Genomic DNA, 48,737 nt, shown 5'->3' on the forward strand with positions numbered 1-48,737 from the left:
TCTCGGGCGGGTAGACGTGCGACAGCCAGTAATTGGCCACCACCTTGCCCGAGACGTTGAGGATCAGGCCGCCGAGCGAATAGCCCTGGTTGGCGTTGGCGTTGACCCGCCAGTCGGCGCGGTCGAGGTACTCGTTGATCGAGGATTCGACATCGACCACCGTCTTCTTGTCGCGGCGCAGGCGGGCGCGCTGCTCGCGGTAGACGATGTAGGCCCGCGCGGTGGCGAAATGGTTGGCCGAGATCAGCACCTGCTCGACCACGTCCTGCACCTGCTCGATATGGGGCGTGGCGCCGTGGAAGCGGTGGGACAGCACCTTGACCGCCTGGATCGTCAGCAACTGGGCCTCGTCGCCCTCGAGTTCGCCGGTGGCCTTGCCGGCGCGCAGGATCGCCGAGCGGATCTTGTCGCCATCGAACGGAACGGCGAGGCCGCTGCGCTTGAGGATCGAGCGGGGGGCGACAGCGGCAAGCGGCGAGCCGGACATCGGTATTCCTTGCAGGGCGGAGCGGAGGGACACAGGAAAACCGCCATTTCCTACATATAGAGGAAAAAGCGCCTTCCAACGCAAAATAGCGTAGTGCCGCGGCCCGGCCGGCGTCAAGTCCGAACTGTCCGCCCCGGCCCCGCCTGGAGGCTGGCGCCGCCAGACCCCTCCCTTTTTTGGGGCGTCATGGATTGGCGGGGCAATCCTTGCCGTCATGCGTGGACTTGATCCGCGCATCCAGGGGGCGCCGCCTGGCACCTTGCCCCGAAGGCCGGTCAGGCCATGACCTGCCGCCCCATCCGGGATAAAAAAACTGGCCTGGCTTGCGCCAGGCCAGTTTCACCAGGCCATCGGATCACACAGACACTGTGGGCGATCAGACGATGCCCGGCCGGGAAACCGCCCCCCGACGGTTAGCCGGCCGCCCTGGACCGAGATCTATCTGTCCGAACGAACAGGCCAAGGTATCGCGCTTGCCACCCCGCACGGCGCGCCACCGGAAATTGATGTGCGCACCAGCAACACCAGCTCTTTGCTCCCCAACAGCAAAAAACCAAGGCACTTGGAACCCATCACTTTCCCCATCATCGAATTGGCCGAGATTTTCTCTTGAATATCGGCTTTTGCGACAACGGCCTTTTCGCCACCCCTTTTCTCTCCCGGGGAATGGACAGAATCATTACTAGCAGAGGCGATGGTTGAAATCAATGGGTTTAACCCCCATCCAAAAGGTCACCCCGGGGGCGATCCCCGCCCCGGCGCGGTCGCGGGAGACGGGCAGGCCGCCCCCGGCCGGGGGCCACGGCCCCGCTTGGGCGAGCGGGGCGCGGTTGAGGGTTGTCAGCAAACGCGAACCTGCGCTACAAGACGCAGAGCGGGGGCGTTGCCGCGACGACTCCCCCATAAATCGGCTTGTCGCGGCGGAGGTGGCGGAACTGGTAGACGCGGTGGCCTTAGAAGCCATTGTCTTCAATGACTTAGGGGTTCGAGCCCCCTCCTCCGCACCAGTTTTCACGCTCCAAGGCGCCAGCCCTCGGGGCGATGGTCCCGTCGCCCGCGCCCATGCGCCCCGTTTCCGGTCCGCCGGCGCCGAGGAGCGCGCCGGCCCACCCGATGCAACCCACTCGATTCGATTGGCGAAAGACTGATGCAGGTAACCGAGATCAATGCCGACGGCCTGAGACGTGACTTCAAGGTCGTTGTCCCCGCGTCCCACATCGACCAGAAGCTCACCGACAAGATCACCCAGCTCGCCGGCACCCTGAGCCTGCCCGGTTTCCGCCCCGGCAAGGTGCCGCTGGCGATGGTGCGCAAGAAGTACAGCGCCGCGGTGATGGGCGAGATCCTCGAGGAATCGGTCAACGACGGCATCGGCAAGGCGATCGAGGCCGGCAGCCTGCGTCCGGCCACCCAGCCGAAGGTCGAGATCACCGCCTTCGCCGAGGGCCAGGACCTCGAATTCGACCTGATCGTCGAGGTGATGCCCGACATCACCGTGATGGACCTCGCCACCGTCAGCCTGACCCGCGACGTCCCGCAGATCGCCGAGGCCGAGCTTGAGCCGGTGCTGGCCGGCATCGCCGAGCGCAACGGCGAGGCCGAGACCGTCGCCCGTCCGGCCGAACAGGGCGACGTGGTGGTGATCGATTTCGTCGGCAAGATCGACGGCGAGGCCTTCGCCGGCGGTGCCGCCGAGGGCTATTCGCTGAAGCTCGGCTCGAACACCTTCATCCCCGGCTTCGAGGACCAGCTGGTCGGCCAGAGCGCCGGCGGCCAGACCGTGGTCAACGTCTCGTTCCCGGACGGCTACGGCAACGACAAGCTGGCCGGCAAGGCCGCCACCTTCGACGTCACCGTCCACGAGGTCAAGGCGAGCAAGCCGGCGGCGATCGACGACGAGCTGGCCAAGAAGGTCGGCATGGAGTCGCTCGAAGCCCTCAAGCAGGCGATCCGCGACGAGCTGGGCCGCGACCTCACCACCGCCGCCCGCTTCAAGCTGAAGCGCGCGCTGCTCGACGTGCTGGCCGCCAACCACGATTTCCCGGTGCCCGGCTCGATGGTCGAGTCCGAGTTCGAGGCGATCTGGAAGCAGGTCGAACAGGGCCGCACCGACGGCGAGACCGATCCGGCCGACCAGGGCAAGTCCGACGACGAGCTGAAGGCCGAGTACCGCACCCTGTCCGAGCGCCGCGTCCGCCTCGGCCTGCTGCTGGCCGAGATCGGCCGGGTCAACAGCATCAATGTCAGCCAGGAAGACCTCAACCGCGCCATCCTGGCCGAGGCCCGCGCCTATCCGGGCCAGGAACATCTGGTGCTCCAGTACTACCAGAAGAACAAGGAGGCGCTCGACGCGCTGCGCGCCCCGGCCTATGAGGAGAAGGTGATCGACTTCATCCTCGCCCAGGCCCAGGTCGCCGAGCGCGAGGTCGCCGCCGAGGCGTTCCGGCGCGAGATCGCCGCCCAGGAAGGCGAGGCCCACGATCACGAGCACGGCCCCGACTGCGGCTGCGATCACGATCACAGCCACGCCTGAGCATGGATCCGGCGCGGTCCCCTTCCGGGGGACCGCGCCCCTTCCCCCGCCGGCCGGCGTCAGGGCGCCGGCGCACCCACCGCAGAAAGGAAGCGAGCATGCGCGAGAGAGATCCCCTCGAGTTGTACATGAACACGCTGGTGCCGATGGTGGTCGAACAGACCAATCGCGGCGAACGGGCCTATGACATCTATTCCCGCCTGCTCAAGGAACGGATCATCTTCCTGACCGGGCAGGTTCATGACGAGGTCGCCAGCCTGATCTGCGCCCAGCTGCTGTTCCTCGAATCCGAGAACCCGACCAAGGACATCGCCTTCTACATCAATTCGCCGGGCGGCGTCGTCACCTCGGGCCTCGCGATCTACGACACCATGCAGTACATCCGCCCGGCGGTGTCCACCGTCTGTATCGGCCAGGCCGCCTCGATGGGCTCGCTGCTGATGACCGCCGGCGCCGCCGGCAAGCGTTATTCGCTGCCCAACGCCCGCATCATGGTCCACCAGCCCTCCGGCGGCGCCCAGGGCCAGGCCACCGACATCGAGATCCAGGCGCGCGAGATCCTTGCCCTGCGCGCCCGCCTCAACAATATCTATGTTGAACACACCAAGCAGCCGCTCGACGTGATCGAACGGGTGATGGAGCGCGACAAGTTCATGACCGCCGAGGAGGCCCGCGATTTCGGCCTGATCGACGAGGTGGTGAACCGGCGCCCGATCCCCGAGGACAGCGACACCGCCCCGGCCAGCTGACCGGCCCCGGCGCCCCGCCCCCCTCCTTTCGGGGGGGGTGGGTTGATGTTTGTCATTGTCTGGCCGGGCCGGCTGCGGTTAACATACGCCCTGCGGATGCGGGGGGTTGACCCAATGGAGCTTCGATGACCAAGTCCACCAGCGGCGAATCCAAAAGCACGCTTTACTGCTCGTTCTGCGGGAAGAGCCAGCACGAGGTCCGGAAGCTGATCGCCGGCCCGACCGTGTTCATCTGCGACGAATGCGTCGAGCTGTGCATGGACATCATCCGCGAGGAGCACAAGACCCATCTGGTCCGCTCCCGCGACGGGGTGCCGACGCCGAAGGACATTCGTGCCGTCCTCGACGATTACGTCATCGGCCAGGACCACGCCAAGAAGGTGCTGTCGGTCGCCGTCCACAACCACTACAAGCGGTTGCAGCACGGCGCCAAGAGCAACGAGGTCGAGCTCGCCAAGTCGAACATCCTGCTGATCGGCCCGACCGGCTGCGGCAAGACCCTGCTGGCCCAGACCCTGGCCCGCATCCTCGACGTGCCGTTCACCATGGCCGACGCCACCACCCTGACCGAGGCGGGCTATGTCGGCGAGGATGTCGAGAACATCATCCTCAAGCTGCTCCAGGCCGCCGAATACAATGTCGAGCGGGCCCAGCGCGGCATCGTCTACATCGACGAGGTCGACAAGATCAGCCGCAAGTCGGACAATCCTTCGATCACCCGCGACGTGTCGGGCGAGGGCGTCCAGCAGGCCCTGCTGAAGATCATGGAAGGCACCGTCGCCTCGGTGCCGCCCCAGGGCGGGCGCAAGCACCCGCAGCAGGAATTCCTTCAGGTCGACACCACCAACATCCTGTTCATCTGCGGCGGCGCCTTCTCCGGCCTCGAGAAGATCATCGGCAGCCGGGGCAAGGGCACCTCGATCGGCTTCGGCGCCGAGGTGCGCGGCCCGGACGAACGCCGCACCGGCGAGATCCTGCGCGAAGTCGAGCCCGAGGATCTGCTGAAGTTCGGCCTGATCCCCGAATTCGTCGGCCGTCTGCCGGTGCTCGCCACCCTTGAGGACCTCGATGTCGGCGCCCTGATCGAGATCCTGGCCAAGCCGAAGAACGCCCTGGTCAAGCAGTATCAGCGCCTGTTCGAGATGGAGAACGTCAAGCTCTCCTTCAGCGACGACGCCCTCAAGGCGATCGCCGAGAAGGCGATCCAGCGCAAGACCGGTGCCCGTGGCCTGCGTTCGATCATGGAAGGCATCCTGCTCGACACCATGTTCGACCTGCCCGGCCTCGACGAGGTTGACGAGGTGGTGGTCAACAAGGAAGTGGTCGAGGGCCGGGCCCAGCCGCTCTACATCTATGCCGAGCGGCGCGGCGACACCGGCGCCACCTCCGCCTGACCCCCGTCCCGACCCAGGCCCTGGCGGGGGAACGCGACCCGGTCGCGCTCCCCCGCCGCCGCCTCCCCTCCCCCGCCGTCCCGCCCGACGCCGCCCCGCCACCGCCCCGGTGGCGTCCGGGGCGCCGTTCCGCGCCTGCCAGGGCTTCTGCCGGCTTGACGCCGGGCGGACTCCGCACGATCTTTCTTAATAAGTAATTTGATCCCCCCGTCGCCCGCTTCGCCGCGGCGGCGCAGACCCCATGAGGCAGAATGGTCGAAGCCCCGTCCGACGACATCTTTCCGGTCCTGCCGTTGCGGGACATCGTCGTCTTCCCGCACATGATCGTGCCTTTGTTCGTCGGCCGTGAAAAATCGGTCCGCGCGCTCGAGGACGTGATGCGCGAGGACAAGCAGATCCTGCTGGTGGCGCAGAAGAACGCCGCCCAGGACGACCCCACCACCGACGACATCTATGCCGTCGGCACCGTCTCGACCGTGCTGCAACTGCTGAAGCTGCCCGACGGCACCGTCAAGGTGCTGGTCGAGGGCAGCCGCCGCGCCCGCATCCTGCGCTACACCGAGAACGAAGCCTTCTTCCAGGCCCAGGCCGAGCCGATCGACGAACGCACCGGCGAGCCGCAGGAGCTGGAGGCGCTGTCGCGCTCGGTGGTGGCCCAGTTCGAGCAATATCTGAAGCTCAACAAGAAGATTCCGCCCGAGGTGCTGGTCTCGATCAACCAGATCGAGGACCCGGCCAAGCTGGCCGACACCGTCGCCTCCCATCTGACCCTCAAGATCGCCGACAAGCAGGAACTGCTCGAGATCGAGGTGGTGTCGGAGCGGCTGGAGCGGGTCTATTCCTACATGGAGGGCGAAATCGGCGTCCTTCAGGTCGAGAAGAAGATCCGCAACCGCGTCAAGCGGCAGATGGAGAAGACCCAGCGCGAATACTACCTCAACGAGCAGCTGAAGGCGATCCAGAAGGAGCTGGGCGAAGGCGACGACGGCAAGGACGAGGTCGCCGAGATCGAGGAGCGCATCGCCAAGACCAAGCTGTCGGCCGAGGCGCGCGAAAAGGCGCTGGCCGAGCTGAAGAAGCTGAAATCGATGAGCCCGATGTCGGCCGAGGCGACGGTGGTGCGCAACTACCTCGACTGGCTGCTGACCCTGCCGTGGAAGAAGCGCAGCAAGGTCAAGAAGGACGTCGCCCTGGCCGAAGAGGTGCTGAACGCCGACCATTACGGCCTGGAGAAGGTCAAGGAGCGGATCCTCGAATATCTGGCGGTGCAGATCCGCACCGAGAAGGTGCGCGGCCCGATCCTGTGCCTGGTCGGCCCGCCCGGCGTCGGCAAGACCTCGCTCGGCAAGTCGATCGCCCGCGCCACCGGCCGCAATTTCGTGCGGATGAGCCTGGGCGGGGTGCGCGACGAGGCCGAGATCCGCGGTCACCGCCGCACCTATATCGGCTCGATGCCGGGCAAGATCCTCCAGGGGATGAAGAAGGCCAAGGCCTCGAACCCGCTGTTCCTGCTCGACGAGATCGACAAGCTGGGGGCGGACTGGCGCGGCGATCCCGCCTCGGCCCTGCTTGAGGTGCTCGACCCCGAGCAGAACGCCAGCTTCAACGACCATTATCTCGAGGTCGATTACGACCTGTCCGACGTGATGTTCGTCACCACCGCCAACAGCCTGCGCATGCCGCAGCCGCTGCTGGACCGGATGGAGATCATCCGCCTGTCGGGCTACACCGAGGATGAGAAGGTCGAGATCTCCCGCCGCCACCTGCTCGACAAGGTGGTCAAGGCCGCCGGGCTCAAGGAGGGCGAGTTCTCGATCAGCGACGAGGCGCTGCGCCACATCGTGCGCTACTACACCCGCGAAGCCGGCGTCCGCAACATGGAGCGCGAGCTGGCCAGCCTCGCCCGCAAGGCGGTCAAGGAGATCGTCGGCAAGGGCAAGGGCAAGGTGGCGATCACCCCGCGCAACCTCGAAAAATACGCCGGCATCCGCCGCTACCATTTCGGCGAGGTCGAGGATACCGATCTGGTCGGGGTGGTCACCGGGCTGGCCTGGACCGAGGTCGGCGGCGAGCTGCTGACGATCGAGGCGGTGTCGATGCCGGGCAAGGGCACCTTCGCCCATACCGGCAAGCTGGGCGACGTGATGCAGGAATCGGTGCAGGCGGCGCGGTCCTACGTCCGCTCGCGCTCGATCAGCCTCGGCATCAAGCCGACCGCGTTCGAGAAGCGTGACATCCACGTCCACGTCCCCGAGGGCGCCACCCCCAAGGACGGCCCCTCGGCCGGTGTCGCGATGTGCACCGCGATCGTCTCGGTGCTGACCGGGATCCCGGTGCGGCGCGACGTGGCGATGACCGGCGAGATCACCCTGCGCGGCCGGGTGCTGCCGATCGGCGGCCTCAAGGAGAAGCTGCTGGCCGCGCTGCGCGGCGGGATCAAGACGGTGCTGATCCCCAAGGAGAACGAGAAGGACCTGGCCGAGATCCCCGACAACGTCAAGAAGGGGCTCGCCATCCTGCCGGTCTCGACCGCCGACGAGGTGCTGAGCCACGCCTTGGTGCGGATGCCGGTGCCGGTCGAGTGGGACGAAGCCACCCAGGCGGCCCCGGCCGCCGTGGCCGAAACCACCGAGGCCGCCGAGGCCGCCGGAGGGGTGCTGACGCACTGAACCGAGGGTGTCCCCCGGCCGGAGCGATCCGGCCGGGGTGCTTTGCCGGTTGACGCTCTCAAAGAGCGTGACATACACTGAAACTCCTGTCCGAACGACGGACGGATGGGAATCTATTGTCTTTGACTATGGGGGCAATCTTGTCGAACAAGAACGATCTGGTGGCGGCCGTGGCCGAGACGACCGGCCTGTCCAAAACCGATGCGGCCGCCGCCGTCGACGCCGTCTTCCAGGCGATTACCAATGCGCTGAAGGAAGGCGACGAGGTCCGGCTGGTCGGTTTCGGAACCTTCGCGGTGAGCGAGCGGGCCGCTTCGGAGGGGCGCAACCCCCGGACTGGCGAAAAGATTTCGATCGCGGCCTCGAAGCAGCCGAAATTCAAGCCCGGCAAGGGTCTGAAGGACGCCATCCAGTAAGGCGACGGCGGCGAAATCCTTCCGCCGGCCCCCGGCGCGGGGCCGGCGCCCCGGGCGGTTAGCTCAGCTGGTAGAGCGCCTGTTTTACACGCAGGATGTCGGCGGTTCGAACCCGTCACCGCCCACCATGTTTTCAATGACTTAGCGGCATAGCCGAAAGCTGGTTTAGCACCCGTCCTGACTGGATTTGGCATAACGATTCCAGAAAGCCGGCTAGCTGTGGTCACGATCCCCCGTCCACTTTCCGCATTGCCGCCTCGGCCAACCGGGCCTGATTCGCGCCCTGGCCGTAGTGCTGGACCATCTGCAACGTCGCGTGACCGGTGATGGCCTGGACTTCCTGAGGGGTGCAGCCCGCCTCGAACAGAACCTGGGTGGCGCATTTTCGGAGCCCGTGGAACGGCCATTTGCAGCCAAGCCGATGCTGCTCCCGGTTCCAGATCGTGCCGAACCCATCGTCGGTGTAAGCCGATCCATCCGCCTTCTGAACGATGGTCCCCTCCCGCCCTCCCCGCTCTTCCGCCAGCCGATCCAGCTCGGCCACCAGCGCCGGCCGCAGCGGCACCCGGAGCGCAGCCCCGGTCTTGGCCTGCACCACCGCAATCTTGCCGTCGGCGATCGCGTCCCAGCGCATCGCCAGCACGTCGCCGCGCCGCTGGCCGGTGTAGAGCGCCAGGAAGAAGGCCGTTCGCGCCGCCCCGGTGCTTTCCGCCGCGAACTTCTCCAGCACCTCGGGCGGCCAGGGCATCCACCCCTCCCGGCTCGTCTTCAGCGCCCGAATGCCCTTCGCGGGGTTTTCTTGGACCAGACAGGCGTCAACCCCGAAGGCGAACAAGGTCTTGACCACCCGCAGCGCGGCATTGGCGGTCGCGGGGCGGTCGGCCAGCTTGTCGCGGAACGCCTTGACTGCGCCCCGGTTTATTTTTGCCACCGGCAGGCGCCCCCAAACCTTTCGCACCCCGTCAAGGTAGCGGCGATACTCCGACTTGGTGCTGGCCTTGAGCTGCGCGAACTCTGACGCGGCATAGTAAGCCGCCACGAGGTGGCCGAATGTCCCCGGGACCTCGGCGCTGACCGTGCCGCCCGCCTCAAAGCTGGCGTGAATGGCACGGTAGGCGGCGTGAAACTCTGCGTCATCCGGGGCGCCGGGGATCCGCTGGCGAATGCCTCCCCGGCGGTAATAGAACCGCTCGACGCCGCGTCGATCGCAAATTCGATCGACATAGGGGAGGTTCACGCGCCCCATTACAGGTCCAACCCCTCGAGGGCGTGCAGGGCCTCATCGGCATCTTCGGCGGGCTGCTCCGCCGCCTTGCCACCACCAACCCAGGCCTCCAGATCCGCCACCCGCCATCGGTTGTGGCGTCCGAGCTTCACCGGCTTCGGCCCATGGGTCTTCAGCGTCGCCACCGGGACGGAACACAGCGCGGCGGCTTCCTTGGCAGACAGGCAAAGCGGGGCGCCAGCCGCGTCACCGCCTCTTCTCCCAACGTCGGAGCGGGGGATCGCATTCATCATCCCCTCTTCTCCGCCACCAGCGCCCCGCCGCGCAGCGTGAACGGCGCGCTGGTGGCGCTGACCGCGAAAAACTCGACGTGCTCGACGTCGCCCAGGTCGAGCACGTCCTCCAGGCCGTCAAGGCTGTCGGAAATGGTGTCGGGGTCGCCCGGGATCCACACCTGCATCAGGGCGCCCGGGGGTGGCTCAGGCATCGGCGGATCAGCTTCGACCCGGCGGCTGTCGCCGTCTTCGATCAGGCGGACTTCGGCGCGTCCGATGGTTTCAACCCACTCGAACTTGACCACGGCGCCCTCTTCCAGCCGGTCGGGCGCCTCGCCCTCCTCCGCCGGGTCGAGGCCGAACCCGCCACCCGGCAGCACCACCAGCCAATCGGACGGCGCCAAGCGTGGCGGCGGCGAGATTTCATCGACGTGGGCGGTTGGGATCCACTGACGCATGGTCAGCCTCCTTGGCCTGGGGTCAGGGGGAGCCAGGCCTCCAGCGCGGCGCTGGGGCACAGGCGGTTTTCGGGAGACGCCGCCGGGCCGGCGCAGCCGGGGCCGAGGCGGCGGCAAGAGAGGCATGACTTCTTGGCCGACCCAGATCCGGGTCGGCGGCGGCCGGACAGCGCAGCAGCCCGGGTCGAGGCCTCCGCCTCGGCCGAGGCGAACCCGTGCCGAACGTGGCCGCCGCGACGCGCCACCCCCCGACCAATCGCCTGGGCGCGGAACAGCCCGCCGGCCCAGCGCCGCCAGCCCGCCGAACTGATGAGCCGGCCCGCGCTGAGGCACAAGGCCGCCAGCTCGTAATTGGGTGCCGCCGTCACCTGTCCGGCGCTGTCGATGTAGTGGGCGACAAGACACCCCTCTTCGAGGCTGAGGGCGACCGGCACGTCGCCCCAGCGCCACCGCACCGCGAAGTGCAGCGGCCCGTCCTCCAGCGCCTGCCACAGGTCGGCCGCCTCGTCAGCGGTCCTGGCGGCGGCGATGCGACGGGGGGCGATCATGCCCACCCCCGGCGATCGGTCCGGCCACGCCGTCGGCTGCGGTCGCGCCGGCTCCCCCACGGCATCATCCTCCGGTAGATCGACGCCATCATGGCCGATCACCCAGGCTGCCGATGTTGCCCAGCACCACGCTGAAGGTGATGACGGCCACCCACGGGTTGGCGGTCCAGGCGTCGGGGCCGTGGAGGCTGAACCAGAGGTTGGCAAAGGACCACCGCGCCGAATATGGATCAACGCCACTTACGCGGGTCGCGGTCTCGCCGTGCTTGAGGCCGTGGTGCTGCTCAAACTGTTTGCATGCGGAGAGGTAGGCAAACTTGTCGCTGTCTCCGCACCCCTCCGCCCGCGCGTCATCCTCGCTGATGTCCTGCAGCGGCTCGACCCGCACCGCATCGACTAAGAGGGTGATGCGGCTCGCCCAGCGGGGCATGTGGATCGAGGGGCGCCATTTGGGGGCGCAGCGGTCGAACCCCTCGCGATAAATGCACGCCATGTACCGATCGGTCGGGTTGATGGTTTGGACAACGCCATCCGAATGCCGAAACGCCGTCTCCGGGACTATGGCGTGCGCCTCCCGCACCCACAGCCGGTCGCCGGAGGCATAGGGCGCTATCTCCGGGAGCAAGCGCCGGGCCTCGCCCTCATCGCGGAAGGTGATTCTCTTGGTGGCGAGCCACGGCAGGCCCAAGCTCGGGTGCGCGACCGGTTGATCGCGAAGCACCCGCCGCGTCTGCGTCTTCCTGCCATCCAGTAGGGCGCGGACCATCGGGGCGCTGAAGATGATCGGGCGGTCAGTCATGCCGCACCCGATAGGCGATGACGTCTTCATAGGACCCGGTGCCGTGCTGCCACACGACCTGATCGGCGCATGCCTCACCAGTGCTGCCATCCACCCCCTTCCATTGGATTTCCACTTCCGCGTCTACTGGGCGATCCCCGCCGGTCCACGGGATCCAGCCGTCGGGGTCAGGCTGTGGCGCAGCGCCACTCTCCGTCAGCGCCGCGCGGGCGGGGAGGTCGGTGAGGACGCTGAAGAGATAGTCCCGGGTGTCAAGCGTATCGACGGTTGTTGACCCGTAAGCATCGCGGTATGCGGTTGCCGCATCCACCACCACCGCCAGCCGGGCGGCGAGTTCGTCGCGCTCGGCCAACGCCTCGTCCCGTTCGCGCTGGTGTCTGGCGATGCGGTCTAGCTTGGCGTTGTCGCTGGCTTTCCACGCCTCGATCTCGGCCCGCAGCGCCCCCGGATCGCACCCGGCGGCGCGGTCTGACGCGGAGATGGCGTCGGCGATGTGGGAGGCGATGTCGGGGTCGAAACCCAGGGTGCCGTTGTCGCACAGGCACTCGATCAGCCGCTCCCGCCGCTGCTGGGGCGCGGGGCGGGCGGGCGCCCAATGTCGGTGCTCAAACGTCCCGTCGGCGAGGCTGCCAACGCAGCACGAATCGCACGGCTCGACGCTCGGCGGCCGTGTGCCGTGTTTGCATGTCCAGCAAACCTGCTGGGGCGCGGTGGCGGTGTTCTTGTCGCCCATGGTCAGATGCCCTCCGCGCTGAAGGCGTGGAAGAGGCTGATCAGCACCAGGGCCAGCCCGGCGGAGCCGAGGATGGGGAGGTATTCCATCATCGGCCCTCCTGTTCGGCGCGGGCGATGGCGTCCCAGGCCGCCGACAGGCGCGCCTGGACGGCGGACAGTTCGGCGGCAAGGTCGGGATAGCCCAGGTCCGAAAAGGCGTCGGCGGCGCCCGACAGCCTGTCGTAGAGCCGGCTGTATTGCTCCCAGCGGAGCGGGTGCCGGCGGGCGGGGATGTCGCGGAGAGGCATCGCTCAGTCCCCCTTCGCGGCGGCAAGAGCCGCGACCAGCTGGTCGTAGATGCTCTTGCTTTCGTCGGCGTCGGCCGCCTCGCCGGTTTCGAGCCACCGCTCGATGTTGGCAACCTGACGCTCGACCGCCTCAGCCAGCTTGGCCTTGTCGGCACGGAGGTGCGCTATTTCGGAGATCAGGGCGTCGCGGTCGCTTTTTACGGATTGGTGAGTCTCGTACAGGCCGGACCAGCGAGCGGCCATCCGCTCGACCTCGGCCCGCGCCTCGCCGCGCTCGGCCCGCAGCCGCTCGATCTCGTCGGCCATCTCCGGGGCGCGGGCGATCAGGGCGCTCAGGCGGCGGCGCTCATCGGCCGGGAGCCAGTGTGCGAGATCGCACACTGCCAACCCGGGCCGGGTCGGGTCGCCCGCGCGAAAGGCGGTGCGGACGAGGCCTCCTAGGTCTTCGAGCGGGTAGAGGGCGAGGTCGGCCGAGCCCGTGGCGCTGCTGATCGGCCGGCCGAGGTCATCGGCGGGGCCGTGGGTCAGGGTGGCGGGGGTCAGGGTGGTGGGGGTGAGGGCCTGCATGATCGCCTCCCCTATTCCGCCGCCTGGGCGGGCGTGAAGTTGTCGCGCAGAACCCGGACGATCTGGCGGACGCTGGCGCGGGCGTGGCCCGGCAAGGCGACGATGTCGCGGGCGATCTCCATCGTCTCCTGCCGGGCGATCGGGTCCATCTCGATCCGCGGGACGGCCGCCACGGTGCCGGCGATCACCGCCGCCGGGCTGGCCGCCGCCGCCTCGGCCGGGAGATCATCGAAGAAGAAAGACACCGGCACATCGAGCGCCCGGGCCAGATCGAACAGGCGGGAGCAGCCGATGCGGTTGGCGCCGCGCTCGTACTTCTGGACCTGCTGAAAGGTCAGGCCGATCGCCTCGCCCAGCTTTTCCTGGCTCAGCCCCAGCAACGTGCGGCGCAGGCGCATCCGCGCGCCGACGTGGATGTCGATCGGGTTGGCGCTGCCGTCCTCAAGCCGGCCCCGGGTGGATTTGCGCTCGGCCATGGCTCAGGCCCTCCGCTCGATGGTGGCGGCGATGGCGGCCGGCGGCAGAAGCGGGACGACATGGGCGTCATCGACCACCTCTTTCGGGAAGACGAGCGTCGGCTCGTCATGGCCGGGGATGATGACCCGGTAGGCGATGACGGTCTGGCTGTAGGGGATCGGCAGGATCCCGATCACCAGGGCCGGGCCGGCGTAGAGCCCGGGAACGTTGACGGTGATGGTGGTGTCGATGGGGTGTGGCATCGGTTCCTCCCTGTCGCTGGCGCCGAGTGGATGGCACTGGCCGGTTGCCGCCTGGGGCGGATCAGCGATAGCTGACTGGGAAGACGCTACATTTTGTGTTGAGCCGCTGTCAACACGTTTTGTGTTGTCGCGCCCCAGTGTTCCGCGGCACGCACCGTCCGCCTCGCGATTGCGACAACCCAGGCCAACACTTGGCGCGTGTGGACCACGCGGCGAACGATTGATGTTTCGTTCGCGTTATGTTCCAATTTGGGCAATAAGGAGAGGCCGATGAGCGACGAAGAATGGGCCGCACGGGCGCTTAATGGGTGGCGCCGGTTATCTCTGATCGAGCGTCAGGTGATCTTGACGACGGTTCGGGCACTGGCCGAGGGGGTTACCCCTGGTCCCGCTCACGAGGAGCGACTAGAGCCCCCGCAAATCCCTCAACAAGAGCGAGAACTCGCCCCCGGGTCTCCGGGTCAAGACGCCTTAACGCCTTGAGGTAGGCGACCTCATCCTCGGCAATGTCAAGTGCCGCCGCGTCGGCGGTCGCCCCCATGAGCCATGTCGCAGGAACATCCAGCGCCTCTGAATAGATCCTTGCGACGCGCAAGCTGTTGATCGGCCTCTCGCCATTAAGGCGCGCCCGAACCGTTTGTTCAGCCTCGCGATCGCCAATGAGCCTGCGCAAAGCGGGGGCGCTCCGATGCCCTTTGGCTTCGGCGGCCCACTGCAAGCGCTTATGGCGATCCTTGATATCGGGCAGATCCATCACACCACGGACTGTAGCAGAGGCGCCGCGATCTGGCCGCCACATCGTGTGTTGACTCCTATCAACACAAATTGTAGCGTTACACCCCATGAGCACGATCCAAACTATCGCCGACCTGATCTCCCTGTGGCCCAGCGCGGCGGCCCTGGCTGCCGCAATGGACGAGAAGCCCACGACGGTGAGGATGTGGGCGGCTCGTGACAGCATTCCGGCGGACCGGTGGTTGACACTGGTCGAGGTATCCCAAAAGCAGGGGGTAGAGGGGATTAACCTCTATCTGCTCGCCAGGATAGCCGCACGGCGGAAATGCGGGAGGTATGCCGCATGACCCGCTCATTGCCCCTCCGCCATCTCGGCCAGCCGCAGGGCGGCGGCGGCGATCCTCTCGGCCCGCAGGGTCGCGGGCTGATCGCCCGCCTCGATCGCGGCGGCGCGGGCCACCCCGGCGGCGACCGCCACCCGGCGCGCCGAGGCGGCCACCTCCCGGTCGAGCGCCTGCTGCCAGCGGCGGCGGCCCTCGGTCCCGGCCGGCGGCGCCGCATGCAACAGATCCTCGATCGCGCTCCCGTCCGGCATCGCCCATCCCCCGTTGTGTCCATCGCAAGACTGCATCCTCAGAAGGGTAAAAGACATGGCGCGTAAAGACCTGCTCTCCACCGATTTGGTCCGCGACCGGCACGTCGCCGCCCTGGCGCTGCATGTCGGGGACCACCGGCCGCTGTCCCAGGCGATGCTGGCCCAGGAAACCGGCTGCGAGCTGCGCACGGTCCGGGCCCACCTCTACGGCGAGACCACGCCGCCCCTCGCGACCTGGCTCGCCTATGCCGAGGTGCTGCCCGATTCCTACGCCAACGCCCTGCTTGGGCTGGCCGGCCTGGGCGGGGCTCGCCGGCTTGGCGCGGCGCCGGCCCCGACTGTCGCCCTGGCCGAGATGGCCGAGGGTGTCGCCGCGCTGGCCGATGCGCTGGCCGATGGCCGGATCGATCACACCGAGCGGCCGACGGTCATCAAGGAACTGCGCGAGGCGATCAGCGCCGCCGAGGCGCTGGTGGCCGCGCTGGAGAACACCGACCGGGGTGACCGCTGAGATGGCCGCCGCCAGCAGGCATGCGATCGCCCGGGCCCTGGGGCGCGCCCGCGCCCAGATCGCCCGGCTGGCCGCCCTGCGGCAGGCCCTGGGTATCGGTCGGGCCGAGCTTGCCGACGCGCTCGGCACGACCCGGCAGACCATTTACCGGTGGGAGCATGGGCAGGCCGTCCCGTCCGCGCTCGACCTGTGGGCCTGGGCGGCGGCGCTGGGTGTGACGCTCGGCGAGATCGAAGGCGTCACAGAACCTGTGACACTGGCGGCGGAGGGCGCGCCATGATCCGCCGCCCCGCCGCCCGCCCGAACAAATTCCACGCTCGCAAGACCGAGGTGGACGGGATCCTCTTCGACAGCGCGGCCGAGGCGCGCCGCTGGTCCGATCTGCTCCTGCTGGAGCGGGCCGGTGAGATCCGGGGCCTTGAGCGGCAGGTTGATTTCCCCTGCATCGTCAATGGGGAGAAGGTCTGCGTCTATCGGGCCGACTTCGTCTATTTCACCGGCGTCGGCCGGGTGGTCGAGGATGTGAAGGGCCACCGCACCCGCGAATACCTGCTCAAGAAGAAGCTGGTAGAGGCCGTCTATCCCGGCGTCCAAATCACCGAGATCACCAGGGGGCGGCGATGAGCGCAAGCTACCCCTGCCTCGTCATGCTCTGCGATGACGCCATGGCCGATCGGCTTGAGGCCGAGGGCTGGACGATCGAGCGCGGCGCCCTGGCGCACACCCACCACGGATTTTACCGGCCGCACATCGCTACCGCATGGCTGCCGGACCGGGCGAGCGATGCCGGATCGGCCCCGGCCGGCCTGCCGTCGGAAGCCGCCCCCGCCCCTGCCCCACTTGTCCCGCCGGAAGATCTCGCCCGCGCCCACGCCTGCCGGGCGCGCAGATCCTCCTGCCCGATCCCCCAATACTGCCCGCCGGCCTGCCGCCGCTGGGCCTGAACAGAGGCTCTGCACCATGCTGATTCGTGCCAATGCCTGCGTTTTCCACGCCGCCGCCGTCTTCGCCGCCGCGGCGATCGAGCGCCGCACCACCGAACGGGTCCTCACCGGCATCAAGCTGGCCGCCCAGGATGGGCGGCTGACCCTCACCGCGACCGACCTGGACATGGAGGTCAACCTCGACCTTGACGTCGAGGTCGAGGGCTCCGGCGTCGCCGTCGTTGACGGCCACCGGCTGCGCCGCTTGCTCGACGCCATCCGCAAGGCCGATGCCGGAGCGGTCGTCAGCCTGACCGCCGACGCCGAGGGCGCCGTCCTGTCCTGGGGCGACGGCGCCGGGAGCAACAGCACCGCCCGCCTTGTCGATCTGGGCGCCGAAGATTTCCCGAGCCTCGCCCACAAGCCGACGGCGGAGCACCAGATGCCGGCCGGCCACCTGCTCGACCTGCTGGCGCGCGTCGCGCCCTGCGTCTCGACCGAGGAAACCCGCTACTACCTCAACGGGGTCTATCTCCACGCCCGCGCCGGGCGGCTGGCTGCCGCCGCCACCGACGGACACCGGCTGGCGGTCACCTCGGCCCCCAGGCCGGTCGCGGCCGGGTGGCCGGCGCTGATCCTGCCGAGCAAGGCGGTCGGGTGGATCACCAAGGCGCTGCGCCGGCTCGACCCGGAGGTCGAGGTGACGCTGGCGGCGAGCGACACCAAGCTGGCCCTGACGTGGCCGGGCGTCCGGCTGGTGGCCAAGGCGATCGACGGCACCTTCCCCGATTACGGCCAGGTGATCCCGGCGGGGGGGATGTCCTGCACGGTCGAGCGCGCCGCCCTGCTGCGGGCGCTGCGGCTGCTGGCCGCATTTTCCGAGCGGGGGGGGAGGCACTACGTCCGCCTCGACATCGGCGAGAATCGGGTGACCCTGACCGCCAGCGATCACGACGAAGGCAATATCAGCACCAGCATCCCGACCGATTATGCCGGCCCGAAGATCGTCAGGGCTTTCCAGCGCGAATATTTGCAGGGCATGGCGATGATGCTGCGCTCGCCGTTCCTGACGATTTCCGGGGAAGACCAGTCCGCCCCGCATCGGATCGAGTCGGCGGCCGATCCCGACTTCCTGTCGATCCTGATGCCGTGCCGGGTCTGACGGCGATGTTGCCGCTCGACCTCCCTCGCCAGCCGGCGACGCCGAGCCGCCGGCCCAGGCCAGCCAAGAGCCGGGGCGACGCGCTCCACGATTGGCCGTTGCAGGGCGGGATCAATGTGGTGCTGTTCGCCGGCATGGGCGGCGCCTGCCAGGGGCTGGAGGCCGCCGGCTATCCGGTCCACCTCGCCGTCAACCACGATGAGGTGGCGATCGCCGCCCACCGCGCGCTCAACCCGCACACCCGCCACATGCAGGCCGACATCTTCGAGGTCGATCCGCTGCTGGCGGTGCGCGGCCGGCGCGTCGGGCAGCTGTGGGCCAGTCCCGATTGCCGCGACCACTCGGTCGCCAAGGGCGGCGCGCCGCGCAGCCCGCGCGTCCGCTCGATGCCGTGGCAGGTGTGCCGCTGGGTCGGTGTGCTGCGCCGGCGGGGGCTCGGGCCGGAGGTGGTTTATCTCGAGAACGTCCGCGAGATCCGGGGCTGGGGGCCGTTGATCGCCAAGCGCGACCGTGCGACCGGCCGGGTGCTCAAGCTCGACGGCACCGTCGCCGCTCCGGGCGAGCGGGTGCCGGTGCGGGAGCAGCAGCTGGTGCGCGACCCGCGTCGGGCCGGCCGGACCTACCGCGCCTGGGTGCGCCACATGGAGCGGCTCGGCGCGACCTATGAGGACCGCGACCTGTGCTGCGCCGATTTCGGCGTGCCGACCACGCGCAAGCGGCTGTTCGGGGTGGCTCATTTCGACGGGCGCCGCCCGGTCTGGCCCGAGCCGACCCATGCCCAGCGCGACAGCGAGGCGGTCCGGGCTGGCCGGCTGCTGCCGCACGTCCCCGCCGCCAGCATCATCGACTGGTCTCTCCCGCTGCCCAGCATCTTCGACCGGCCCCGGCCGCTGGCGCCGGCCACCCTGCGGCGGATCGCCGTCGGGATGCGGCGCTTCGTGTTGGAGGCCGAGCGGCCGTTCCTGATCCGCTATCATGGTGAGCGTCGGCCCGGCGAGAACGCCCGCGCCCAGGAATTAGGCGCGGCGATGCCGACCCAGACCACGGAGAATCGCTTTGGCGTGGTCAGCGTGGCGGTGATCGGCTGCGGCGGGCGATCTGGTCAGGTGCCGCCGATGGATGTCGGCGACGCCCTCAACACCAGCACCACCAAAGAGGATCGGTGCGTCCTGGCGGCGCATCTGATCCAGACCGGATATGGCGAGCGCGAAGGGCAGGCGCCGCGCGCCCTCGACGTCGAGCGGCCGATCGGCACCATGGTTGCCGGCGGCGGGAAGCATGCGGCGGTCGGCGCCTGGATGGTCCAGCACAACACCGGCGTGATCGGTCACGATGCCGCCGACGGGCTCTCGACCATGACCACGCTGGGCACCCAGCAGCAGGTGGCCGGGGCCTTCCTGGTCCACCAGCGCGGCACCGGCACCGCCACGTCCCCCGCGGATGCCGCCCGGACCCTCACCACCGGTGGCGGACGGGGTGGCGACCATATCGGCGTCGGCGCGGCCTTCCTGACCGAATATTACGGCACCGGCGGCCAGCACTGCGCCGCCGATGAGGCGCTCAACACCCTCTCGACCGTCGACCGCTTCGCGGTGACCCGGGCCGCCACCGGCGCCCCGCCGCTGCCGGCCGACCAACTGGCCCGGGCCCGGCAGGTGGCCGAGTTCCTGCGCGCCCACGGCGTGTGGTCCGGCGGCGAGGTTGTCACCCTCGGCCCGTGGGTGATCGTCGAAATCGGGATGCGGATGCTCCGCCCAGAGGAGGTCGCCGCCGCGCACGAGCTGCGGATGCCGGCGGCGATCACCCTGCCCAAGCGGGACCGTCAGGGCGCCATCGTCACCGACGTCACCGGCGCCGCGGTGCTGGTCACCCGGCCGCTGACCAAGACCGAGGCGATGCGCCTGATCGGCAACAGCGTGCCCAAGCGGATGGCGTTGCTGCTGGCCCAAGCCAATGGGCCGCGCGCCCTCGAAAGGATGGAGGCCGCTGAATGAGCCGCCTGATCATCGTCCCGCTCGATCTGGCAGAGGCCAACGCCTTTGTCGCGCGTCACCACCGCCACCACGGGCCGGTGGTCGGGCACAAATTCAGCCTGGGTGCGGCGCTGGCCGATGCCATTGTCGGCGTGGCAATCGTTGGCCGCCCAACGTCCCGTCATCGCGATGATGGCCTGACGCTGGAGGTGACGCGCCTCTGCACGGACGGCACCCGCAACGCCTGCTCTGGCCTGTATGGCGCCGCAGCTCGATCTGCGTTCGCCCTCGGTTACCGCCGGATCGGGACGTACATCCTCGCCAGCGAGACCGGGGCCAGCCTCAGCGCCGCTGGGTGGCGTCTGATCGGTGAATGCGGCGGTGGGTCTTGGTCACGCCAAGGCCGGCCTCGCGTCGACCTCCATCCAACCGAACCTAAACTGCTGTTCGAGCAACACCCAGCCGGCGATCGGAGGGAGCATTGAACATCCCCGACATTCCGCCCCCACTCGTCCCGGCCGATTGCGACCTGCGCGACTTCGCGTTCATCCCGCTCGACGTGGCCCGCCTGCGCGACAGCGACTTCGCCTGCCGGGCGACCGACGCAGCCTTTCGCGCCGGGGTGATGTTGTGGCTGGCGTCCTGGCATCAGGTGCCTGCCGGCAGCCTGCCCGATGACGATTGCGTCCTGTCGATGCTGGCCGGCTATGGCCGGGTGGTGCGGGTCTGGCAGCGCCACCGGGCCGGCGCTCTGCATGGCTGGGTCAAATGCTCGGACGGCCGGCTCTATCACCCGGTCATCTGCGAAAAGGCCCGCGAGGCGTGGCGCTCGAAGCAGGAGCGGCACCACCAGCGCCTGTGCGACCGGCTGCGAAAGGAAAACAGCCGCAGGGTCGCCAAGGGCCTGCCCGAGGTCGAAACCCCGTCGTTCGACGCCTGGGTTTCGGCTGGCAGCCCGGCGGAATGGACAGAGGTTTCCCCGACAGTTCCGCTGGAAAAGGCGGATGTTCCGGCGGAACATCACGGTCTTTCCGCCGGAACAGGGGAAGGAGCCGCAGAGGTTCCAGAGGAACGCGCCCGTGCTTCCGCCGGAACACATTTCCCGTCCGCCGGAAATCCGCCGGAAAACGCTCTTAAGGGACAGGGACAGGGAGAAGATAAAGAAGGACGTGGTGGTGGGGGTGCGGGCGCGCTGCCCATCGAATCGCCGGAAGCCAGACAGGTGGTCGATCGCTTCAAACGCCTTCGCCGCGACCTCTGGCCGCTGGAAAGCGGCTTCCCGGCCCCGGACCTGACTCTGCTGACCGAGGCCGAGGGCTTTCTTGGGCAAGCACCAGTCGCCCTGGTGCTCGATGTGGTCGAGCGGGGGATGCGCCAATCAGCGACGGACGAGCGCCCCGCCCCTGGGTCGCTGCGGGCATACCGCCGATCGATCACCAACGCCGCCGTCACCCACCGCAACGCCACCGCCCCGTCACGCGCCGCGCCTGCGGCGGTGGCCTCCGCACATCACCCGAAATCCGCCGCCGCCGCCTTTTACCGGTTGCAGGCGGAGCTTGCAGGGAGACAGCCGTGAACGACCTCACCACCATTCCCCGGCCAAGAACGCCGGTCACCGCCCGGCACCAAGCGGCCCTGTCCAACACCACCGCGGCGATCGCCGACAATCAGGCGCTGATCCCGGCCGACGAATGCCGCGCCATCGTCGCCGAGATGCAGGCCGCCCTGCTGCCGGCCAGGGCCGAGGTCGCCGCCGAACATGCTCGGCTGATCGTCGCCGCCTATGGCACCCAGAAGCCGGACAACCCGGACGCCTACGCCCGGCTGGTCACGCTGGCCGCGACCCGCTGCCCGGCCGACCTGCTGCCGCAGCTCGTTGACGAGGTGACCCGGCGCCACCCGCGCTTCCTGCCGACCAAGGGCGAGATCGAGGCCGTGATCGCCGACCTGCGGACCAAGCGGGTCCGCGCTCTGTCGGTGGCCGAGGCCCACCTCAAGGCCCACGCCAAGCGCCAAGCCGAGCGGCCGAAATCGACGCCGGAAGAGCGCGAGGCGATGCTGGCCCGGCTGCGGCAGCGGTGCCCGGAAGTGTTCGGGCTGGCATCGGCGGCGCGGCGAATGCCGGGGACTGTCGCCAGTGCAGGCGGCCGCGCCTCGGCCAACGATGACGGCATCACCGATGCGGACATCCCGCGCCTGCGGGAGGAGATGGCCGCGCAGATCCGCGAGGCGGTGGATGGACGATGACCCCGCCACCCTTATCCGCCCTGGCGCCCAGTGGCAGCCCGGGGCGTGGACGCCGGCCCGCTGCGCCATGTGGCGGCGGGCTGACCCGGAAACCCGGGCCCGGCTGGAGCGGTGGGTGATGGCCGAGCAGGCAAGAGGATGGTGCCACCGGGGGCAGTTGCCCGAGCAGAGAGAGGAGTCCGCAGCGTGACCGTCGCCGCCAAGATCAATCACCGGGAGACCGCCATGCCGGACAGCCGAGAAACGACCACGCTGGTGGCCTTGCTCGATTGGGCCTATCGCCGCCAGCGGATCGATGCGGACGACGCCAGGGCCCTGCACGAGGTCGAGCTGCTGGCCGGCGGCAGTGGATCGAGCGCGGCGAGCGTGGCCCAGAACGGGTTGTTGGGATGTACGATCCACTCGACGGCGCACAAGCAGCGGTCGGCGCATCACCCCGACGCCGTGATCGTCGCCGATTGCGTCGCCCTGCTGGCCGCCCCGGGGCGGTGGCTGGTTGAGCAGCACGCCCGGGCCGGGACCGTGCCGGATTGGGGGCAGAGCCAGCACCTCGAGCCGGTCATCCAGGGCGGCCGGCCCCTGGTGATCGAGGTGGAGCGCGTCGAGGTCAGGTACGGCAGGGGGCAGCGCCACACCGTGACCGTGACCTATTGCCCGCTCCAGCTCTGGCCGGACGACAGCTGGGTACGGATGCAGCGGGCCGAGTACATCCGCTGGCATCGGGCGCTGGAGGTGCTGGACGCCCTGCTGGCCGGCGCCGGGCTCATGCGCTGGCGGGTCGAGGGGATTGGGGCGCTGGGGGCACCGTGGGCTTAGCCTGGGGCATCCGAAGGGGTCGTCTCGACTTCCTCACCCCACGGCTTCAGCCCGGCGGAAATGGCGGCGCAGGCCAGTGCAGCCTCTCTCCCGATCGATGACTTACCCTCTTCACGATACTGGTAAGTTCGACGGGATATGTCGAGAGCCCTGGCGGCGGCCTCTTGCGACAGGCCGCAGGAGGCTCGCCATGCGCGGAGGCTGTCCGGGGTCACGATCCCCCCTCCGCTTCCCAAGCTTCTGAAAATTCTCGATCCGCGAACAGTTCTGCCAGCCCTTTCGTTTGCTTGAGCCGGAGAACTTCATCGGAGTCCATGCCAAGTTCTTTCGCAATTCGGTCATCCGACCAGTTGCGGCGCTGAAGGTCGATGACAAGGTCTGCCATAGCGTCGACGGCGTGCTTTCCTCGGGCGCGGTTATGACGGACCGTCGCGGCGATCCTGTCTTCCTTGCTTGTCCTGTCGGCGTTGATAACGGCGATCGGGAGGCGCCCATTCACCCGCCTTCTCACAGCCCCCACTTCCTTCCCAACGCGGTTTCGGTGGAACCCGTCCACCACCTCATATTGTCCGGGAGCGTCAGGCCACGTTACAAGCGGTTGGGTGAACCCGTCGGCCATAATGGACAGCTGCAACAATCTCATTTCCGGTGGGGCGACGGAGTTCGGATTGTAATCGTTTGCATGCACCGACTCGGCCGGAACCCACAAGACGCAATCCACGGGCTCTTGCCTCATGGGGCTATGCTCGTGCAACAGCAAGCGCAGCGCATTGATAACATCCATCCTGTCTTCGTCCGAGACCTCTGAAAGCCGGGAAAATATAGATCTACATTCCTCAATAACTGATTTTCCGATTAGATCAATCCCCATTCTTCCCTCCTTTGCTTCATGAGTTTCTTGTATTTTTCGTATGCCTCTGTTTTCGTGGGCGAGAATGAAAGCGTCTTACACCAATAATCATTCCTGACGAGTGTTTTGCATATCCGTCTCCAGGACGGCTTATCGTCAGCCGCCCCGCAGTCTGCCACCTGCCAGTCTGGAATCCCGTCTGGGAACTCTCGATCGCGATACCATTTGAGATAAGTTGCAATTTTGTTTTTGTAGTGTTCGGCCGTAGTTGATGGCATCGTTGCGAGCAAAAACATAGCGTATTGCTCCCATGTCATTTTTTCAGGCTTTGTTATCCTCGTATTTCCAAGAATATTACCGGATTCTTTTGCATAAAGAGACCCGCTATTTGCGCCATTGACCCGCGCGACAAGCAGCGCCCAGGTTTCTGGCTCGATCACCTGAAAAAGCCACAGCCCCTGGCGCTGCTCCGATCCAAAAGGTTCACATATCCGTTGACGAGAAAGCGGAACGCCAGCTTGGTGCATGCGGTCGTACAGCTTGTTGTACGGCTTAAGAAATTTCCCGCAATAAGTCCAAATATCCTCTGTCTTCCAATCGTATATGGGGTATGCGTTATAAACGGCGTCCCCCATCCATGTGGTCCACTGCAACCCCTCGAAAGTCGATTTCCTACGTGACATTGTCCGGTATCGATTCAGGCTTTCATCTGATCTAATTCCGACCAACATCGCGGACAATTGTCCGCCAGAAAACCAAGCCCCGAATGCGGGGACGAAATCCTCAAACTTCATCGCGTGCCGATAAAATGGAAACCGCCCCGGATCAGTGATTGCAAAATCAGGCGGGTTCCTGACCCAGGCTTTCCCCGGTTCCCACGCAATCCATTCCGGCTCAAATTGGCTGACGGCGTTCACTGTCGTTATGGGGAGGGCTACCCAATATGGGTCAATGTATTCATCATACAAACCAAACATCTCTTCGGCATGAGAGATAGTGAGTTTATATTGACACTCCCAGTCTATAAATAAAACCCCGACACGCCTCCGCCTTTTTGCAGCTTCTTCCATGACAAGATGCAGCATGACCGTGCTATCTTTCCCTGCGGAAAAAGACACACAGACCCTAGGAAAGTCGTCAAATATTCTGGCTATCCGCATCTTGGCGGCGGTCAGGACATCAATTCCAATTTTCCGCTTAGCCACAGCTCGACCTCTTCTCTTGTCCTACGGCAGACCAATCCAGACGGCGACACGGAACAGAAATATCTTTCAAAATTTCTCCAAGATAAATAATGCTTTACCTCGTATATTGACCCGCTTTCTAAAACAAACCAAAGCTCAACGCCTCTCGTATGGCGTGAGTTGGCCCTTTTTCTCTGCGTTTTTGGCCTGACGAATTCCCGTTCATACGAAAATTTTTCATTTCTCCCCGTAATTCTCGCCACCCAAGGCCGCCTTGACAGCCCGGCCATATCGAGACGGCTGGCAGCCTCCTTTCCTAAGCCTGCCTCGATTTTGATCGATTGCAGCCGAAACCATGCCTCGGTCGATTCCCCAAGCCATTCAAGACCAATCGTCGCCTTCATACGGGGCACCCATGATCCCGGAGCCACGGGAGGACGACTGTCTCAATGTCCGAGAGCGCTATCTTGGTCGCGCCAAGGGTCGGCAAGTCACCAATGAGCCAGTCCCCACGCGGCTCATCGTTGAATGCGACGGGCTTGCGTCGGTCAACCGCGCTAATCCTGATCGCCACGTCGCCGGCCGGGCCTTGGGGATATGATGCGGACAGCGTGATTGTGGTCGATCTCGCACCATTCTGGGCGCAGGCCTCATCGCGAAAATTGTACCCGTCCGAGGGGTAGTCAATGCGCCACGCGATGCTGTCGGAGAAGCTGCCCAAATCGTAGCTGTGGTGGGCCGCGCCCGGCTTTGACAACTGGTGCAGGGCCGAAAGCGCGTCAGCGATTGTAGCCATGGTGTGTCCTCACATCTGTGGGGCATCGCCCCGTCTTGACGGCCTCATTTTAGCGCAATTATTGCGCCATTCAAGCTAAAAAGCGCAAAATTTGCGCTGCCAATCGCGTGAAAAGGCCAATCGAAGCTGATCTCCCGTTGACTTTCTCGACGGGCGGATTGACGCTACGCCCAGTCACACTAGCGCCCGGCTGGGAAACCTCTCGGGCGCTTTCCGTTTCCGGCCCCAGCCAGCCGCCGGAAGCCCTGCCGATCCGGGACTGTGATCGGGCCGCGCGCCCCGGCATATGGGCGGGCGATCAGCCAGCGTCGGCCAGACAGGCGTAGCGAGCAAACGGGGTTGCCCAGCCGCCCGCGACACGGTATCTTGGTCCCGTTGCCGTCCGCAGGTGCTTCACGCCCTGGAAAAGACGGGGGTACCTCTGGCTAGGCCAGAGGGGCACTGGTCCCAGAATTTCCGCCGAGAGGCGGTCAGAAACCGCGCGGTAGTTCAAGGCAAGAACGCCGCCAGGATGTTGCGCGAACGTGGCGCGATTGATCGGCGGAAATTCGTGGATAGCTACCCACGGCCAGCGGGCCCAGAAGAAGGCCACACGGCAGAAGTAAAACGAGGCGCCCCGGCGCGCCTATCATCCGGACGCCGCCCGAGGATCGCGGGAGAATCCGCTGGGTGAGAACTTCTGGGGCGGCGGCACGGAAGGACGTGCGAAGCTGTAGGGGTGCAGGTAGGCGCCTAAGCGCCGAACGAAGCAGCCCAGCCGGTATCAAGCCCGGTCCGCCCATCCTTTCTCCCGCCGCGTCGGCGATGCCCGGGCCAGCCAACACGCCGACCTTGACTTTCTCGACGGGGGGGTTGACACTACGCCCAGCCACACGAGCGCCCGAGGGGAAACCCTCGGGCGCTTTCGTTTCCAAGGCAGGATAGCGCCGATGCCCAACGACCCGTTTTACCGGTCGCGCGCATGGGTGGCGCTGCGCGCCCAGGCGCTCAAGCGCGATGGCTATCGATGTGTGGTCTGCGGCTCGGACGTTCGGGCCAAGGGTCAGTCGCGCGTCGATCACATCCTGCCGCGCCGGCAGCGTCCCGACCTCGCCCTGGCGCTGTCCAACCTGCGCACCCTATGCTCCATCTGCGACAACCAGTCCCACCGCGAGAAGCGGACCGGGGCTCAGGGGCGCGAGGAGCGGTTTGTGGTCCGGGGTTGCGATGCCTCCGGCCGCCCGATCGACCCCAAGCACCCGTGGAACGGCAAATGAGAGCCATTCTCACGCAATCCCCAGGGGGGGTATCAAAAGTATAGGTCGATCGGGGTGGCCGACCGGTCGGGGCCTCGATTCGCAGCGCCGCGAAATGACAGGGTTTTTCCGCCATGGCCGGTCGCCGTCCGACACCGACCCACCTGAAGCTGGTCAGAGGCAACCCGGGCAAGCGCCCGCTGAACGAGGCTGAGCCCACCCCGGCCAGGGCGCTGCCCAGCCCGCCCGCCCACATGAGCGACGAAGCCAAGGTCGCCTGGGGCCGGATGGCGACGCTGCTGGACCAGATGGGCGTGCTGACCGAAGCCGATGGGTTCGGCCTGGAGCGACTGGCCGAGACCTACGCCGAGATCCTGCGCTACCGCAGCCTGATCGAGGCGGACGGCGTGACCTACACGACCACGGGGACCAGCGGAGACGCCCTGATCAAGGCGCACCCCGCGGTGGCGATGCTGGCCGACGCCGACCGCCGCTTTAAGTCGTACCTCGTCGAATTCGGGCTGACCCCGGCCGCGCGGACCAAGGTAAAGGTGGATGGCAAGGACCAGAAAGCCGACCCGATCGACGCCTATTTCGGCTGACGATCCGGCGACCGCTTATGCCCGGGCGGTGACGTCGGGCGAGCTTCCGGCCGGGCCGCACGTCCGGGCCGCGTGCAAGCGCCACCTCTCCGATCTGGAGACGGGGGCGGCGCGCGGCTTGGTCTGGGACGCGCCGGCGGTCGAGCGTGCCATCGGCTTCTTCCGCGATGTGCTGCGCCTGAACGGCGGCGAGTTCGAGGGCAAGCCATTCCTGCTGCTGCCCTGGCAGTGCTTCATCGTCGGCTCGCTATTCGGCTGGAAGCTGGGCGACGGATCGCGCCGGTTCCGAATGGCCTATGTCGAGACCGGGAAGGGCTCGGGCAAGTCGCCGCTGTCGGCCGGCATCGGTCTCTACGGCATGGTCGCCGACGGGGAGCCGCGCGCCGAGATCTACGCCGCCGCGAGCAAGAAGGATCAGGCCATGGTCCTGTTCCGTGACGCGGTGGCGATGGTGCGGATGTCGCCGGCTCTGTCCGGCCGCCTCGGTTTCAGCGGCGGCCCGGGGCGGGAGTGGAACATCGACTATTTGCAGGCCGGATCGTTCTTCCGGCCGATCAGCAGCGATGACGGCCAGTCCGGCCCGCGCCCCCACGTCGCCCTGCTCGATGAGATCCACGAGCACCGCGACAACACCATGGTGGAGATGCTGCGGGCCGGCACCAAGGGGCGTCGGCAGGCCCTGATCTTCATGATTACCAACTCCGGGGCGAACCGAACCGGGGTCTGCTACCAGTACCACCTGTACGCCGCCGACGTGTGCGCCGGGGTGAAGACCGACGATTCGTTCTTCGCCTACGTCTGCGCCGTGGACGAGGGCGACGATCCGCTCGCCGACCCCTCCTGCTGGGCCAAAGCCAACCCGTCCCTGGGCCACACCTTCCAGACCCGCTATCTCGAGGAACAGGTCAACCAGGCGCGCGGGATGCCGAGCAAGGAAGCGATCGTCCGCCGCCTGAACTTCTGCGAGTGGACCGATGCCGCCGAACACTGGATCGGCTCCGACCTGTGGGACCGGGCCCAGGCCGACGATATCGACGTCGAGGCGCTGCGCGGCCTGCCCTGCTGGCTGGGCCTCGACCTGTCGAGCAAGCGCGACCTGACGGCGCTGGCGGCAGCTTGGCGTCACCCGGACGGCGCCCTGTCGGCGGCGGTGTGGTTCTGGACACCGGGCGACACGCTGGATGAGCGGGCGCGGATCGACAATGTGCCCTACCGGGCCTGGGTGTCCGAGGGGCACCTGCTGGCGCCGCCGGGCCGGATCATCGACAAGGGGCACGTCGCCCAGTTCGTCGGCCGACTGGCGGTCGAGCACGATGTGCAGGCGATGGCCTACGATCAGGCCCAGGCCGATGATTTCCTCCGTGCCTGCGACGATATCGGGCTCGATGCCTGGATTGACGATGGGGAAGGCAGCGGCGACGGCCTGCGGATGATCCGCCACGGTCAGGGTTTCGCCGGCTATCAATCAGCCTCCACGATGTGGATGCCCCGGAGCATCGGGGCATTGGAGGAAGCCATTGTCGGCGGCACGCTCCGGGTTCGCCGCAACCCGGTGCTGACCTGGAACAGCGCCTCGGCGGTGCTGCTGACCGACCCGAGCGGCAACCGGAAATGGGACAAGCGCAAGGCCACCGGCCGGATTGACGGCATGGTGGCGCTCACCATGGCGGTCGGAGCGGCCCTGGCGCTGCGCGAGAGCGTCGGCACTTCTTTCTGGGAATCGTGACCATGGGCGTGATCGGCAGGCTGTTCGGCCGTGAGCGGAAATCCGACGCGATCACCGACACGCTCGAACTGTGGCGCGAGCTATACGGCTCTCCACCGGCGAAGTCGGGCCAGACGGTCAATTGGCGCACTGCCCTGCACGTCTCGACCGTGCTGCGCTGCACCCAGGTGATTGCCGACGGCCTGTCGACCGTCCCGCTCAAGCTTTACCGCCAGGACGAGAACGGCAGCCGCAAGCCCGGGACGGATCACCCCCTTTACGACCTCCTCTCGGTCGCGCCGAACGATTGGCAAACCAGCGTCGAATACCGCGAGACGCTGGCGTTTCATCTGGTCCTGGCCGGCAACGCCTATTCCTACATCGGCCGTGTCCGCGGTCAGATCGCCGAACTGATCCCGCTCGAGCCGGGTCGGGTCGAGGCCAAGCAGGAAACCGACTGGCGCCTGCGCTACTGGTACACCGGGCTTGACGGTCGGCGGGAGGAGATCCCGGCCGAGGCGATCTGGCACCTGCGCGGCCCCAGTTGGAACGGCTGGATGGGGCTGGAGGCGGTGCGCCTCGCCCGCGAGGCAATCGGCCTGTCGATGGCGCTGGAGGAATCGCACGCCAGCCTGCACCGCAACGGGGTCAAGCCCGGCGGCCTGTATACCGTCGACGGCACGCTCAACAAGGATCAGCACAAGCAGCTGACCGAGTGGATCGAACAGAACTACGCCGCAACCCGCAACGACGGCAAGGCGCTGGTGCTGGACCGGGCCGCGAAATGGACCTCGCTGTCGATGACCGGCGTTGATGCGCAGCACCTGGAGACCAGGAAATATCAGGTCGAGGAAATCTGCCGCGCCTTCGGCGTGCTGCCGATCATGGTCGGCTATTCCGACAAGACCGCGACCTACGCCAGCGCCGAGCAGATGTTCATCGCTCACGCGGTCCACACCATCCGCCCCTGGCATCGCCGGGTCGAGGCATCCGCCCGCGTTGCCCTGCTGACCCGCGAAGAGCGCCGAAGCGGCCTGTACCTCAAGTACCAGGACAACGAGCTGCTGCGCGGCGCCGCGAAGGACCGGGCGGAATATTACGCCAAGGCCCTCGGCGCCGGCGGCACCAAGGGCTGGATGACTCAGAACGACGTCCGGGCCTGCGAAGACATGGACCGCTCGGACGATCCGAAAGCCGACGAACTGCCGCAGCCGACCGCCAAGGCCCTCGGCGCCGGCCCTTCAGACCCCGCCACCTCCGGGACGTAACCACAATGGACAGAGCCTCTTTCGGCCTCCGCGAGGTGAAGCTCGCGGGCGGCGACGCCATGACCTTTTCCGGCTACGGCGCGGTGTTCGACAACGTCGATTCCTGCGGCGACGTCATCATCAAGGGCGCGTTCACGGAAACGCTCGACCGGGCCAAGTCGAGCGGCCAGTGGCCGGCGATGCTGATGCAGCATGGCGGCCTTGGCTTGGGTGCGGATGACATGACCCCGGTTGGGATCTGGACCGACCTGGAAGAGGACAATATCGGCCTCAAGGTCACCGGCAAGCTGGCCGACACCACCCGCGGCCGCGAGGCCTACGCCCTGCTGAAGATGGAGCCGCGCCCGGCGATCGACGGGCTGTCGATCGGCTACATCGCCAAGAGCTACGAACCGCGTTCGCGGCCGGAAGATCCGCGCCGCAAGCTGACCAAGGTCGATTTGCTGGAGGTTTCCCTGGTGACGTTCCCGGCCAACGCCAAGGCCAGGATCGGCGCGGTGAAGTCGGCGGTCGGTCTGACCGTGAAGGATGCGGAGGAGGCCCTGCGCGATGCCGGGTTCTCGCGGATGGAGGCCAAGGCGATCCTCGCCAAGGGCTTCAAGGCTATTGGCCAGCGCGAGGCTGGTGATGGCGATCAGGTCGCTGCGCTGCAGCGGCTCATCTCAACCATTTCCAGGTAGGAGGCACCATGCCCCGCGGTAACGATGACACCGAATTCAAAACGGCGCCCGAGCCGGGCGATCTGCCGAAGGTGATCGAGCAGCTCGGCTCTGCCTTCGAGGAATTCAAGGCCAAGATCGAGACCGAGCAGAAGGAGATCAAGGCGGGCCTCAGGGCCGCGCCGGCCGACCTGACCAAGGTCGAGAAGGCCCTCGACGGCCTGCAGGCGGCGAAGGACGCGATCGAGGCCAAGGCCGCCGCCGAACGGAAGCGCCTCGATGACCTCGAAAAGCTGTTGCGGCGTCCGGGCGGCGGTGGCGGCGCCGACCTCCAAGAAGCCGAACTGAAGTCGTTCAACCTGCTGACGATCGCCCATGCGAATCGTCTCAGCCGTCCCCGGCCGACCGGGCTGCAGCCCGAGGATTACGCCAGCTACCGCAAGGGGTTCGAGGCCTACCTGCGTGGCGGCGACCAGCGGATCGACGAGGCCGACCGCAAGGCCATGTCGGTCGGGTCCGACCCCGATGGCGGTCTGCTGGTCCAGGCGGACGTCACCGGGCGCATCGTCTCCCGGGTCTACGAGACCTGCCCGATCCGCCAGATCGCCGCGACCCAGACCATCAGCACCGACGCCTTGAAGGGTGTGATCGACAATGACGAGGCGGGCGACATGGTGATGGTCGGGGAGACCACGGCCCCCGGCGCCACGTCGACCCCGCAGATCGGCGAGTGGCGCATCCCGGTGTTCGAAGGCGCCGTCGAGCCGAAGGCCACCCAGCAGCTGCTGGAAGACGCTGCCGTCGACGTCGAAGCTTGGTTGGCGAAAAAGGTCGCCGACAAGATCGCCCGGGGGCAGAACCGGCGCTTCGTGCTGGGCAACGGCGTCAACGAGCCGCGCGGCCTCGCCACCTATCCGACCGCGGCGACGGGGGACGGCTCCCGGTCCTGGGGCACGCTCGAACACGTCGCCACCGGGGTGTCGGGGGCGTTTGCCTCCTCCAACCCGGCCGACATCCTGTTCGACCTGATCGGCGCCTTCAAGGATGCCTACCTGCAGAACGCCCGCTTCCTGACCCGGCGCGAAGTGATCACCATGGTGCGCAAGTTCAAGGAAACCGGGACCGGCCAGTACCTCTGGCAGCCCGGCCTGCAGGCGGGCCAGCCGCAGCAGTTGGTCGGCTTCCCGGTGACGATCGCCCAGGACATGCCGGCCCTGTCCGCCGGGTCGCTGTCGCTGGCCTTCGGCGATTTCGCCGAGGGCTATCAGATCGTCGACCGCCTCGGCATGACCACGATCCGCGACAACCTGACCCTCAAGCCCTACATCAAGTTCTACACCCGCGTCCGGTTTGGCGGCGGCGTGCTGAACTTCGAGGCCGTCAAGTTCATCAAGTTCGGCGCGTAAGGAGCCCCCCATGCGAGACCTTAAGTCCAGAATCGCTCCGGTCGCGGCGATCGCCCCGGCGGTCTATTCGGCCGACACCACCCCCGGCGCCGTCGACCTGCGCGGCTTCGGTTCCGCCGTGATCCTGATCAACGTCGGTGTCGGCGGTATCACCTTTACCGCCGCCAACAAGATCGAGTTCGTTCTGACGCACTCCGATGACGACGCCACCTATACCCCGGTCACCGATGCCGATGTCCAGGGCGTCACCGGCATCACCGGGGGCATCGTCAAGGCTCTGACCGCCGCCCAGGCGGCGGCGACGATCGACGAAATCGGTTACGTGGGCGGCAAGCGGTACCTCAAGCTGCTGGCCGACTTCTCGGGCACCCACAGCACCGGCACCGCGATCGCGGCCTTGGTGATCAAGGGCCACCCCGAAATCTTCCCGGCCTGATCCTGCGTCGAGAGGCGAACCGCGTTCGCCCACCCTCCCTTTCCCTCGGAGCCCCCACCATGATCTCGACCCTGAGCGTCATCACGCCGGCGACGGCGCGTGACCTGACCACGCTCGACGCGGCCAAGGCCGAGCTGTCGCTCGCCGATGCCAGCGCCGACACGGCTTTGGCCGCGATGATCGCCCAGGCCTCGGCCGCGATCGGGTCCTGGTGCCGGCGACCCGAGGGCTTTGGCCGCGAGACGGTCGCGCAGACCGTCCGCCGCATGCCCGGCGACCCGGCGCCGGCCCGGCTGATCCTCGACCGCGACCTTGCCCCCGCCGTCACCTCGGTGACGGCGGACGGGGCCGAGCTTGGCCCCGATGAATGGGCGCTCGACGGGTCGCTGCTGCTCCGGCTGTGCTGCGACCGGCCGTCGCATTGGCGGTCGATCAAGACGGTGATCACCTACACGGCCGGCTACGACCTGCCGGCCGGCTGCCCGGCCGACCTCGCCCGCGCCTGCCTCGAGCTGGTGACGCGCCTGTGGCACGCGGCCGGGCGGGATCCGTCGTTGCGGACCAGCAGCGTCGAGGGCGTCGGGGCCAATTCATGGTCCGACCCCGACAAGGTGGCGCTTGCCCTTGTCGATGGCCTGCCGGCCGAGATTGCCGCCCGCCTCTCTCCTTACAAGCGGTGGTCGGTCTGATGACCCCGGCCAGCTACCGCGCCATGATCCTGTCCAAGGGGGGCCCACTGCCGTGGCGGGCCAGGACCGGGAGCGGAGCGGACCAGTCCCCGCCGACCCTGGCCGGCGAGGTGGAGGTGGCGACGGCCGCCCCGGCCGGTGCCGCCACCCTGTCCCTGCGGGCCGAGTATGCGGTCGGGCGGCTGGTGGCGGGGGACGTCATCGCCGTCGGCGGTCGCTTTTACACCGTCGCGGCCCCGACCTCGGCGGCCGATGGCGGCCTGTTCGCGGCGGTGCCGATCGACCCGCCCCTGGCGGGCGCCGTCCCGGCCGGCGCCCCCGTCACCCTGTCCTTTGCCGCCGATACCGTCGTCACCGCCCGGGTGGTCGAGGTCACCGCCAAGGATCTGATCGGCGGGGTCGAGGCCGGAGACCTCCGGGCGGTCATCGCCGCCCAGGGCTGCCCGATCGTCCCGGCCCTCGGCCATGAGGCGCTGGTTGACGGCGCGCCCTATCGGGTGGTGACCGTCAGCCGCAAGACTTGGGGGGTGATCCTGCTGGGCTGGGAGGCCCAACTCCGCAAATGATCTCCGATGCCGCCATCCGCGCCGCGCTGGAGGCGCCCCTCGGCGCGTCTTTCGCCGGGCTGCCGGTGTCCCGCGTCGGCGAGGGCGCCGACCCGCGCGGACCGCACATCCGCACCTATCTGGTCCGCGAGCGCCGGGTCGAGCTGTATCGGGGCATCCGTCGGGCTCGGGGGATGCTCGGCATCCTGGTCCACGCTCCGGTTGGCGACGGCATTGCCGCCGCCGAGGCGGTGGCCGACCGGATCCCCCGCCTGTATCGCCCGGACGACACCACCGATGGCGCCCTGCCGCTCGGGGCCCGGACCATCGTCATCCGCGAGGTCTCGGTGATGAGCCCCTATCGCGGTGTCGATGAGGCGACCGCCATCGAGCGCTGGCTGATCGTCCCGGTCCAGATCGACTGGCGGCTCGACATCACCGCCCCCTAACCCAGGAGCCCCCATGCCCGACACCGACCCGGCCGACGCCACCCCGGCGCCGGAACGCCCCGCCTTGTCCCCCGCCGCCAGCTTCGAGGCGTGGTGGCAGGCGACCATTCCCGACTCGGCGATCAGCCGCGACACCGATCGCTACAACCGGCTGTTCGCCCTGAAGCAGCAGATCCTGCCCCTCCTCGAGGAGTAAGCCATGGCCCAGTACAGTTTCGGATCGGGCAACCTGATCCTGGTCCCCCTCGCCTCCGCCGTCTCCACCCCGGTCAGCTTCAACGCGCTCCAGGATATGAGCCTGGACTTCAAGTTCGACAAGAAGACCCTGCACGGCCAGAAGCAGTTCCCGCTGGCGGTCGCGCGCGGGAAGGGGTCGATCGAAGGCAAGTTCAAGGATGCCTCGGTCAATTCCGCCCTGTTCAACAGCGTGTTCTTCGGCGATGTCGGCGCGCCCGGCCAGTTGCTGGCGGCGATCAACGAGGCCGGGGCGATCCCCTCCAGCACCGCCTACACCATCACCGTCGCCAACGCCGCCGCTTTCTCCACCGATGGCGGTGTCCGCTATGCCGACACCGGCGCCCCCTTCACCAAGGTCGCCGCCGCCCCGACCGCCGGTCAGTATTCGGTGTCGGCAGCCGGGGTCTACACCTTCGCCGCCGCCGATGCCGGCAAGGGGGTGGTGCTGTCCTACACCTACACCGCCACGACCGGCGGCGTGGTCACCACGATCACCAACAAGGACATGGGGTCGGCCCCGCTGTTCAAGGCGATCTACACCACCGCCTACCAGTCCAAGCGCCTGACCATCCAGCTCAACTCCTGCATGGTCGATGACCTCAAGCTGTCGGCCAAGAATGACGACTATTCCATCCCCGAAATGTCGTTCAGCGCCTTCGCCGACGCCGCCGGCAATGTCGGCATCGTCTCCGTCACCGAATAAGGACCTCCCCATGAGCATCGCCACCGAAACCGGCACCATCACCTTGGCCGGGACCGAGTACCAGATCCGGGCCTTTTCGCTCGACGAATTGCAGGAGGTCCTGCCGCTGATCACGGCCTATTACCAGGCGGTCGCCACCCAGGGCCACGCCGCCGCGATCAGCGTCGCCACCCAGGTGCTGGCCAAGGCCTTGCGCCGCGACGATGTCGGCGCCCTGCCGGCGACCGTCGATGACGTGTGGGCCGCGATTGACCGCATCGGGGGGGTGGCCGGGCTCCGGCAGCTGGGGGAGCGCCTGACGGCGCTGGTGCCCCCGAATGCGACTGGGACCGGCTCTACGCCGACCTCGTCGTCTTCGGGGCCGGAGACTGGGAGTCCGTCGGCCGCCTGACCCTGCACCGGGTCAAGGCCCTCTACGCCGCGTGGCGGCGCACCCCGCCGGTCGGGGTGATGGTCGCCGCCTACCTCGGCCACAAGGGCGATGAGCCCGAGGGCACCGAGGTCAAGAAGGCGGGTCTGGCCCAGTTCCTGGCCGATTTCAGCGCCGCCGGCGGCGTGATCATGCGGGGGTAGCGAATGGCCCGGATGCCCGCCTTCGACCGCATGATTTCGGTGGTGCTGACCGGCGCGCGGGAGCAATGCCAGCAGGAACTGGTCCGGATCGTCAAAGACGAGCTGGGCCGCGTCCTGCGGGAGGATCGCCCGACCGATTACGATCAGGCGATCGACGGGGTGCCCGGCCGCGCGATCGAGCAGATCGACCCGTTCGGCCGGGCCTACTTCCATTTTCGCTACGGCGCCGAGGTGGTCGGTTTCGCGCTCGAGGCCCTGCGCGCCGTCAGCCCGGTGTTGAGTGGGGCATACCGGCGCGGGCACGAGGTGTTTGCCGACGGCGCCCTGGTCACCGACCTGTCCCAGATCGGCGACGCCAAGACCGTGGTGATCACCAACACCCTGCCTTATGCCCGCAAGATCGAGGGCGGGCGGCGGGTGAAAGCCAAGGATGACGCCCCAGCCCAGCGCAAGGGCTCCAGCGCCCAGGCCCCGGACGGGGTCTACGAGCTGACCGCGAAAACCGTCAACCGGCGGTTTGGAAATATCGTCAAGACACGCTTTGGTTACGTTGGGGTTGACGGCGCCGAGGGCGCGAAAGGTCGGGGCCGTTTCCCGGCCCTGATCATCGAGATGCAAGGGCGGTAACATGGCCGACGAACGGACAGTCGATCTCCGCATCGACGGGAGCCAGGGCGCGCAGGCGCTCGGGCAGGTCGAGGCGGCGGCCGAAGGCGCGGCCGATGCGATGGGCGAACTGGCGGCCGAGGTCGAGAAGACCGAGACCAACACCCGCCGCCTCACCTCGACCTCGCGCGATTATCAGGCCGCCGCCCGCACCGTCGGCGACAGCGTCCAGTCGATCAGCCGGTTCGAGCAGGCCTACCGCGCCAGCTTGGCCGACACCAGCAACGCGGCCGAGACGCGAGCCAAGATCCTTGCTGCCGCCTTTTCCCGCACCATCGGCGGCGCGATGGACGAAACGCGGGCCACGGCCCTGCTGGCCGCCGGCCATCGCGACGCGGCGGACGCGGTGCGCTTCGTGGTCGAGCAACAGGCTGTCCTGGCGCAGGCGGCCGAGGCCGTCACCCGGGCCGACGCCGTGGCCACCGCCGCCGCGAAAAGCAATGCCGCGATCCGGGTGGAGGCGCTCCGCAAGGAAGCCGACGCGCGCCGGCAAGAGGCGGCGGCGGCGACCCTCGCCTTCCTCGGCGGCGGGATGCCCAGCGGCGGAAAGTCGGCCGGCGAATCGGCTGGCGTTTTCGCCCTCGCGTTCCGCGAGGAAGCGGCGGCGGCCGATGCCTCCGCCGCCGCCCTGATCCGCCGCCAGCGCGCCGAGCGGGAAGACCGCGAGATGGCCGAGCGGTGGCAGGCCATGCTGGCGGAAGAGGCGCAGGTCAAGCGGAAGGTCATCAACGACACGCTGGACATGGGAGACGCCGCCGTCCGCGTGTCCGGCCAGATGGTCCAGGCCCGCCAGATCATCCAGGCCAACCTGATCAACGTCGCCAACGTCGGCATGGCCTCGGGCTGGGACCCGGCCCTGATGCTGTCGCCCGTCCCCGACATCATCTACGGCCTCAAGTTGTATTACGAGGGCAGTCAGAAAGCGGCCGAGGCGGCGCGCGAGACCGGTGAGGCGGCGTCCGCCTCGGCCGAGGATATCGCCGCCACCGGCGAGATCGCCGAGACCGCCGGCTCTCGCCTGGGCGCCCTGGGGACCGCCGGTACCGGCGCCGGGGGCGGCCTGCTCGCGGCGGCAGCCGCCGCTTCGGCGGTGGTGGTGGCGATCGGCGCCAGCGTTGTTGCCGCGATGCAATACCGTGACCGGCTGGAGGACATCGATAAAGCCTTAAAACTGACCGGGCAGGGGTCGGGCCAGACTGCGTCGAGCCTGGAATCCTTCGCCCACACCATGGCCGACTCCGGCCGGGTCTCGGTTTCGGAGGCGCGGGAGATTCAGAAGGCAATGCTGGAGGCCGGTACGGTTTCCAGCGGGGCTTTCGAAAAAGCGGAAACGGTGATCGCCGATTGGGTGGCGCTGACCAAGACCGCCCCGGCAGAGGCGGGGAAGGCCATCGCCGAATCTCTGGGGGACCAAGCCAAGACCGCCCAGATGCTGATGGAAAAGTACCAGGGCCTGACGGCGGAACAGGTCCGCGCCATCGAAGCGATGGTTCGCATGGGCGATACGACCGGGGCGCAGAACGCCGTGCTGGACGGCTACCGCGCCGCTATCGCCCGGGCGGCCTCGGAAACGAGCCTGTGGACCAGGGCCGTCAACGGCCTGTCTGATGCCTGGGATTCTTTCAGGAACGCATCATCAGGCTCATTGACCGTTGCCGACAAACTGGCCGAGGCGCGGGAACGGCTGGCCAATCTCGAAAAAGGCAGTGGAACCGGTGGCTGGATGTTCGGCCGCCAGGACATGATTGATGCCGAGCGCCGGCGCATCGCCGATTTGGAGCGCCAGCTTGCCGAGGAACGCGACCGGGCGGATAAGGCTGCGGCCAGCAGCAAGGCTGCCGCCGATCTTGGTGCGGCCACCACGCTCGCCAAGACCATCCTGCCGACCGAGCCGGCCCGGCAGGCGCTGGCCGGCCAGCGCGCCACGGTCGAACAGGGGCTCGACGCCGCGAAGGCGGCCGGCGACGCGGCGGCGGTTGACCGGCTGACCCAGGCGTTGGGCGCGGTCAACCGGGCCGAGAGCACCTACGTCACCGAGGGGCAGCGCGCGGTGCTGATGGCCGAGGCCCAGGCCAAGGCCACCCAGATGGGCGGCGTCGAGGGTCAGCGCTATCTGGCGATCCGGCAGGCCGAGATCGGCCTGTTGGGCAAGGCGGTCGAGGCGGGCGAGGCCGAGGCCACCATGCAGGCAGCTCGCACCGCCGCCAACGCCGCCGCGACCAAGGCCTACAGCGATCAGCAAAAGCAGATCGCCGCCGCCGCGATCGACGCCCGCAAGGATCTCGCCCTGACCGGCCTCGACGCAGAGCGGCAGGCGCTGACCCAGCGCCGCGCCCTGCTGGAGGTGTCGGCGACCGAGGAACTCTCCCTCGCGCTCAACATCGAGGATCGCCGCCGCGCGGTCGAGATGGAGGCGGCCGAGGCCAAGCTGGCGCTGCTGCGCAAGGATCACGCCGATCAGCGGGTCGAGATCGCCGCCGCCGAGGCGGACATCACCGCCCTGCGCGCCAAGCATGCTGCCGAGCGCCAGAAGCAGCTTGACGAAGAGGTGGCGGCGCGGGCCAAGGCGGCGCGCGATCTGGCCGCGATCGAGGCCGACGGGCTGGCCGGTCAGGCGACCGCCGGCCTGTCCTCCCGTCAAGAGGACGCCTCGTTCCGCAAGTCGATGGGCCTGTCGGACGGGTCGGAGCAGATCGCCTCCGCCCGCGCCATCGCCGAGGAAAAATACCAGATCGAGCGCGACCTGCTCGACCGCAAGCTGGCCCTGGCCGGACAGGAGGAAACCGAGCGGGCGCGCATCGCCAACCAGCTGGTGGATCTGGAACAGCGCCGCGCCCTCCAAATGAAACAGATCGACCACCAGGAGACGCTGAACCGTCTGGCGGAAATCAAGTCGATCACCGCCCCCTTCCTCGACGCCACCCAGCAAATGACCCAGGGTTACATCCAGGGGACGTTGACCCGCCAACAGTTGACGCAGCGTGCCGCGCAGTCGATTGCAATTTCCTATGCCAACATGGGTGTCAAGGTCGCCGCCGATTGGATGCACCGAAACATTGTTATGGGGGCGGCCGATGCTCTATTTGCGAACACGGCCATTGGCCGATGGCTCGGGCTGGAGGCGGCCAAGACGGGGGCGACGGGGGCCGGGGCGGCATCGCGGACCGCGATTGGCGCGACCGAGAATGCATCCTTCTTCGGGCGCATCGCCGAACAGATCGCGCAATGGCTCGGGCTGGAGGCGGCGAAGACGGGGGCGACGGCGGCCGAAGCTGGTGCCAGGGCGACAACCGATACCGCCGCATCCATCGCCGCTATCGCGGCGGCAAAGGCCGAGGCTGCCGCCGAGATCCCGGCCTATGCCGGTATCGGCGCGGCGGCGGCAATGGCATCGGTCGCCGCGATCCCGTTCGTGGGCTGGGCGATGGCGCCCGAAGTCGGCGCAGCCCACCTCGCCACCGCAATGAGTTTCCTTGGGGTCGCCGCAGCGGAGAGGGGCTGGGGGGAAGTGCCGTCGGACGACATGCCGACGCTGCTCCACAAGAAGGAAATGGTCCTGCCGGCCTCGCTGGCGGTGCCCCTCCGCGCGATGTTGACCGGCGGCGGGGCGGAGGCGACGGCGCTCCCCGCCGGCAATGCCCAGATGCGGGGGATGCCTCGTTTGGGCCTGCCAGATTTCTTGCGTGAATCGCCGGGGGCAAATTTCACCGCCAGCAGCAACACGACGCACAACAGCCCCAAAATCGACCACACCGTCAACGTCGGCCCGATCACCGTCAACGGCCCGGTTCGCAAGCAGGACATCATGAATATGAAGGCTGAAATCTCCGAGGCGGTGTTTAAGGCCCAGAAAGACGGGAACGCCTTCGCGCTGGCTCTGGGTGGGAGGAAAAAGTCATGAGCGACGACACAAACGATCTGGTTATTGGCTCAATCGACGTATTGCGCGGGCTGATAGTTTGCGTGATCGAAAGTGGAATTATCACTCATCAATCAGCCATTAACGTTATGAATACGATAATAGATATCCAAAAGAACAGAGATTGCGGAAACAACCCGGTGCGCCATATCCCTGCCGAACTGCTGCGGGAAACGGTGGAAGCCTTGTTGAGCGCCCCGGCATCGTCTCGCCCGTCGCTGAGATTGATCCTCGGGGGCGCATCCGAACGGGAGGAAGTATCCCAAGGCGATTGACCATCGCCTTCAACAAACGGCGGACCTGACGGAGCGTTGACCCACACCCGCATAGAAGGTGATGATGCCTCTCATGAAGCGTGATATGGACCTTGTTCGGGAGATCCTCCTGGCCGCCGAAGCCGCGCAGGCGGTTGTGTCGGCAGCCGATCTTTCCGTGACCGGGGAGTGGAGCGACGCGGAAGTCCTCTATCACGCGGCTATCTTGATCGAGGCCGGCTATCTCGCCGGAACGACGCTGGCCGGGGCCAACGGAACCCCGATCGCCGTGACAATTGCCCGCATGACGTGGGAAGGGCATGACTTCCTCGACGCCGTGCGGGACCGGACCATCTGGGAGCGCACCAAAACCCATCTGCGCAAAGCCGGTGCCGGGCTGATGCCGGCCTTGGTCAAGGAGGTTGCTGTCGGTCTGATCCGTCTGGGCGTTGGGCAGATTGCCTGATGCCATCGGCTGCGTCATGATAAAGCAGAAACAACCGATAGGGGCTTAAAATGCGAAGGGCGATTGCCGCCATAAGCGTTGTGGCGCTGGCAGGGTGCGCGGCAAGCGGGGTTCAGGTTAAAGAGGAGCAGCTCGCTCAGTTCGAGCCAGGAAAGACGACGGTACAGGACGTTGTGGCATCGATTGGGAAGCCGTCCAATCAGATGCTTCTGCCAGATGGATCCCGCGTTCTGGTTTACAGCTACGCGCAGGTCCAGACCAGACCGGAAACGTTCATTCCCATCGTCGGCGCCTTTGTCGGGGGCGCCGATATGAAGACGAATTCGGCGACGCTCACCTTCGACCGCGCCGGACTCCTCAAGACCGTCTCGGCATCGTCCGGTGCAACGGGTACTGGCATGGGGCTGTCGTCTGGAGCGTCAGCCCCGGATCGCGTGCCGGATCAGCCCCGGCAGGCGCCATAGCGCCCTGCCGCGCCGTTCGACCTTTTCAGGGCCGTCCTTCGGGGCGGCCTTTTTCGTTGGAGCCTCCGGCATGAGCAACGCTTTGTTCCCGTCGCTGCCCGGCCTGACCTGGGACATCAAGCGCTCGCCGGAATTTTCGACCACCATCGTCAAGGGCGCGGACGGCGGCGAGACCCGGATCGGCAATTGGGTCTACCCGCTGTGGCACTGGACGCTGACATACGAGCTGCTGCGCGACGATGCCACCGACGAACTTCGCACCCTGCTGGGCTTCTTCCTGGCGCGGCAGGGGCGGCTCGACGATTTCCTGCTCCGCGATCCGAGCGACTGCGCGGTGTCCGGCCAGCTGCTCGGCACCGGCGACGGGGTCACCACCACGTTCCAGGCGGTGCGCGGCCTCGGCGGCTTCGTCGAGCCGGTCAAGGCGCTGTGGGGATCCCAGGCGGTCTATGTCGCGGGCGCCAAGCAGCTGTCGGGCTGGACGGTCTCGGACAGCGGCCTGTTCACCTTCGCGTCCGCCCCTGCCCCCGGCGCGGCGATCACCGCCGACCTGTCCTATTGCTGGCGGGTCCGCTTTGATCTCGATCAGGCCGAGTTCAACCAGTTCGCCCGGAACCTCTGGGACCTGCAAACCTGCACCCTGGTGAGCGTGCGATGATCGACGTCTCCCCCGCCCTCAAGACCCTGCTGGCCGAGCGCCGGCCGCACCGCGTCTTCGATTTGTGGACCATCGCCCTCCCCTGCGGCTTGACCCTGCATTGGACCTCGGCCGACATCGCGTTGACGGTGGACGGGCAGACCTACGGCTCCGACCTCCGCATCACCCGCGACAAATGCCGGCTGACGACCGGGGTGGAGACGGCCTCGCAGCAGATGACGCTGTCCCCCGATGCCGGCGCCGAGCCGCTGATCGCCGGCATCCCGCTGCGGCAGGCGCTGCGGGTCGGGATGTTCGACGGCGCAGCGGTGCGGCTGACCTGGGCCTATTACGACCTCGCCACCCCGCCCGGGCTGATCGGCACCCTGCTGCGCTTCACCGGCTTCGTCGGCGACATCGACTGCTTCGCCGCCAAGTCGGTGCTGACCATCAACAGCCCGCTCAAGCGCCTGGACCTGCAAATACCCTGGCGGGTCTACGGCGCCGGCTGCCGCTGGGTGCTGGGCGACGTCGGCTGCGGTGTCGATCTGGCCGCGCACGCGACCGCCGGCACGGTGCTGCCGGGGTCGAGCAACGGCTATGTCGTCACCAACATCGCCGCCGGAGCCTGGGCCGGCGGCACCCTGGCGCTGACCAGCGGCGAGGATGCCACCTTCCGCCGCGCGGTGCGGGCGGCCGATGGCGGCAAGCTGCTGCTCAAGACCCCGCTGCCCTGGGCGCCGCAGCCGGGCGACACCTGCCTCCTAACCCCCGGCTGCGACAAGACCCAGGGCACCGCCACCGGCTGCGGCCGGTTCGACAACGTTCTGCGCTACGGCGGGATGCCCTACATCCCCTCCCCCGAAACCGCCTACTGAGCCGAGACACCATGACCGACCTGGAAGCATCGCAGCGCGCGGCGGTGGTCGCCGAGGCGCGCTCGTGGCTCGGCACGCCCTACCACGAGCGCGGCCGGGTCAAGGGCGCAGGGGTCGATTGCGCCATGCTGCCGGCCGAAATCTATGCCGGCCTCGGCCTGATCGGCCCCCAGGACCCCGGCTATTACCCGCCCGACTGGCACCTGCACCGAGGGGTCGAGCGCTACCTTGCCGCGGTCGAGCGGGTCGCCCGCTTGGTCGATGCGCCGCTGCCCGGCGACCTAGTCATGTACCGCTTCGGCCGCGCCTTCGCTCACGGCGCCATCGTCACCGGCTGGCCGACGATCATCCATGCGGTCAAGGGCCTTGGCGTCATCGAGTCGTCTGGTGACGGCCCCGAGGTCGCGGGCCGCGTTCGCCGCGCCTATCGCTTGCGGGTGTGGTCGTGACCATCTTCGGCGGCGGCCAGACGACGCAGCCCGAGGCGACCACCACCCAGCACGAGACCGCGCTCAACGTCCAATCGTCGAGCGCCGGCAAGGTGGTCGCGGTGGTGCTCGGCACCAAGCGCGTCGCCGGCAATCTGGTCTGGTATGGCGATTTTCAGGCGATCGCCCACACCTCCTCCTCCGGCGGTGGCGGGGGTGGCGGCAAGGGCGGTGGCGGCGGGGGCGGCGGCACCACCACAACCAGCTACACCTACAAGACCTCGACCATGGTCGGCCTGTGCGTGGGACCGATCCAGGGCATCGGCACGGTCTGGGTATCGGACGATAAAAAGGCACTGGCCGATCTCGGATCGTCGGTCAACGTCGCCACCGGCGCGCACGGCCAGCCGGTCTGGCCCTGGCTGGCCTCGGCCCACCCCGATCAGGCGCTGGCCTATTCCGGTCTCGCCTATGTCGGCATTGCCGCCGCCGACCTCGGCACCTCCAGCAGCCTGCCGGCCTGGAACTGGGAGGTGCGCGGCCTCGGCACCCCGGTCGCCACCGATGCCGGCGGGGCCTACGACATCTCGCCCGCCGAGGCGATCCGGCTCGTGGTCGAGGATACCGCCTGGGGCTGCGGCCAGGTCGGGATGATGGCCGATCTGACCGATTACACGGCGTGGTGCGCCGCGCACGGCATCGTCATCAGCGACGCCTACACCGACGCCAGATCCGGCCGCGAGATCATCCAGGATTACACCAAGGCCACCCTGTCCGAGGCGGTGTGGTCGGGCGACCACCTCAAGATCGTGCCCTACGCCGATCAGCCGGTTGGCGATTATGTGCCGGACCTGACCCCGGTGCTGATCGTCGATGCGACCATGCTGCTGCCGGCGGCGAGCGATGACGAGACCCCGATCAAGGTCAAGCGCAAGGATCAGTCCGACCTCGCCAATTACCTAACGGTCGAGTACCACGACCGCAGCGACGATTATAACGTCAACACCGTCACCGCGACCGATGACGGGCACAAGGCGACCTACGGCCAGCGCCCCGGCAACTCGATCGCCGCTCATTTTTTGCACACGGCGGCGATCGCACAGCACGTCGCCGACATGGTCCAGGCGCGCGACCTGTCCGTTACCGCCGGCTACGAGTTCGGCCTGGGCCCGGTCGGCGCGATCGTCGAGCCGATGGATATCCTCTGGATCGGCGAGCCCGGACAAGGCTTCGTCAACTTCCCGGTGCGGGTCAAAGAGATCACGGAAGAGGATGCCTTTTCCTTCCGGGTCACCGCCGAGGATGTGCCCGGCATCGTTGGCGCCATGGCCTCCCGGCCGGTCGCGGTCCGCTCCGGCTACCGCTCCGGCTACAACATCCCGCCGGCGGCGCTGTGCAACCCGCCGGTCATCTTCGAGGCGCCCTACGAGCTGACCACGGCCGCCGGGCGGCTTGAGGTCTGGGTGGCGATCAGCAGTGCGGATCCGAACTGGGGCGGCTGCGAGGTGTGGCTGTCGCTCGACGGCGACACCTTTAAGCGGGCGGGGGCGGTCAACGGCAAGGCCCGGACCGGCGTGCTGTCCGCCGATCTGGCGGCCACCGCCGACCCTGACACCGCCTCGACCCTGGCGGTCGATCTGTCCGAGAGCGGCGCCACCCTGCTGTCTGGCACCAAGACCGACGCCGACCTCTATGTCACCCTTTGCTGGGTCGATGGCGAGATGCTGTCCTACCGCGACGCCGACCTGACCGGGCCCGGCCGCTATGACCTCGCCTATCTCCGGCGCGGGGCCTACCGCTCGACGGTGTCGGTCCACGCCGCCGGAGCGCGGTTCGCCCGCCTCGATGACGCGATTTTCAAGCTGCCGTTCACCGCCGACATGATCGGCACCACGATCCATCTCAAGGTGCTGGGGTTCAATCAGCGCGGCGGCGGCTTGCAGGACATCGCCGACGTGCCGGCCTATGCCTACCAGATCACCGGCCGCGACCCGCCGCCGACCCCGATCAACCTGTTTCGTCGGGATGGCCGGGCCTATTGGGAAATCCCGGACCCGCCGGCCGACCTCGCCGGCAGCCGCATCCGCCACCTGGCCGGCCGGACCCGCAACTGGCAGCAGGGAATGGACTGGCCGACCGATGGGGCGGTGGTCACCGCCCGCGAGCTTGATCTGGCGCAATTCGGGTCCGGCGAGCGCACCATCATGGTCCGGTCGGTGGATACCTCCGGCAACCTCTCGACCGGCACCGCCTACCTGACGGTTGGGCTGGGAGAGCCGGCGGTCGCCAACGCCGTCTGGACCTATGACGACGCGGCCGCCGGCTTTGCCGGGACCGTGGCTGACGGATCGGTGGTCGACGGACACCTTGTCGCGGCCGATACCGGCGAGGCCTATTTGCCTGCCGATGCCCCGCTGTACTTGCCCAACATCGATGACCCGTACCTGCCTGTCTCTTACCAGCGGATGGTCTACGACCTGCCGCCGATCGTGCCGCCGGCCGACTTCACGCCGGGATCGATGACGATCGCGGCGACGATTAGCGGCGAGGGCTGGCAGATCCTGCTGCGGCACCACGATGGCGGCCTGTACCTCCCGGACGATGCCGCCGCCTACCTCCCGGACGATGCCGCCGCTTACCTCGGCGGTGTGTCGGCCTGGACCCCCTGGCCAGGCAGCATGACCTGCACCCGCCAGCCCTACTACGTCCGGATCGTGACCGAGGCCGGCGTTAACCAGGGCGTCGTCTCGGCGCTCGCCGCCGTGGTTGATGTCCCCGACATCGTCGAGTCGTTCGAGGATCTGTTCATCCCGGCTGGCGGCGGCCGGATCCCGATTACCCGGACTTATCGGGCGATCGACTATGTCGGGACGATCACCCTCCAGGACACCGGCACTGGTGCTGTCTCGGTCCTGGTGGTCGATCGCGACCCGATCCGAGGGCCGCTGCTGCGGGCCGTCAACTCGGCGGGCGCCGACACCGCCGCCGTGATCGATATCCACAATCTCAAGGGGCACTGACATGGCGACCGAGTTGCCCGCCAAGGGGTATTTTACGAACGACAAGCGCAATGTCGGCGAGGCCAAACAGGCACAGGACGATATGCTGGAGGCCCTGCGCGAGACTCGCGCGGCGGTCGGGGAGATCGGCGGCGCGGTCGGCGCCGTCCGGGTCAGCCCCGCCGACACCACCCCCGCCACCCTGTCGGCCAAGATCGGGGTGGCGGGGCCCCTGACCGCAAATGTCACCACGGTCGAGGGGGTGGGGGAGGTGCTGATCCTTGGGCTATCCGCCAGCACCCTCATCACCGGCCGCGAAACGGTCACCGCTGGCGAGGAGATCGCCGCTCTTGCGACGATCTATTGCGACACCTTTGGCCAGCGAGGGCCGGTCGGTCGCTGGTACGCCATTGACACCGATGCGACCAACCCCGTCCGCTGCTCTCCTGTGCGAGGTATCGCCCTCGCCGCCATCTCAGCCGGGCAGATTGGGGCGGCCCAGGTCGGCCCCGGACCGGTTTCTGGCTTTGTCGGTTTAACCCCGGGCGCGCCCGTGTGGGCCTCGGCGGTGGTTGGGGGGGTGACCCAGACTGAGCCCGCCGTTCCGGCCAGCGGGGCGCAAAACGTATCCGTTTGCCTGGGGCGCGCAATCAGCGCGACGACCATTGCGTTCGAGCCGTGGCACGCTGCGGTGTTTCAAGCGCGTAATTCGGCGCTTGCGGTGGGTGCGGCTGTCACGGTCGAACATTGGGTCGATGCCGGTGCCCGTGAAAGAGAGGCTCGCGCCTACCTTGTTGCCTCTAGTGGCTATCAGAAGCTCATCGGCGGCACGCCGATTGGCGGGTACAATTATGGCTCCAGAAGGTCTGCTGCGTTCGACGGCGTCACATCGCAGGGCGGCGCCTCCGGCGCCCAGTCAAACAACATCAACCCTGATTCTATCGGGCTTTCATTCAGTTCTCCGCAGCCTCTGCATAGAGTTGTTTTGTATGCTCCGACAGATGTCGGCTATGATCCCAATTCTTCTAACGCAACAATAAAGGTGCAGGGATCAAACGACGGGTTCGCCACACAAACTGACCTTTACACCAGCGCGGGGAGGACAGACACCAATACAGCGGGTGTTGTTATTACAATCGACTCTTCATCTGGGCTTTCTACCGGCACGCCATATCTGGCGTATAGAGTCTCTGAGCAGGGGACAACTTCTGGCAGAAACGCCTATTGGGCCGAAGTGGAATTTTACGCCGCTGTATCGGCGCGGGATGAGCCCTTGGTGATCGGCAGTGAAACGATCAACGCCGTGGCGACAGACCGCGTGACAGTGAAATTTGCCGATGCCTCTGACGGCAACGCGGCGACCAAAACAACGTTCACCAACAGAACCGGTGCCACCCGTGACCTTGTCGTCGAGGTCTCGCTTTAGCCAGCCATTCCACCCCGGCCGCCGCGTGCGGCCTTTTTTGTGCCCGCCTGAAAGGAGCCGCCATGCCGGCCAACCCGTCTACCGTCAACGACTTTGGTGCTGCGGGGGTTGCCGGCGGCGTCCTCGCTTTTGCCCACCTGCTTGAGCCCCTGTTGCAGGTGGTCGTGCTGGCGCTGACCGCCGTTTTCCTCGCCCAGGGCGTGACCCTGCGGCGCCGAGCCCTGAAATCGCGCATCACCCCCGAGCCCGAGGATGACATCCAATGACCACCGCCTACGACCCCGCCACCCTGCGCGCCGACCTGATCCGCGACGAAAGCCTGCGCCTCAAGCCCTACCGCTGCCCCGCCGGCAAGCTGACCATCGGCATCGGCCGCAATCTCGATGATGTCGGCATCAGCCGGGAAGAGGCGGAAACCCTGCTCGACCACGACATCGCCG

General features: G+C 67.4%; 59 protein-coding genes and 2 tRNA genes. 44 read left to right on the forward strand and 17 right to left on the reverse strand.

The annotated features are described in order from the left end of the window. On the reverse strand, positions 1 to 487 hold a 487-nt coding region (locus ACFSNB_RS13275), incomplete at its 3' end, for an ATP cone domain-containing protein (protein ID WP_377317335.1). A gap of 920 nt (positions 488 to 1,407) precedes the next feature. On the opposite strand from ACFSNB_RS13275, the gene ACFSNB_RS13280 reads away from it, so the two are divergent. The 7 genes from ACFSNB_RS13280 (at position 1,408) to ACFSNB_RS13310 (ending at position 8,376) form a co-directional block, all read left to right on the forward strand. After that, positions 1,408 to 1,494: transfer RNA gene (locus ACFSNB_RS13280), tRNA-Leu, on the forward strand. A gap of 140 nt (positions 1,495 to 1,634) precedes the next feature. Next, positions 1,635 to 3,020: a trigger factor gene (gene tig, locus ACFSNB_RS13285; RefSeq protein ID WP_377317337.1), complete on the forward strand. Its 1,386-nt coding sequence runs from the start codon at positions 1,635 to 1,637 to the stop codon at positions 3,018 to 3,020. 98 nt (positions 3,021 to 3,118) lie between these two features. Beyond that, positions 3,119 to 3,769: an ATP-dependent Clp endopeptidase proteolytic subunit ClpP gene (clpP, locus tag ACFSNB_RS13290; RefSeq protein WP_377317339.1), complete on the forward strand. Its 651-nt coding sequence runs from the start codon at positions 3,119 to 3,121 to the stop codon at positions 3,767 to 3,769. 125 nt (positions 3,770 to 3,894) lie between these two features. Beyond that, positions 3,895 to 5,163, forward strand: a complete 1,269-nt coding sequence (clpX, locus tag ACFSNB_RS13295) for an ATP-dependent Clp protease ATP-binding subunit ClpX (RefSeq protein ID WP_377317341.1) — start codon at positions 3,895 to 3,897, stop codon at positions 5,161 to 5,163. Between the two features lie 251 nt (positions 5,164 to 5,414). Next, the gene (gene lon / locus ACFSNB_RS13300) at positions 5,415 to 7,832 is read left to right on the forward strand and encodes an endopeptidase La (RefSeq protein ID WP_377317343.1); all 2,418 of its coding nucleotides are present in this window, start codon (positions 5,415 to 5,417) and stop codon (positions 7,830 to 7,832) included. 128 nt (positions 7,833 to 7,960) lie between these two features. Beyond that, positions 7,961 to 8,248, forward strand: coding sequence for an HU family DNA-binding protein (locus ACFSNB_RS13305; RefSeq protein ID WP_377317447.1), 288 nt, complete (start codon positions 7,961 to 7,963; stop codon positions 8,246 to 8,248). Positions 8,249 to 8,300: 52 nt separating this feature from the next. Then, positions 8,301 to 8,376 (forward strand) — tRNA-Val (locus ACFSNB_RS13310). Between the two features lie 95 nt (positions 8,377 to 8,471). Here the strand turns inward: ACFSNB_RS13310 and ACFSNB_RS13315 are convergent. The 11 genes from ACFSNB_RS13315 to ACFSNB_RS13365 form a co-directional block, all read right to left on the reverse strand. Beyond that, a complete protein-coding gene (locus ACFSNB_RS13315; RefSeq protein ID WP_377317345.1) occupies positions 8,472 to 9,485 on the reverse strand; it encodes a site-specific integrase in 1,014 nt (337 codons plus the stop codon). 8 nt (positions 9,486 to 9,493) lie between these two features. Then, entirely contained in the window at positions 9,494 to 9,766 is a 273-nt protein-coding gene (locus ACFSNB_RS13320; protein WP_377317347.1) for a helix-turn-helix transcriptional regulator, read from the reverse strand. Beyond that, a complete protein-coding gene (locus ACFSNB_RS13325; RefSeq protein WP_377317349.1) occupies positions 9,763 to 10,206 on the reverse strand; it encodes a hypothetical protein in 444 nt (147 codons plus the stop codon). The genes ACFSNB_RS13320 and ACFSNB_RS13325 overlap by 4 nt, the downstream gene beginning before the upstream one ends. A 2-nt stretch (positions 10,207 to 10,208) precedes the next feature. Continuing rightward, the gene (locus ACFSNB_RS13330; protein ID WP_377317351.1) at positions 10,209 to 10,754 is read right to left on the reverse strand and encodes a hypothetical protein; all 546 of its coding nucleotides are present in this window, start codon (positions 10,752 to 10,754) and stop codon (positions 10,209 to 10,211) included. A gap of 88 nt (positions 10,755 to 10,842) precedes the next feature. After that, the gene (locus tag ACFSNB_RS13335; protein WP_377317353.1) at positions 10,843 to 11,553 is read right to left on the reverse strand and encodes a hypothetical protein; all 711 of its coding nucleotides are present in this window, start codon (positions 11,551 to 11,553) and stop codon (positions 10,843 to 10,845) included. Next, the gene (locus tag ACFSNB_RS13340) at positions 11,546 to 12,286 is read right to left on the reverse strand and encodes a hypothetical protein (protein ID WP_377317355.1); all 741 of its coding nucleotides are present in this window, start codon (positions 12,284 to 12,286) and stop codon (positions 11,546 to 11,548) included. Before ACFSNB_RS13340 ends, ACFSNB_RS13335 begins: the two co-directional genes overlap by 8 nt. Positions 12,287 to 12,374: 88 nt before the next feature. Beyond that, positions 12,375 to 12,575, reverse strand: coding sequence for a hypothetical protein (locus ACFSNB_RS13345; protein WP_377317357.1), 201 nt, complete (start codon positions 12,573 to 12,575; stop codon positions 12,375 to 12,377). 3 nt (positions 12,576 to 12,578) lie between these two features. Beyond that, entirely contained in the window at positions 12,579 to 13,142 is a 564-nt protein-coding gene (locus ACFSNB_RS13350; RefSeq protein WP_377317359.1) for a hypothetical protein, read from the reverse strand. An 11-nt stretch (positions 13,143 to 13,153) separates the two neighbouring features. Further along, the gene (locus ACFSNB_RS13355; RefSeq protein WP_377317361.1) at positions 13,154 to 13,618 is read right to left on the reverse strand and encodes a helix-turn-helix domain-containing protein; all 465 of its coding nucleotides are present in this window, start codon (positions 13,616 to 13,618) and stop codon (positions 13,154 to 13,156) included. Positions 13,619 to 13,621: 3 nt separating this feature from the next. Beyond that, on the reverse strand, positions 13,622 to 13,861 hold the full coding sequence (locus tag ACFSNB_RS13360) for a hypothetical protein (protein WP_377317363.1): 240 nt from the start codon (positions 13,859 to 13,861) through the stop codon (positions 13,622 to 13,624). 376 nt (positions 13,862 to 14,237) lie between these two features. Further along, positions 14,238 to 14,615: a hypothetical protein gene (locus tag ACFSNB_RS13365; protein ID WP_377317365.1), complete on the reverse strand. Its 378-nt coding sequence runs from the start codon at positions 14,613 to 14,615 to the stop codon at positions 14,238 to 14,240. 88 nt (positions 14,616 to 14,703) lie between these two features. Here ACFSNB_RS13365 and ACFSNB_RS13370 point away from each other — a divergent pair, with 88 nt between their 5' ends. Beyond that, positions 14,704 to 14,943, forward strand: coding sequence for a carph-isopro domain-containing protein (locus tag ACFSNB_RS13370; RefSeq protein ID WP_377317367.1), 240 nt, complete (start codon positions 14,704 to 14,706; stop codon positions 14,941 to 14,943). A gap of 5 nt (positions 14,944 to 14,948) precedes the next feature. Here the strand turns inward: ACFSNB_RS13370 and ACFSNB_RS13375 are convergent, their stop codons facing one another. Continuing rightward, the gene (locus ACFSNB_RS13375) at positions 14,949 to 15,191 is read right to left on the reverse strand and encodes a hypothetical protein (protein ID WP_377317369.1); all 243 of its coding nucleotides are present in this window, start codon (positions 15,189 to 15,191) and stop codon (positions 14,949 to 14,951) included. A gap of 55 nt (positions 15,192 to 15,246) precedes the next feature. On the opposite strand from ACFSNB_RS13375, the gene ACFSNB_RS13380 reads away from it, so the two are divergent. From ACFSNB_RS13380 to ACFSNB_RS13425, 10 genes are all read left to right on the forward strand, one after another. Then, the gene (locus tag ACFSNB_RS13380) at positions 15,247 to 15,702 is read left to right on the forward strand and encodes a hypothetical protein (protein WP_377317371.1); all 456 of its coding nucleotides are present in this window, start codon (positions 15,247 to 15,249) and stop codon (positions 15,700 to 15,702) included. 1 nt (position 15,703) lies between these two features. Continuing rightward, a complete protein-coding gene (locus ACFSNB_RS13385; protein ID WP_377317373.1) occupies positions 15,704 to 15,982 on the forward strand; it encodes a helix-turn-helix transcriptional regulator in 279 nt (92 codons plus the stop codon). Next, positions 15,979 to 16,326, forward strand: coding sequence for a DUF1064 domain-containing protein (locus ACFSNB_RS13390; RefSeq protein WP_377317375.1), 348 nt, complete (start codon positions 15,979 to 15,981; stop codon positions 16,324 to 16,326). Before ACFSNB_RS13385 ends, ACFSNB_RS13390 begins: the two co-directional genes overlap by 4 nt. Continuing rightward, on the forward strand, positions 16,323 to 16,646 hold the full coding sequence (locus tag ACFSNB_RS13395; protein WP_377317377.1) for a hypothetical protein: 324 nt from the start codon (positions 16,323 to 16,325) through the stop codon (positions 16,644 to 16,646). Before ACFSNB_RS13390 ends, ACFSNB_RS13395 begins: the two co-directional genes overlap by 4 nt. Before the next feature lie 16 nt (positions 16,647 to 16,662). Beyond that, the gene (gene dnaN / locus ACFSNB_RS13400) at positions 16,663 to 17,787 is read left to right on the forward strand and encodes a DNA polymerase III subunit beta (RefSeq protein WP_377317379.1); all 1,125 of its coding nucleotides are present in this window, start codon (positions 16,663 to 16,665) and stop codon (positions 17,785 to 17,787) included. Beyond that, the gene (locus ACFSNB_RS13405) at positions 17,775 to 19,781 is read left to right on the forward strand and encodes a DNA cytosine methyltransferase (RefSeq protein ID WP_377317381.1); all 2,007 of its coding nucleotides are present in this window, start codon (positions 17,775 to 17,777) and stop codon (positions 19,779 to 19,781) included. Before dnaN ends, ACFSNB_RS13405 begins: the two co-directional genes overlap by 13 nt. After that, complete coding sequence (locus ACFSNB_RS13410) at positions 19,778 to 20,245, forward strand: XF1762 family protein (protein WP_377317383.1); 468 nt, start codon at positions 19,778 to 19,780, stop codon at positions 20,243 to 20,245. The genes ACFSNB_RS13405 and ACFSNB_RS13410 overlap by 4 nt, the downstream gene beginning before the upstream one ends. Beyond that, entirely contained in the window at positions 20,242 to 21,336 is a 1,095-nt protein-coding gene (locus ACFSNB_RS13415; RefSeq protein WP_377317385.1) for a hypothetical protein, read from the forward strand. Before ACFSNB_RS13410 ends, ACFSNB_RS13415 begins: the two co-directional genes overlap by 4 nt. After that, positions 21,333 to 22,007 (forward strand): hypothetical protein, encoded by a 675-nt coding sequence (locus ACFSNB_RS13420; RefSeq protein WP_377317387.1) that lies wholly within the window; start codon positions 21,333 to 21,335, stop codon positions 22,005 to 22,007. The genes ACFSNB_RS13415 and ACFSNB_RS13420 overlap by 4 nt, the downstream gene beginning before the upstream one ends. A 186-nt stretch (positions 22,008 to 22,193) precedes the next feature. Continuing rightward, a complete protein-coding gene (locus ACFSNB_RS13425; protein ID WP_377317389.1) occupies positions 22,194 to 22,823 on the forward strand; it encodes a hypothetical protein in 630 nt (209 codons plus the stop codon). Here the strand turns inward: ACFSNB_RS13425 and ACFSNB_RS13430 are convergent. The 4 genes from ACFSNB_RS13430 to ACFSNB_RS13445 form a co-directional block, all read right to left on the reverse strand. Further along, entirely contained in the window at positions 22,820 to 23,038 is a 219-nt protein-coding gene (locus ACFSNB_RS13430) for a helix-turn-helix transcriptional regulator (protein ID WP_377317391.1), read from the reverse strand. The two genes, ACFSNB_RS13425 and ACFSNB_RS13430, sit on opposite strands and share 4 nt — an antisense overlap. Continuing rightward, on the reverse strand, positions 23,035 to 23,607 hold the full coding sequence (locus ACFSNB_RS13435) for an IbrB-like domain-containing protein (RefSeq protein WP_377317393.1): 573 nt from the start codon (positions 23,605 to 23,607) through the stop codon (positions 23,035 to 23,037). Before ACFSNB_RS13435 ends, ACFSNB_RS13430 begins: the two co-directional genes overlap by 4 nt. Positions 23,608 to 23,678: 71 nt before the next feature. Then, positions 23,679 to 24,833, reverse strand: a complete 1,155-nt coding sequence (locus ACFSNB_RS13440; protein ID WP_377317449.1) for a phosphoadenosine phosphosulfate reductase — start codon at positions 24,831 to 24,833, stop codon at positions 23,679 to 23,681. A 424-nt stretch (positions 24,834 to 25,257) separates the two neighbouring features. Then, positions 25,258 to 25,653, reverse strand: a complete 396-nt coding sequence (locus ACFSNB_RS13445; protein WP_377317395.1) for a hypothetical protein — start codon at positions 25,651 to 25,653, stop codon at positions 25,258 to 25,260. A gap of 929 nt (positions 25,654 to 26,582) precedes the next feature. On the opposite strand from ACFSNB_RS13445, the gene ACFSNB_RS13450 reads away from it, so the two are divergent. The 26 genes from ACFSNB_RS13450 to ACFSNB_RS13575 form a co-directional block, all read left to right on the forward strand. Next, on the forward strand, positions 26,583 to 26,909 hold the full coding sequence (locus ACFSNB_RS13450) for an HNH endonuclease (protein ID WP_377317397.1): 327 nt from the start codon (positions 26,583 to 26,585) through the stop codon (positions 26,907 to 26,909). 113 nt (positions 26,910 to 27,022) lie between these two features. Next, positions 27,023 to 27,490, forward strand: a complete 468-nt coding sequence (locus tag ACFSNB_RS13455) for a phage terminase small subunit P27 family (protein WP_377317399.1) — start codon at positions 27,023 to 27,025, stop codon at positions 27,488 to 27,490. 118 nt (positions 27,491 to 27,608) lie between these two features. Beyond that, a complete protein-coding gene (locus ACFSNB_RS13460; protein ID WP_377317401.1) occupies positions 27,609 to 29,216 on the forward strand; it encodes a terminase large subunit in 1,608 nt (535 codons plus the stop codon). Between the two features lie 2 nt (positions 29,217 to 29,218). Next, complete coding sequence (locus ACFSNB_RS13465) at positions 29,219 to 30,463, forward strand: phage portal protein (RefSeq protein ID WP_377317403.1); 1,245 nt, start codon at positions 29,219 to 29,221, stop codon at positions 30,461 to 30,463. 5 nt (positions 30,464 to 30,468) lie between these two features. After that, positions 30,469 to 31,143, forward strand: coding sequence for an HK97 family phage prohead protease (locus tag ACFSNB_RS13470; protein ID WP_377317405.1), 675 nt, complete (start codon positions 30,469 to 30,471; stop codon positions 31,141 to 31,143). Positions 31,144 to 31,151: 8 nt separating this feature from the next. Then, entirely contained in the window at positions 31,152 to 32,528 is a 1,377-nt protein-coding gene (locus tag ACFSNB_RS13475) for a phage major capsid protein (protein ID WP_377317407.1), read from the forward strand. Positions 32,529 to 32,538: 10 nt separating this feature from the next. Continuing rightward, a complete protein-coding gene (locus tag ACFSNB_RS13480; protein WP_377317409.1) occupies positions 32,539 to 32,964 on the forward strand; it encodes a hypothetical protein in 426 nt (141 codons plus the stop codon). A 59-nt stretch (positions 32,965 to 33,023) separates the two neighbouring features. Beyond that, positions 33,024 to 33,653, forward strand: coding sequence for a hypothetical protein (locus ACFSNB_RS13485; RefSeq protein WP_377317411.1), 630 nt, complete (start codon positions 33,024 to 33,026; stop codon positions 33,651 to 33,653). Next, positions 33,653 to 34,219 carry a hypothetical protein gene (locus ACFSNB_RS13490; protein WP_377317413.1) on the forward strand — a complete coding sequence of 189 codons (567 nt, stop codon included), beginning with the start codon at positions 33,653 to 33,655 and terminating at the stop codon, positions 34,217 to 34,219. The genes ACFSNB_RS13485 and ACFSNB_RS13490 overlap by 1 nt, the downstream gene beginning before the upstream one ends. After that, a complete protein-coding gene (locus tag ACFSNB_RS13495) occupies positions 34,216 to 34,647 on the forward strand; it encodes a phage tail terminator-like protein (RefSeq protein WP_377317415.1) in 432 nt (143 codons plus the stop codon). The genes ACFSNB_RS13490 and ACFSNB_RS13495 overlap by 4 nt, the downstream gene beginning before the upstream one ends. A gap of 13 nt (positions 34,648 to 34,660) precedes the next feature. After that, positions 34,661 to 34,843 (forward strand): hypothetical protein, encoded by a 183-nt coding sequence (locus ACFSNB_RS13500; protein ID WP_377317417.1) that lies wholly within the window; start codon positions 34,661 to 34,663, stop codon positions 34,841 to 34,843. A 3-nt stretch (positions 34,844 to 34,846) separates the two neighbouring features. Further along, positions 34,847 to 35,587, forward strand: coding sequence for a hypothetical protein (locus ACFSNB_RS13505; protein WP_377317419.1), 741 nt, complete (start codon positions 34,847 to 34,849; stop codon positions 35,585 to 35,587). A 10-nt stretch (positions 35,588 to 35,597) separates the two neighbouring features. Then, a complete protein-coding gene (locus ACFSNB_RS13510) occupies positions 35,598 to 35,978 on the forward strand; it encodes a hypothetical protein (protein WP_377317421.1) in 381 nt (126 codons plus the stop codon). 59 nt (positions 35,979 to 36,037) lie between these two features. Beyond that, positions 36,038 to 36,160: a hypothetical protein gene (locus tag ACFSNB_RS13515; protein ID WP_377317423.1), complete on the forward strand. Its 123-nt coding sequence runs from the start codon at positions 36,038 to 36,040 to the stop codon at positions 36,158 to 36,160. Positions 36,161 to 36,163: 3 nt separating this feature from the next. Continuing rightward, complete coding sequence (locus ACFSNB_RS13520) at positions 36,164 to 36,787, forward strand: hypothetical protein (protein WP_377317425.1); 624 nt, start codon at positions 36,164 to 36,166, stop codon at positions 36,785 to 36,787. 1 nt (position 36,788) lies between these two features. Next, a complete protein-coding gene (locus tag ACFSNB_RS13525; RefSeq protein ID WP_377317427.1) occupies positions 36,789 to 40,727 on the forward strand; it encodes a phage tail length tape measure family protein in 3,939 nt (1,312 codons plus the stop codon). Beyond that, complete coding sequence (locus ACFSNB_RS13530; RefSeq protein WP_377317429.1) at positions 40,724 to 41,020, forward strand: hypothetical protein; 297 nt, start codon at positions 40,724 to 40,726, stop codon at positions 41,018 to 41,020. Before ACFSNB_RS13525 ends, ACFSNB_RS13530 begins: the two co-directional genes overlap by 4 nt. A gap of 73 nt (positions 41,021 to 41,093) precedes the next feature. Then, the gene (locus tag ACFSNB_RS13535) at positions 41,094 to 41,465 is read left to right on the forward strand and encodes a DUF2513 domain-containing protein (protein WP_377317431.1); all 372 of its coding nucleotides are present in this window, start codon (positions 41,094 to 41,096) and stop codon (positions 41,463 to 41,465) included. 50 nt (positions 41,466 to 41,515) lie between these two features. Then, the gene (locus ACFSNB_RS13540) at positions 41,516 to 41,929 is read left to right on the forward strand and encodes a hypothetical protein (RefSeq protein WP_377317433.1); all 414 of its coding nucleotides are present in this window, start codon (positions 41,516 to 41,518) and stop codon (positions 41,927 to 41,929) included. Between the two features lie 70 nt (positions 41,930 to 41,999). Further along, complete coding sequence (locus ACFSNB_RS13545; RefSeq protein WP_377317435.1) at positions 42,000 to 42,587, forward strand: DUF2460 domain-containing protein; 588 nt, start codon at positions 42,000 to 42,002, stop codon at positions 42,585 to 42,587. Next, the gene (locus ACFSNB_RS13550) at positions 42,584 to 43,444 is read left to right on the forward strand and encodes a DUF2163 domain-containing protein (RefSeq protein ID WP_377317437.1); all 861 of its coding nucleotides are present in this window, start codon (positions 42,584 to 42,586) and stop codon (positions 43,442 to 43,444) included. Before ACFSNB_RS13545 ends, ACFSNB_RS13550 begins: the two co-directional genes overlap by 4 nt. Positions 43,445 to 43,455: 11 nt before the next feature. Further along, positions 43,456 to 43,893, forward strand: coding sequence for an NlpC/P60 family protein (locus tag ACFSNB_RS13555; protein WP_377317439.1), 438 nt, complete (start codon positions 43,456 to 43,458; stop codon positions 43,891 to 43,893). After that, the gene (locus ACFSNB_RS13560; RefSeq protein ID WP_377317441.1) at positions 43,890 to 46,892 is read left to right on the forward strand and encodes a phage tail protein; all 3,003 of its coding nucleotides are present in this window, start codon (positions 43,890 to 43,892) and stop codon (positions 46,890 to 46,892) included. The genes ACFSNB_RS13555 and ACFSNB_RS13560 overlap by 4 nt, the downstream gene beginning before the upstream one ends. A gap of 1 nt (position 46,893) precedes the next feature. Next, positions 46,894 to 48,297 (forward strand): hypothetical protein, encoded by a 1,404-nt coding sequence (locus ACFSNB_RS13565; protein ID WP_377317443.1) that lies wholly within the window; start codon positions 46,894 to 46,896, stop codon positions 48,295 to 48,297. A gap of 62 nt (positions 48,298 to 48,359) precedes the next feature. Then, a complete protein-coding gene (locus ACFSNB_RS13570; protein ID WP_377317445.1) occupies positions 48,360 to 48,563 on the forward strand; it encodes a hypothetical protein in 204 nt (67 codons plus the stop codon). Then, on the forward strand, positions 48,560 to 48,737 hold a 178-nt coding region (locus ACFSNB_RS13575; RefSeq protein ID WP_377317451.1), incomplete at its 3' end, for a glycoside hydrolase family protein. The genes ACFSNB_RS13570 and ACFSNB_RS13575, both read left to right, overlap by 4 nt.

This window comes from Phaeospirillum tilakii (assembly GCF_042683125.1).
Classification (GTDB): domain Bacteria; phylum Pseudomonadota; class Alphaproteobacteria; order Rhodospirillales; family Magnetospirillaceae; genus Phaeospirillum; species Phaeospirillum tilakii.

Excerpts from the sequence above, each read along its gene's own strand:
- tig (WP_377317337.1), top strand. The coding sequence starts at position 1,635 with ATGCAGGTAACCGAGATCAATGCCGACGGCCTGAGACGTGACTTCAAG.
- clpP (WP_377317339.1), top strand. The coding sequence starts at position 3,119 with ATGCGCGAGAGAGATCCCCTCGAGTTGTACATGAACACGCTGGTGCCG.
- clpX (WP_377317341.1), top strand. The coding sequence starts at position 3,895 with ATGACCAAGTCCACCAGCGGCGAATCCAAAAGCACGCTTTACTGCTCG.
- lon (WP_377317343.1), top strand. The coding sequence starts at position 5,415 with ATGGTCGAAGCCCCGTCCGACGACATCTTTCCGGTCCTGCCGTTGCGG.
- ACFSNB_RS13305 (WP_377317447.1), top strand. The coding sequence starts at position 7,961 with ATGGGGGCAATCTTGTCGAACAAGAACGATCTGGTGGCGGCCGTGGCC.
- ACFSNB_RS13320 (WP_377317347.1), bottom strand. The coding sequence starts at position 9,766 with ATGATGAATGCGATCCCCCGCTCCGACGTTGGGAGAAGAGGCGGTGAC.
- ACFSNB_RS13325 (WP_377317349.1), bottom strand. The coding sequence starts at position 10,206 with ATGCGTCAGTGGATCCCAACCGCCCACGTCGATGAAATCTCGCCGCCG.
- ACFSNB_RS13330 (WP_377317351.1), bottom strand. The coding sequence starts at position 10,754 with ATGATCGCCCCCCGTCGCATCGCCGCCGCCAGGACCGCTGACGAGGCG.
- ACFSNB_RS13335 (WP_377317353.1), bottom strand. The coding sequence starts at position 11,553 with ATGACTGACCGCCCGATCATCTTCAGCGCCCCGATGGTCCGCGCCCTA.
- ACFSNB_RS13340 (WP_377317355.1), bottom strand. The coding sequence starts at position 12,286 with ATGGGCGACAAGAACACCGCCACCGCGCCCCAGCAGGTTTGCTGGACA.
- ACFSNB_RS13345 (WP_377317357.1), bottom strand. The coding sequence starts at position 12,575 with ATGCCTCTCCGCGACATCCCCGCCCGCCGGCACCCGCTCCGCTGGGAG.
- ACFSNB_RS13350 (WP_377317359.1), bottom strand. The coding sequence starts at position 13,142 with ATGCAGGCCCTCACCCCCACCACCCTGACCCCCGCCACCCTGACCCAC.
- ACFSNB_RS13355 (WP_377317361.1), bottom strand. The coding sequence starts at position 13,618 with ATGGCCGAGCGCAAATCCACCCGGGGCCGGCTTGAGGACGGCAGCGCC.
- ACFSNB_RS13360 (WP_377317363.1), bottom strand. The coding sequence starts at position 13,861 with ATGCCACACCCCATCGACACCACCATCACCGTCAACGTTCCCGGGCTC.
- ACFSNB_RS13365 (WP_377317365.1), bottom strand. The coding sequence starts at position 14,615 with ATGGATCTGCCCGATATCAAGGATCGCCATAAGCGCTTGCAGTGGGCC.
- ACFSNB_RS13370 (WP_377317367.1), top strand. The coding sequence starts at position 14,704 with ATGAGCACGATCCAAACTATCGCCGACCTGATCTCCCTGTGGCCCAGC.
- ACFSNB_RS13375 (WP_377317369.1), bottom strand. The coding sequence starts at position 15,191 with ATGCCGGACGGGAGCGCGATCGAGGATCTGTTGCATGCGGCGCCGCCG.
- ACFSNB_RS13380 (WP_377317371.1), top strand. The coding sequence starts at position 15,247 with ATGGCGCGTAAAGACCTGCTCTCCACCGATTTGGTCCGCGACCGGCAC.
- ACFSNB_RS13385 (WP_377317373.1), top strand. The coding sequence starts at position 15,704 with ATGGCCGCCGCCAGCAGGCATGCGATCGCCCGGGCCCTGGGGCGCGCC.
- ACFSNB_RS13390 (WP_377317375.1), top strand. The coding sequence starts at position 15,979 with ATGATCCGCCGCCCCGCCGCCCGCCCGAACAAATTCCACGCTCGCAAG.
- ACFSNB_RS13395 (WP_377317377.1), top strand. The coding sequence starts at position 16,323 with ATGAGCGCAAGCTACCCCTGCCTCGTCATGCTCTGCGATGACGCCATG.
- dnaN (WP_377317379.1), top strand. The coding sequence starts at position 16,663 with ATGCTGATTCGTGCCAATGCCTGCGTTTTCCACGCCGCCGCCGTCTTC.
- ACFSNB_RS13410 (WP_377317383.1), top strand. The coding sequence starts at position 19,778 with ATGAGCCGCCTGATCATCGTCCCGCTCGATCTGGCAGAGGCCAACGCC.
- ACFSNB_RS13435 (WP_377317393.1), bottom strand. The coding sequence starts at position 23,607 with ATGGATGTTATCAATGCGCTGCGCTTGCTGTTGCACGAGCATAGCCCC.
- ACFSNB_RS13440 (WP_377317449.1), bottom strand. The coding sequence starts at position 24,833 with ATGCGGATAGCCAGAATATTTGACGACTTTCCTAGGGTCTGTGTGTCT.
- ACFSNB_RS13445 (WP_377317395.1), bottom strand. The coding sequence starts at position 25,653 with ATGGCTACAATCGCTGACGCGCTTTCGGCCCTGCACCAGTTGTCAAAG.
- ACFSNB_RS13450 (WP_377317397.1), top strand. The coding sequence starts at position 26,583 with ATGCCCAACGACCCGTTTTACCGGTCGCGCGCATGGGTGGCGCTGCGC.
- ACFSNB_RS13455 (WP_377317399.1), top strand. The coding sequence starts at position 27,023 with ATGGCCGGTCGCCGTCCGACACCGACCCACCTGAAGCTGGTCAGAGGC.
- ACFSNB_RS13465 (WP_377317403.1), top strand. The coding sequence starts at position 29,219 with ATGGGCGTGATCGGCAGGCTGTTCGGCCGTGAGCGGAAATCCGACGCG.
- ACFSNB_RS13470 (WP_377317405.1), top strand. The coding sequence starts at position 30,469 with ATGGACAGAGCCTCTTTCGGCCTCCGCGAGGTGAAGCTCGCGGGCGGC.
- ACFSNB_RS13475 (WP_377317407.1), top strand. The coding sequence starts at position 31,152 with ATGCCCCGCGGTAACGATGACACCGAATTCAAAACGGCGCCCGAGCCG.
- ACFSNB_RS13480 (WP_377317409.1), top strand. The coding sequence starts at position 32,539 with ATGCGAGACCTTAAGTCCAGAATCGCTCCGGTCGCGGCGATCGCCCCG.
- ACFSNB_RS13485 (WP_377317411.1), top strand. The coding sequence starts at position 33,024 with ATGATCTCGACCCTGAGCGTCATCACGCCGGCGACGGCGCGTGACCTG.
- ACFSNB_RS13490 (WP_377317413.1), top strand. The coding sequence starts at position 33,653 with ATGACCCCGGCCAGCTACCGCGCCATGATCCTGTCCAAGGGGGGCCCA.
- ACFSNB_RS13495 (WP_377317415.1), top strand. The coding sequence starts at position 34,216 with ATGATCTCCGATGCCGCCATCCGCGCCGCGCTGGAGGCGCCCCTCGGC.
- ACFSNB_RS13500 (WP_377317417.1), top strand. The coding sequence starts at position 34,661 with ATGCCCGACACCGACCCGGCCGACGCCACCCCGGCGCCGGAACGCCCC.
- ACFSNB_RS13505 (WP_377317419.1), top strand. The coding sequence starts at position 34,847 with ATGGCCCAGTACAGTTTCGGATCGGGCAACCTGATCCTGGTCCCCCTC.
- ACFSNB_RS13510 (WP_377317421.1), top strand. The coding sequence starts at position 35,598 with ATGAGCATCGCCACCGAAACCGGCACCATCACCTTGGCCGGGACCGAG.
- ACFSNB_RS13515 (WP_377317423.1), top strand. The coding sequence starts at position 36,038 with ATGGTCGCCGCCTACCTCGGCCACAAGGGCGATGAGCCCGAGGGCACC.
- ACFSNB_RS13520 (WP_377317425.1), top strand. The coding sequence starts at position 36,164 with ATGGCCCGGATGCCCGCCTTCGACCGCATGATTTCGGTGGTGCTGACC.
- ACFSNB_RS13525 (WP_377317427.1), top strand. The coding sequence starts at position 36,789 with ATGGCCGACGAACGGACAGTCGATCTCCGCATCGACGGGAGCCAGGGC.
- ACFSNB_RS13530 (WP_377317429.1), top strand. The coding sequence starts at position 40,724 with ATGAGCGACGACACAAACGATCTGGTTATTGGCTCAATCGACGTATTG.
- ACFSNB_RS13535 (WP_377317431.1), top strand. The coding sequence starts at position 41,094 with ATGAAGCGTGATATGGACCTTGTTCGGGAGATCCTCCTGGCCGCCGAA.
- ACFSNB_RS13540 (WP_377317433.1), top strand. The coding sequence starts at position 41,516 with ATGCGAAGGGCGATTGCCGCCATAAGCGTTGTGGCGCTGGCAGGGTGC.
- ACFSNB_RS13545 (WP_377317435.1), top strand. The coding sequence starts at position 42,000 with ATGAGCAACGCTTTGTTCCCGTCGCTGCCCGGCCTGACCTGGGACATC.
- ACFSNB_RS13550 (WP_377317437.1), top strand. The coding sequence starts at position 42,584 with ATGATCGACGTCTCCCCCGCCCTCAAGACCCTGCTGGCCGAGCGCCGG.
- ACFSNB_RS13555 (WP_377317439.1), top strand. The coding sequence starts at position 43,456 with ATGACCGACCTGGAAGCATCGCAGCGCGCGGCGGTGGTCGCCGAGGCG.
- ACFSNB_RS13565 (WP_377317443.1), top strand. The coding sequence starts at position 46,894 with ATGGCGACCGAGTTGCCCGCCAAGGGGTATTTTACGAACGACAAGCGC.
- ACFSNB_RS13570 (WP_377317445.1), top strand. The coding sequence starts at position 48,360 with ATGCCGGCCAACCCGTCTACCGTCAACGACTTTGGTGCTGCGGGGGTT.